Consider the following 54425-nt stretch of genomic DNA (forward strand, 5'->3'; position numbering starts at 1 on the left):
GCCCCACCGAACACTCGATCGCCGACCGCGAATCCATCGACGCCGTCACCGACTTCGTCGATAACTCCCGCGAAGTCATGGCCGAACACGGAAGGCAACGTCATCGCGAGCCCCGGGTGCGATGCGCGGGCCTCTCTCAGGCGCCGACCCGAGTCGTCATCGGCGATGAACATCCAGTCCATCGCGTTCAAGCCGGCGGCCGAAACACGCACGCGCAGTTGCCCTGGACCCGCGTGAGGGTCCGGTAGTTGGCGAACCTCGAGGACCTCGGGACCACCGAATTTCTCGTTGACCGCAGCTCTCATGCTGGGGAGCCTATGTCCTCGATGCCTTGACTCAATGGAAGACCGTCTGCCGCGGATGTCGACCTGGGAGGGTGCGCGGCCTCAGGAGCTCCTCGCGAAGGAAGGTCATGCCGCCCCACCGCGCACGCGGGGCGGCCAGGCCGTTGTCGGTATGGCATAGCCCACCACGGCGGCCAGGGGGTCGCAGCTGTGTAGATCTGCTGGGGATTCGGTAATGAATTTCGGGGTGGCCGACATGCCATCAATAGCCGATTTCATCGGATCGGGGATCGGATGAGCAGGGTGGCGGGGATGGCGAGTACTGCTAGGGAGATGGCTGCGAGGAGGGTGTAGCCGCCGGTGGCGAAGCCTGCTGTGGAGGCCAGGGTGGCTAGGGCTGAGCCGCCCCAGACTCGGGATTCGACGGTGCCTTGGACTCGCATTTGTTCGGTTTCGGGGAGGTTGCCTGCGAGGAGGTTGCTTGCGCCTATGTAGGCGAGGTTCCAGCCGTAGCCGAGTAGGAACAGGACTATTGCGAGTAGGGCGCCGCCGGTGGTGCCTGCCGCGATGGCCGCTATCGACGAGATGGCAAGCAGGGCAATGCCGATGGTGATGACGGGGCGGCCGCCGAAGCGGTCGCACAGGAGCCCGGATAGGGGTACGAGGGCGAACATACCGAAGGTGTGGGCGGAGACCATGGTGCCGACCGTGTGCAGGCCGTGGCCGTGCTGGTGGATGGCGAGCGGGGCTGCGGTCATGATCGTGGTCATGACTATCTGGGCGGCCAGCATTGTGGTCAGGGCCAGGCGCATCGGAGGGAGTTGGGGCGGGGCATCCGTGGGGGTGAGGTACGTGCCTCGGTGGAGGGTGGTTGCGGCGAGGGTTGCGACGGCCATGGCTAGCGCGCCGAGGAGGAATACTCCGGTGGGTGCGGGCCGGTTCACGGCGGTCGACGCGGCCGACAGTGGGGCCAGTAGGAGTGGACCGCCCACGGCCCCAACGGTTCCCGCCCACACCACGACCGACAGCAGTGCGCCCGGTCGCCCGGGGCGCAGGTCGGCGGCCGCGTAGCGGGACAGCTGCGCGGCCGCATTGCCCACTCCGAGCAACACCATGCCCGCGATCAACAGCCACACCGTCGCTGAGGAAAGGACCGCGAGCAGGCCACCGAGCGTGCCGATCGCATACCCGGTCACCAGACCGGCCCGGCGACCCCGGCGTGCCATGACCGCGGTCAAAACCGCTGCCCCGATGGCGGTTCCGAGCACCGCGGCCGCGCTCGGCAGGCCGGACCATGCGGGGCTCAGGGCCTCCGCGGCGACCAGTGTGCCCATCGTGCTGGCAGTCACCATGGCCAGGCTCATCGATGCGGCACCCAGGAACAGCGCCACCAGCCAGCGGCGCTTGAGCACCGGTTCGATCGTCTCGATTGCGGTCATGGGAAAACGCTAGAAGTGGGGGGAGTGGCAAAGAATAAGATAATCAAGGAGATTCGGCCGCTTCGGCTGCCGATCGCAATGCGTTCAGGAGGAATCGGCTTGCAGGCGAACAAACCCCTGGACGACACGGACTGGAACATCCTCGCCGAGCTGCAATCCGACGGCCGATTGTCCTACAACGAGCTGGCCCGCCGCGTCCACCTGTCCGCACCCGCGGTGGCCGACCGCGTGCGCCGCCTGGAGGAGTCGGGCGTGATCACCGGCTACGAAGCTCGCGTCGACCCCCGCCGCACCGGACTGCCCTTCCTGGCTTTCATCCAATTGCGCTGCGCCCTGGGCAGATGCCTGCTGAAAACCAGTACCGCCGAGAACTACCCGGAGGTCGTAGAGGTGCACAAACTGAGCGGCAGCCACTGCACTCTGCTCAAGGTCCGCGCCGCCACCCTGCTCCATTTCGAGGGCCTGGCCGAGCGAATCGGCGAACACGGCACCATCGAAACCCATATCGTCCTGTCCACCCAGTTCGAGGCCCGCTCGATCGTTCCGGTGGATGTCGATCGCCCGGTGAGCAACCCGAGCGGCTGGCCCCAGCGCTGAACGACATGCACTCGATGCAACCGTGCAACGGATGATTGTTCGGGTCGGCCAATGAGCACACCGCCGCCACAATCGGTTGCTGCGTCGAGGTCAGTTCAGTCGTTCGGTGAGGTGCACTTCGACTGTGTCGCCGTCGGTCTTGCCGATGCGGGTGCGGATGACGGCGTTGACCGGCAGCTTGTGCGTGCCGTCGCCGAGTGCCATGAAGGCGCCGCGGAACGGGACGCCGTCGACCGTTCCGGCAACCTTCACGAGACCGCGGGTGCCGAAGATGTCCGCGGAGTTCGGCAGCTGCACGCACGTCCAGGTGTCGCCGGGGCGCGCCTTGCCGAGCACGGCGGTGAAGGTGATGTCGACAGGTCCGGCCTTGCTGGTCATGATGATTGGTCCTTTCATCGTGGGAATCAGGCGAGACCGACGACCGCGCCGATGATTACGAGCTTCGCTATCCAGTCGATGCTGTGCACGGCGGCGAGCGGGATCGGCGTCGACTCGTGGACGACGGCTCCGGACAGGATCGTGACGGGCAGTACGCCGAGCGCGAGGCCCAGAAGTGCCCCGCTACCGGCGCCGTGCCATCCGGCGGCGGCCATGAGACCCGCGACGAGGCACGCCGCGACGAGACTGCGCAGCACCACCGAAGCCATCATCACCGGCAATGGCAGATCCGGGCGGGGTGTGCTCGCGCGCTGCATCAGTCGCGCGACCGGCGGGAGTGCGTAGAGCACGGCGCTGAAGATGAACGTGATGACTGTGGCGATGAGAATGCCGAGGATCATGAGGTCTCCATTTGGTACTGACTCGTACTAATTTAAGCTGGAATCGTATTATAGTCCCGATTAGTACTAAAGTGGCGGTATGAGCGATGCACGTCCCCGGCGCGGTCGGCCCCCCGGTTGCAGTGGCAGCGATTTGCTCGCTGTCGCGCGGAATGTGTTCCTGGAGCACGGCTACGCGGGCACGTCGATGGACGAGGTCGCGGCCCGAGCCCGAATCTCGAAGGCGTCGCTCTACCGCGAGCATCCCTCCAAGGACGCGCTGTTCGCGGCCGTCGTACGCGACTGGACCGCGGCCGGGCGTGACGCGATGCGCCCGCACTTGCAGCGTTTGGTGGACGGCACCGACGTCCGCGGAGACCTGACCGTGCTCGCCGAGGTGATGCGGGCTGGCATCCTCAGCAAGGACGTACTCGGTATGCGGCGCTTGATCACCAGCGAGTCGACGCGCTTCCCGGATGTCGCCGCCGAATACCTCGAACAGAGCTGGCACCGCAATATCGCGGGGCTCGGTGAAGCGCTCACGGCCCTCCAAGCGCAAGGACGACTCGACGCGCCAGACCCGATGCTGGCCGCCGACCAGTTCACCTGGCTCGTCATCGGCTCGCCCCTCAACCGCATGCTTCTCACCACGACAGACGACCCAGCGATACAAGACAGCCCCGTCGCGGCCGCGGTCGACCTGTTCCTAGCCGGATATCAACCGAACAATCCGAGGGCAATCAGCGATACCGCACCACGGACATAGGCTGGCCGTGTCTCCGAACTGACCTTGCCCGGGCCGGACTTCAACTCCGCCAACGGATTCCGGCCGCCCGCCAACGGTGCGGCACCGACCGCGCTTCAGCTGCCCGCCGATCCGATCGACGTCGACGGCGCGCCGATCAGTGCCTCGATGCCCCCGCAGAGCAGTTGCACGCTCCGAGTGAACTTCTCCTCGTTGTCGTAGGCGGTGGCCGCGGCCACGGTCATCGGGAACTGCTCGTGAATGTCGACGGCGTCCTGAGCGGTGACCGGGACGGCGGGCGTATCGCTCTGTTCCTGCAACACGAATCCGGTCACATGGCTCAGCAGTGTGTCCGCGGCGATACCGCGATGCTCCACGGGCACACCGGCATTCGCGAGCGTGGCCAGTAGTCGTTCCATCAGCGCGAGTGCCCCTGTGCTGCCGACCTTCGGGCTGTCCGCGAACAATGCCGCACCGCCGGGATGTCGACGGATGCTCTGTCGCAATGCGGCGGCCTGAGCGTGCAATTCGGCCTTCCAATCCGCCTTTTCGGGCAACGCGGCCAGGGCGGCACTACCTGCGTCGTAGGCCTGCTGGGCCAGTCGGTCCGCCATCAGTTGGAGCAGGGCGCTACGGCTCGGCACGTGGTAGTAGAGGCTCCCGGCGTGCGCGTCGAGTCGTTGCGCCACCTGCCGCATGGATAACCCGTGGTACCCGGATTCGGCGAATACGGCCATGCTCGCGTCGATGATGCGGTCGGTGGTCAGCTTCACCGGTTCAGCCTAACAGTTTTCGAACACTGTTTGAAAATAGTCCCGATCGGCGCTAATGTCGCAGTCAGCAAAAGGTCGGAGCGGATGAAAGGGGGTAGTGCCGATGGATGCGCTGCTGTTCAATGTGACTACGGCGGGTCTGATGGTCTTGATGTTCAAGGCCGGAACGACCCTGAACGGCCCGGACCCGCTCAGGACGCACCGTGTGCCGCTGGTAGCGGCCGGGCTGACCGCGATCGCACTCCTCGCGGTACTCACCCAACTCTGCTGGCCGGGCGCGATGGACACCTTCGACAGTGATCCGAGCAAGTCCGGCTGGTGGCGAGTCGTCACCTCGGTCTTCATGCAGAACGGCGGATTCCTCGGGGCGGCATGGAATATCGCCACCCTCGCCGTCATTGCCGCACTGGCCGAATGGTTCTGGGGCAGCTACCTGACGGCGGCATTCTTCGCCGCGGGCATCCTGCTCCCACAGCACATCGACGCACTATTCGGCCTGTCCGATCGTTCCACCGTCGATCCCCGCAATTTCGCCGGAAGTTCCGGAGCCACATACTTTCTCGGCGCGACACTGGCCGCGGGGCTTCTGCTGTGGCGGACCCCAGGCCTGGCCACCGAACCGAAGGCGCGCATGCTGGCTCTCGCCGTGCCCGCCCTCGGTTTGACCATGTGGCTGACTCAATCCAACGGCCACGGTTTGGTGGCCGTCTACGGCTTCACCCTCGCCTGCGCCGTCGCCCTGTGGCGGCGGACCCGGCCACCGAGCACGCGGCGCGAAGCGTCAGCTGGTGGACAGCGCCCGCTCGAGGAGCGGCAATAGCCGCGCCCAGTGTTGCTGCATCGCAGCGGGATTGAACTCCGCGGTGTCGGACATGGTGAAGCCGTGGATGGTGCCCGGGTAGATCTCGGACGTGTAGTCGACACCCGCGGCATCCAGAGCCTGATTGAGCTCGCCGAGCGCCGTGGCCGTCAGGTCCGATTCGGCGTGACCGAAGTGAACCTGGGCGCTGAGCTTGGCGAAACTATCGGGCCCATCGGCACTCACGGGGGCGTGAAATGCCGCGACGGCGGCCACCTGACCGGGATGGGCCGCAGCGGTCCGCACGGCCAAGAGTCCACCAATGCAGTAGCCGGTCACCGCGACCGGTCCGGCCGCGACTTCGGGCTGAGCGGTGAGGAACTCGAGGTAGGCGTCAGCGTCACGCAGTGCACGTTCGGCGGTGTGCGCCTGGAGCAATGGCATCACCTGGGCGAAGATCTCCGACCGATCCTCCCCTCCAATGAACTCGGGAAGTTCGACCACCGGTGCCGGACCATGCCGGTAGAAAAAGTTGGGCACAAGCACGTAGTACCCGTGCCCGGCCAATTCGAGGGCCATCTCCCGCAGCACAGCCCGAATCCCGAACCCGTCCATGTACATCAGCACCCCGGGGTGCCGCTCGCCATCATCGGGAAAAGCGGCGAACCCGTCAGCCACCCCATCGATGGTAGGAATCTGCAAAGTCTTGATAGGCATGAACTCTCCAGTCGTAGTTGATCTCTGAAATCTCTGATCACTACGACACAGGCGGCCCCCGCGCGGCGCTCAGAAGAGCACCGGGTCACCAATCCGTGTGTGGCCCAAGGCCGTCCCGGTAGACATCGCCGACCAGAATAGCGCACGGACTCCACCCGCGGGTGGCGGCCGGACTACCTTCGGCATCGCTCAGATCGGAAACTCAGGTGTCAGAGCGGGGATGGCCGAGGCACACTGCCGTGTGTGGCTGTCTTCGAGAACGCCGTGCGGGCGTCGAGTCAGGCCCGGGCGACCGGCCTGAGTGTGATCTCGTGGGTGCTGTTCGCGAGTTCCGGTTCGCTGGCCGCGGCGGTGATGGTGGCGGGCTGGTCCCCGGCCGCGGTGACCTCGGTGCGGATCGTGCTGGCCGCGGTACTGCTACTGCCGATCGTTGCGACGCTGCGGCCGCGGGCCCTTCGCTTCGGCCGCGCCGACCTGTGGCTGCTGTTCGGCTATGGCCTGCTCGGCGTCGCCGGGGTGCAACTGCTGTTCTTCGTGGCTGTGGCCAGAGTTCCGGTCGGAGTAGCCATAGTGCTGGTCAACATCGCGCCCGTGCTGGTCGCGTTATGGGTGCGGTTGGTGCGGGGCACCCGGCTGCCCGGCCTGGCGTGGGTTGGCATCGGGATGGCTCTCTGCGGATTGGCTTTGATCACGCAGATCTGGCAGAGCGCCGGACTGGACCGCCTCGGCGTCGCCGCCGGGCTAGGTGCGGCGATCTGCTCGGCAGGATTCTTCCTGCTCGGCGAACACGGTGCGGGCAAGCACGATTCGCTGGGCCTGACCGCAGTCGGGCTGGCGATCGGCGCGGTGTTGGTAGCGGTGGTCGTCCCGCCGTGGACGTTGTCCGCGAGCCTGCTCACGAATGCCGCGGTACTCGGCGGGCTACGAGCCCCGGTGTGGCTGGTCCTACTGGTACTGGCCGTGTTCGGCACTGTACTGCCATACCTGGCGGGCCTGCTGGCGCTGCGCGATCTGCCCGCAGTCCTGGCCAGCGTCCTGGCCCTGGTCGAACCGCTGGTCGCCGCCGTCCTGGCGTGGCTGCTGCTCGGCCAAGCGATCGGACCGATGCAACTGGCCGGTGCGGCAATCCTGCTTATAGGTGCGGTGCTGGTCCAACTCGCTCCGCAATGCCTTTAGAGGCCGAGCTTGGTTACCGCGTTGTCTTCCAAGGGGTTTGCGGTGCGGATGTAGCCGTGGACGGTGCGGGGGTTGGACCAGCGGCCTTGGCGCATGATTTCGCGGTCGCTGGCTCCGCCTAGGGCGGCTTGGGTGGCGAAGCCCGCTCGGAGGGAGTGGCCGGAGAAGAGGTCGGGGTCCAGGCCTGCTCGGGCGGCGTAGCGCTTGACGAGTTCGGCTACGGCTCGGCCGGACATGGCGGAGTCGGCGAGGCCGCCGTGGCGGGAGATGGTGGGGAAGAGGGGGAGATCGTGTTGGGAGAGCGCCGTGCCGGTGAAGCCGTGGCATCGGTGGATGCCCGGATCTGTCGAGGAGTTGGCCGACAGCCAGGTGCGGAGGTCGGTGCCGGGGGTGGAGTGGGCCTCGCGCAGGCGAATCCAGTCGGCGAAGGCGCAGACGGGGCAGGTGTGGGGGCGTTGGCCCCGGGGGAGGACCACGCGTTGTTCGGCGATGCCGGTGGGGTCGGTTTTGGTGGTGGGGAGTTGGATCAGCAGGAGGGGTTCTCCGCTGGCGTGGTCAGTGTCGACGCGGACGTCGGCGATGCGCAGGCCCGCTATTTCGCTGCGGCGCAAGGCTCCCGCGAAGCCAACGAGCAGCAGTAGGGTGTCGCGGCGGCGGGCGGGTTCGGTCGGCCAGCCGGGGGCCGGAAGCTCGCCGAGGAGCTGATCGAGGGTGTGCAACAGCACGGGGCGCTTGCGTTTCGGCAGAGTGCGACGGGTACGGCGAATGCCGCGCAGGGTGAGTCGTACGACGTCGGAGCGGGTAGGTGAGGGCAGCCCGTTCGCCGCGTGCACGGCGGCAATGGCGGCGGCCTTACGTTCGAGGGTCGCGGCACTGAACGCCCACTGCTGCCCATTATCCTTGTCGCGCAACGCATCCGCCGCGGCGGCCAGATACACTGCCACATCGAGCGGATCGGCGGGCAGCGACTGCCTACCCTCGGCCGCGCACCACGCCGACCAGGCGATCCAGTCACTTCGATAGGCCCGCACCGTATTCGGCGACTGCGACGCCTCCAGGTACCGATGCAGCGCCGCGGCCTGATCGCTATCGAACCTTTCCCGGACCAGCCGCAGCGCCGCGGCGTCGACCAGCACGCTCCGCACCCCGCGCCGCAGCTCCGTACGCACTGTTTCGGGCAGCGCCACAGCGGTTGACGCAGGTATCGGCCGCCGCGCATCGCCGTCGATCGGGTCGTCGAGGATGTCCGCGTCGGTGGCGGGCCGGTCTGACATGCCCTGAAGTTCATCACGGCCGGGCCGGGTTGTCACAGTCCCACATCGCCACGCCGTGTCGGTGAAACGCTCGGGGGGACTGGGACGGACGTACCGAGTAGTGCTGCGCGACAAGAACGAGTAGCGGTCCACTCGTGGTTTGGGCACTTGAGGGTGTCACGCTTCGGGGTAGGTGCTGGAGAGAAAGGAGCCTCCCATGTACGGGATTCGTACCCACACATCGCAGTCGTGCGTCATGGCGAGCGCGACCGGCACTGCCACCACGGTGGTGTTCAGTCTAGCGGACGACCATTACCTGTCCCATCGACCGATGTCCTTGCCACCCCGCAATTTCCAGATCCTGCTCGATGCCGAGCTGGACGAGAAGTCGCGCCACGCGCTGGCCGCCGACCGCAGCACGGGCCGCGACGACGGGCACACCCTCGCCGTCGAGGACTGCCCGATCACCGACCTCGATCCGAGCCGGTCCCAACCCCGGACCACACTGCACGGGACTCTGTTCCGAGGCCATCCCGGGCGCGGCGGCGTGCCGATCGCCTGCGAGGTATCGGTGACGGTCCGTGAAGTCGTCTACTACGCCGAGATCATCCCTGAGGGCCAGGATGTCGCCGAGCACTTCACCCACGTGTGCTTCGGCCGCTCGGGCAAGCTGTACCTGGCGCATCGCATGGCGCGCCGCCCCAGCTTCGACCAAATCGTGGCGGTCCGGCTGCTCCCCGGCAGTGTGACCGACATGCTGGGCGTCCCGCTGCCGGACGAGGTCGCCCGATTCGGCTTCGACCAAGCCCAGCAGGTGATCGTCGGCCAGCGCGGATTCGCCGGGCGGCGCCTACGGGTGGGGGAGATCGCGGTGGCAGCCTTCCAGGCGACCGCATCGGTCGACAATGCCCGCTGCTTCCTGGCCGAGCTCGAGGTGGAACGCCAGCTGCACCTGGAGGCGGACTGACCAGGCCATATCGGCCTTTGAATCCATAGGTTGGATCTATGCATCGGCAGAAACGGTCCCACTACTGGTCTGGTGGGACCGGGACGATGCTCGAGGTATGACATCGAATCAACAGCGGCGGCCCACTCCGATCCAATGGCTCGGCTACGCCTTCGGGCGGCGCCTACCCAATTCGATGATCGACTGGGTCCGCAATGACCTCACCGGAAAACACGCCTTCGCACGGCATCTCGTGCGCGGCAGCGTGCCATTCCTGCCGCTCTATGCGGCATTCATGTTCTTTCCGGGTGCCCTTTGGATTCGCGTCGCCATGGTGGCGTTGGCCTCGATCCTCGGCACCTTCTACTGCGCGGCCTATATGGCTCCGAACCGCGAGCACCGGCTGATTCAGCACGGCCTGCCCTGGAATCTGGAGGGCCCCGAGCGCATTCGCCAGCATGAGCTGGACCGGATCCGCTACCTCGCCAACTACCCGCACTGACACGGTCCTAGTCTGTTCAGGTGCGCTCATTCCCCTTGCCGCAGACTCCGATTCACGTGCCCGACAACGTGCTGGCCGATCTGCGGCAGCGGCTGGACTTGACCCGCTGGCCCGATGACGCGGGCAATGAGGACGGGTTCTACGGCGTCGGCCGCACCTATCTTCAGGAGCTCGTCGAGTACTGGCGCGACGAGTACGACTGGCGCAAGGCCGAGGCGGCCATCAATGACTACGAGCACTATCTTGTCGAAATCGATGATGTGCCGGTGCATTTCATGCGCAGGCCCGGGGTGGGGCCCGCGCCGACGCCGCTCATCCTCACCCACGGGTGGCCGTGGACGTTCTGGCATTGGTCCAAGGTCATAGACCCATTGGCGAATCCCGGCGCGTTCGGCGGCGACCCGGCCGACGCATTCGACGTGATCGTTCCGTCGTTCCCAGGATTCGGCTTCTCCACCCCGGTGACTAAGCGACCCGACCTGAACTACTGGAAGGTCGCCGACCTCTGGCACACACTCATGACCGATGTCCTCGGCTACGACAAGTACGCCGCAGCCGGTTGCGATGTAGGCGCTCTCGTGACCGGACAGCTCGGCCACAAATACGCCGACGAGCTCTATGGCATCCATATCGGATCAGGCCAGAAACTCGACATGTTCAACGGTGACCGCGCCTGGGACATCACCGGCGGCCGCCCGATCCCCGACGACTTGCCCACCGACGTCCACAACCGAATCGTGGCCTTGGAGAAGCGCTTCGCCGTGCACCTGGCCGTGCACATGCTCGCCCCCAGCACCCTGTCCTTCGGCCTGACAGACTCACCCGCCGGAATGCTCGCCTGGATCCTCGAACGCTGGACGAGCTGGAGCGACAGCCGCGGCAATATCGAAACCGTCTTCACCAAGGACGAGCTCCTCACCCACGCAACGATCTACTGGGTCACCAATTCGATCAGCACATCAATACGCATCTACGCCAACCACAACCGCTATCCCTGGACGCCCTCCCACGATCGGCACCCTGCCATCGAAGCCCCAACCGGCATCACCTTCGTAGCCCACGAAAACCCACCCGGCATAACCACCGCCCAACGCGTGGCCCACTTCCTCAGCACCGACCGCGCCTCCTGGTACAACCACGTCAACCTCACCGCGCACGACCACGGCGGGCACTTCATCCCGTGGGAGATCCCCGGCGAGTGGGTTGAAGATCTCCGCCGCACCTTCCGTGGTCGTCGCTGATCAGCCCTTGTGGTTCTGGTAGTAGCGGGCGACTCGGACTCGGTTGCCGCAGAGGGCGGGGGAGCACCAGCGCCTGCGGGCGGTGGCGGGGAGGAAGAGTTGGCGGCAGGTGGGGCCCTCGCATTGGCGGATCTTGGTGATGGACGGGTCAGCGAGAAAAACCGCTGTGGCTTCGGCTAATTCGGCCAGGAGTACTTCGGTGGGGGAGCCGTCACGCCGCAAAGTTGCGGTGACTGCGGAACCGTCCCAGACCACGGCGCGGTAGCCGGGTGCGGCCCGCTGTGTCGAGGTGATCGCCTCGAGTGCGCTGTTCGGGGGGCGTTCGCCGAGGCGGGCGCTCTGGACGGCGGCCGCGACATGGTCGCGCAGCGTGCGCACTGCCTCGACCGAGACTGGCCCTTCGGGCATGGTCAGTCGCGATTGCTCGGCCGTGATCCATTCGCGCAGTGCGTCATTCGAGGGCAGTAGGTCCTTCTCGCCATCGGCGTCCGTAACCACCGTATTGATCAGGTCCAGTGGTAGCGGTTCGCCGATCAAGTCCGTCCAGCTCATGAACTAATGCTAACAGAAGCACTTGACGCATTAGGTGGGGATCGGCTAGAACTAATGCATAGTTTCCGATGGAAGGCATGTGAGATGACGGCTTTGATTCTGCCCCGGGTTGCACACCGGTTCGTCGACGTCGATGGCGTGCGCGTCTTCTATCGCGAGGCCGGGCCCGTCGAAGCCCCGACTCTGCTTCTGCTGCACGGTTTCCCGTCTTCGTCGAACCAGTACCGTCGTCTGATCGACGCGCTGGGTAACGACTACCATGTGATAGCCCCGGACTACCCCGGCTTCGGCCTCACCGAGAGCCCCGAGGACTTCACGTACTCCTTCGATGCCCTCGCGGATGTCATCGAGGGGTTCGTCGAGAAGCTGGCCCTCCCGGCCTTCGCCCTCTACGCCTTCGACTTCGGCGGCCCCGTAGGCTTCCGGATCGCTCTGCGCCACCCCGAATGGATCAAGGGCGTGATCATCCAGAACGCGAACTCCTACACCGAAGGCCTTTCCGACATGGCCCGGGAGATGACTGCCAATCGCCCCGGCCTACCCGGTGCCGAGGACAATGTTCGCCAGATCATGGTCCTGCCCGTCACTCGCGGCCAATACGAAGGCGGCACAACCGATCCCGAGCAGGTGGACCCCACTGCCTGGACCGTCGATCAGCACTTCCTGGACCAGCCCACCCGCCTCGAAGCCCAAATCGCGCTGGCCCTCGACTACCACACCAACATCGCCCAATACCCCGCCTGGCAAGCCTGGCTTCGCGAAACTCAGCCCCCGGCACTCATCTTCTGGGGTCGCAATGATGTCTTCTTCCCCGAAGCCGGAGCCCACGCCTACCTGCAAGACCTCCCCAAGGCGGACATCCATATCTTCGACACCGGCCACTTCGCCCTTGAGGAAAACCTCCCCGAGATTGCGCCGCTGATCGCAGACTTCCTCGACCGCCTCTGACGGCAATAGGCCGGGACAGCGCATGCTGTCCCGGCCTTCGGCGTGCCGCTGCGGTGGCCTCAGGCTCCGTCGGCGCGGGTGAGGACCACGACCGGGATCGGCCAGGACACCTTTTCTTGGAACGTGGTGAGGAACGGGGCGGCGGGCAGGCCTTGGTTCCAAAGGCGTTCGCGCTCTTCACCGGTGGCGACGGTGGCCTTCGCGGGCCAGGACTCGGTGCCGACCTCGACCGTGACGGCAGGGTTGGCGACGAGGTTGTGGAACCAGCCGGGGCGGGTGGGGCGGCCACCATTCGCGGCGAAGACGTAAAGGTTGTCGCCGTCGCGTTGGTAGGCGAGCGGCCAGGTGCGGGTTTCGCCGGTGCGCGCACCGGTGGTGGTGAGGAGCAGAATCGGCGTTTGGGCGAACTGGCCGCCGACCTTCCCGGCTCCCGACCGGAACTCGGCGATGATTTCCTGATTCAGCCGCTGACGCTCAACGTTGGTCATGCGCTCATGAAACCAGATTGCGGCAGTGGATGTTTCGCATGAATGCGCACAGGATGGAAGGAGCGCGGAGCGGAGGATCTCATGCTGAATGTGGAGCGTTCGACGCGACTGGCCGACCTGTCGGGTGGGCCGGTCGAGTATCGGCTCGAGCAGCACGGGCCGCAGACGGTGATGATGCTGCATGGCGGTCACATGCGCGCATCGCTGCCCTTCGGTGAAGGAGTGTTCACCGATGCAGGGTTCAGCGTGCTCGCACCGTCGCGGCCGGGCTACGGCCGCACTCCGCTGGGGGCGGGCCCGTCACCGGAGGCTTACGCGGATTCGCTCGCCGAACTGTGTCATCACCTCGGTATCGAGCGGCTTGCGGCGGTGGTCGGGCAGTCGGCGAGCGGGCCCACGGCCGTGACATTCGCTGCCGCGCACCCGGATCTGGTGGCCCGTCTGGTCCTGGAAAGCGCGGTGGGTTTCCAGCCGTGGCCGGAAAAGCCCAGTCTGCGGATCGGCGGCCCGCTGATGTTCCACGCTCGCACCCAGCGGGCGACATGGGGGTTGGTGCACGCGCTTGCCCGCCATGCGCCGAATATCGCACTGCGATTGCTGCTGCGCGATCTGAGCATTCACGGGGTCGATGAACTCCTCGCCACATTCAGCGGTGACGATCGCGAGTCGCTGCTCGCCTACTTCACCCGGATGAACTCGGGGGCCGGTTTCGCCGCAGACCTGCACGCCCTGCGCCATCCGGCGGCAATGCCCAAGGTCACCCAGCCGACCCTGGTCATCGCGAGCCCCGACGATGCCGCGGTCCCGTTCGCGCAGGCCCGTTCGCTCGCGGAGGACATTCCCGCCGCACGCCTGATCACCAGCCGAGCTCCGAGCCACTACATCTGGTTCGGGGCCGACTACCCCGTCATCGCCGACGCCATCATCGACTTCGTCGGAAGCACCGCGCCATGACCGACAGACACCAGCCATGGCCGAAAATGTCGATTCCCTGACCTTCTTTGTGTTCGTGACCAGCGATATCGCCTCTACGGTCGGGATATGCAGTATCCCGAAACGCTGTGTGCCGCCTTCCAGCGGACAGCCGTCGAGAAGCGCGATGACATTGCCATACGCACGCCCGGTGGGGGCCGGACGCTGACTTGGGGCGAATACGCCACGCGAGTCAGAGACATCGCCGCCGGTTTGGCGAATCTCGGAGTCGGACAGGGCGATACGGTCGGGATCATGCTGGCCAATCGGCCGGAGTTCCATCTGGTGGATGCGGCCGCCATGCACCTCGGGGCGGTGCCGTTTTCGATCTACAACACGAATCCCGCGGAGACCATCGCGTATCTGTGCGGGAATGCGGGCAATCGGGTGCTGGTCACCGAGGAGCAGTTTCTCCCTCAGGTGACGGCGGCGCTCAGCGGCGAGCATTCAGTGGAACATCTCGTGGTGGTCGACGGCGCGGGTGAGGGACGGCTGTCACTGGACGAGGTGGAGCGGAATCCGCTGGCGGACTTCGATTTCGATGCCGCGTGGCAACGGGTGACCGGCACGGATGTGCTGACCATCATCTACACCTCGGGAACCACCGGCACGCCCAAGGGCGTCGAGCTCACCCACGACAATATTCTGGCCGATATGCGGGGCGCGGCCTCGGTGGTCGACCCGACGCTGACGCACCGGCTCATCTCCTATCTGCCGGACGCGCACATCGTGAATCGCTGGGTGTGCCAGTACATTCCGATGATCTCCGGCTCGGTCGTCACCGATCTGGCCAATCCGCGCGAGATCGTGACCGGCCTCGGCGAGGTGCGGCCCACGGCTTTCGTTGCGGTGCCGCAGATTTGGTACAAGGTCAAGGGCGCGCTGGAGATGCAGCTGGCCAATGAGCCGAGCCCGCTCAAGCGCACCCTGGGGCAGTGGGCGGTCGGCGTCGGGCAGGCCAAGGTGCGAGCCGAGGCCACGGGATCGGTGCCGCTGCCACTGCGGATTCAGCACCTGCTGGCCGACAAGCTGGTGCTATCGAAGATTCGCGCCAAGCTCGGGCTGGATGCGCTGATCGTCGGCGCGACCGGGGCCGCGCCCATCGCCCGGGAGGCGCACGAGTTCATCCTCGGCCTCGGCCTGCCGATCGTGGAGGTGTACGGCAGCTCCGAACTGTCGGCGGTCACGATCATCAATCGCCTGGATCGCATGCGGCTGGGCACGGTCGGCACCCCGATCGACGGCATCGACATCCACCTCGCCGAGGACGGTGAACTGCTGGTCCGCGGACCGGTCGTCATGCGCGGCTATCGCAATGCGCCCGAGCAGACCGCCGAGGCCATCGACGCGGACGGCTGGTTCCACACCGGCGATATCGCCACCGTCGACGCCGACGGCTATGTGTCCATCGTCGACCGCAAGAAGGAACTCATCATCAACTCGGGCGGCAAGAACATGTCGCCCAGCAAGATCGAGGGTTTCGTGAAGGTCGCCTGCCCGCTGGCCGGTTCCGTGGCCGCGATCGGCGACAACAGGTCGTATGTCACCGCGCTCATCACCCTCGATGCCGATGCGGCCGCGGCCTACGCCGCCGCACACGGACTGGACCCGTCACCGGCCATCTTGGCCGCCGATCCCGGGGTGCTGGCGGCGATCGATTCCGGTGTGCGCGAGGCGAATACCCATCTCGCCCGAGTCGAGCAGGTCAAGAAGTTCACCGTCCTGCCGTCGATATGGGAGCCGGGCGGGGAGGAACTCACCCCGACCATGAAGCTCAAGCGCAAGCCCATCGCCGCGAAGTACGCCCACGACATCGACGCCCTCTACGGCGCGTAACCTCCTGGAGCATCATGAAATTCGACTATGACGTGCTGGTAATCGGTTCCGGCTTCGGTGGCAGTGTCTCCGCGCTGCGGTTGACCGAGAAGGGATATCGGGTCGGCGTGCTGGAATCCGGCCGCCGCTGGGAAGCCTCCGATATCCCGAAGTCCAACTGGAACCTGCGCAAATCCATCTGGATGCCGCGCCTGGGCCTGACCGGGACCCAGCGTGTGAGCCTGCTCGGCAAGGTGACGCTGTTCAGCGCAGCGGGCGTCGGCGGCGGCTCGCTCATCTACGGCAATACCCTCTACGAACCGCTGCCCAACTTCTACAGCGATCCGTCCTGGGCGCACATCACCGACTGGCGCAGCGAACTCGCGCCCTACTACGACCAGGCCCAGCGCATGCTCGGCGTGGCCGAGAATCCCAGGATCACGCCCGCCGACGAGGCCCTGCGTGAGGTCGCGGTCGAACTCGGCGTGGAGGACACCTTCCACCCGACCAATGTCGGCGTGTTCTTCGGTGAGCCCGGAAAGACCGTCCCCGACCCATATTTCGGCGGCGTCGGCCCCGACCGCACCGGCTGCATCCACTGCGCCAACTGCATGACCGGCTGCGCGCATGGCGCGAAGAACACCACCAACACCAACTACCTGTACTTGGCCGAACAGGCCGGGGCGCAAGTGCATTCGATGACCACCGTCACCGATGTGCGCCAACTGACGGGCGGCGGCTACGCGGTCACCACCCAGACCTCGGGTCGCCTGGTTCGCAGGCAGCGCCGGGAATTCAGCGCCGAACAGGTGGTGTTCTCGGCCGCCGCGCGCGGCACCCACCACCTGCTGCATCAGTTGCGCGACACCGGCCGCCTGCCGGAGATCTCGCCGCGTCTGGGCGAGCTGACCCGCACCAATTCCGAAGCCGTGCTCACCGCGACCAGCCGCACCCGTACGGACTTCGCACAGGGCGTGGCCATCACCTCCTCGATCCATCCGGAGCCGAACACCCACATCGAGGTGTGCCACTACGGCAAGGGCCAGAACATGCTGTTCCCCCTCACCGCCCCCATGATCGACGGTGGCCCGCTGCGTTTCCTGCGCTTCCTGCTGCTGATCCTGTTGCACCCCTTGCTGTTCGCGCGCTCGCTCAAGGTCCGCCGAGCTTCGGAGCGGTCGGTGATCCTGCTCGTCATGCAGTCCCTGGACAACTCCTTGACCTCGTTCGGCAAGAAGACCCCGTTCGGCTACTTCCTGTCCACGAAACAGGGTGCCGGAGAACCGAATCCGACGTGGATCCCCACCGGCCACAAGGCCAATCGCCTGTTCGCCGAGAAGATCGACGGCGATGCCCTCGGTATGTACATGGACGTCTTCAATATCCCGTCCACCGCCCACTACATCGGCGGATGCCCGATGGGCGAGTCCGCCGCCGACGGCGTCATCGACCCCTACCACCGCCTGCACGGCTATGAGGGTCTGCACGTCATCGACGGTTCCGCGGTCTCCGCCAACCTGGGCGTCAACCCCTCGCTGACCATCACTGCCATGGCGGAACGCGCCTGCGCCTTCTGGCCCAACAAGGGCGAAACCGACACCCGCCCCGCCCACGGCATCGCTTACCAGCGAATCTCGCCCGTCAACCCGGTAGCCCCCGCCGTCCCGGCCACCGCTCCCGGTGCGCTCAAGCTCCTCCCGCTGACGGTCCACGTGGCCGCGAAAGAAGAACAGCCTCAGGCCAACTGAGCACTTCACCAAGATTCTGTGCACTTCACCCACGTTGTTACGTGGGTGAAGTGCATTTTTCGTGGGTGAGGTCGTGCCCGGATTCAGGTGCAGCAGTTGGGGTCCAGGACCAGGCAGAGGGCGGAGAGGGATTCGCGGCGGGCGCGGTGATAGATGTTCATGCCGCGGCGCTCGGATTCGATGAGCCCGGCTTTCTTCAGCTGTCCGAGGTGGTGGCTGACCGTGGATTCGGCGAGCCCGACCGTGGCCGCCAGTTCGCCGGTGTTTTCCTCACCGAGTGGGCTGGTGAGCAGCAGTGACATCAGCTTCACGCGGACCGGGTCGGCGATCGCCTTGAGGCGCAGCGCCACTTCCAATGCGGCGTCATCGTCGATCGGTCCGGCCGCCACGGGCTGGCAGCAGACCGGGGCGGACATATCGATCACGGGTAGGGCCTTTGGCATGAGATCGACTCTACCGAGCTTCTTGACATATGTCGAAGAGGTGCCTCACACTCGACTACACAAGCTCTTCGATATATGTCTCACAAGTGGAGGACCTCATGTCTCGTGTCCAGCTCGCCCTCAATGTCGACAACCTCGACCAGGCCGTGGCCTTCTATTCGACCCTGTTCAATACCGAGCCCGCCAAGCGGAAGCCCGGATACGCGAACTTCGCGATCAACGAGCCGCCGCTGAAGCTCGTACTACTGGAGAACCCGGGTGAAGGCGGCGGTATCAACCATCTCGGTGTCGAAGTGGAGACCTCCGACCACGTCCATGCCGAGATCGCACGCCTGTCGGACGCCGGGTTGTTCACCGAGGAGCAGATCGCGACCACCTGTTGCTTCGCCACCCAGGACAAGGTGTGGGTGACGGCTCCCGATGCCGAGCGCTGGGAGGTGTACACCGTGCTCGCCGACAGTGAAACCTTCGGCGCGGCACCAGCATTCGCGGAGCCGTTGCCGGTGGTGCCGGAGGGGTCCGATGCGGGGCCGTGCTGCGGTACCGTCGAGGAAGCCGCCGCCGAGGGCGCATGCTGCGGGAGCACGGCCAAATCGCAAGCGGTGGCGACCGGGGCAGGCTGCTGCGGCTGATCCGGGCTGATCGAGACCCGAGGAGGTCGTGATGAATATCGATCGGGACGAGATGCGGGAAGCTGTTCGAGCCAGGTATGCCTCGGCGGCAACACAATTCGTCGAAACCGCACAGATATCGGACAATGGATGCTGCGGTGACGAAGGCTGCGGCACCGGCGTTGTGCAGTTCGATGAGGCCGGATTCGGCCGGAATCTCTATTCGGACGCGGAACGAGAGGCAATTCCCGCGGACGCGGTGGCGGCGAGCCTGGGTTGCGGAAACCCCCTTGCGGTCGCCGACCTGAATCCCGGCGAGATCGTGCTCGACCTGGGTTCCGGCGCGGGGCTGGATGTGCTGCTGTCCGCGCGCCGGGTCGGACCGACCGGCAAGGCGTACGGGCTGGACATGACCGATGAGATGCTCGCTCTGGCCGAGGGCAATGTCCGCGAGGCCGGGGCCGAGAACATCGAATTCCTCAAAGGTGTCATCGAATCCATCCCGCTGCCGGAGGCGTCGGTCGATGTGGTGATCTCCAATTGTGTGATCAACCTGTCGTCCGACAAGTCGGCGGTTTTCGCCGAAACCTTCCGTGTGCTGCGGCCCGGGGGTCGCCTCGGCGTCACCGATGTGGTGGCCGAGGACCAGTTGACCCCGGAGGATCGGGCCGCGCGCGGAACACAGGTCGGCTGCATCGCCGGCGCGCTGACCTTCACCGAATATCGGACCGGGCTGGCCGTCGCGGGGTTCACCGACATCCAGGTCACGCCCACCCATGAGGTTGCGGACGGAATGCATTCGGCGATCATCAAGGCGACCAAACCCCGATAGTGGGTCCGGCCCGCGAGCATTGTTCACTGGGCGTTCGCTTGCCCTCTGATTCGATATCCATCAATATCGACAGGTGTCGAAACAAGAGTTGTCACTGACGGACGTGACCTCACCCCGGTGTGAGGTCACGCCGCTGGTGCGCGAGCCGCTGACCACTGCGGCAGCCGTCGAACTGGCCGGTGCGTTCAAGGCATTGTCGGATCCGGTGCGCCTGCGGCTGCTGTCACTGGTGGCCAGCCATACCGGGCAGGAAGCATGCGTATGCGACCTGTCGGAGGGTTTCGACGTCGGCCAGCCCACCATTTCCCATCACCTCAAGGTGCTGCGCGAAGCCGGACTGCTCAGCAGCGAGCGCCGCGGGTCCTGGGTCTACTACCGGATCGAACCGGCCGTGTTGCGACAACTGTCGCAGCTGCTCGACGGTGCGATCGCCGCACAGGTGACGCGATGACCGCGCAGGCTCGGCGGCTCCTGGCCGAATTCGTCGGTACCGCGCTGCTGGTGTGCGTGGTCGTCGGCTCGGGTATCGCCGCGCAACAGCTCTCGCCCGGCGATATCGGGTTGCAATTGCTGGAGAACTCGACCGCGACCGTGTTCGGGCTGGGAGTGCTGATCCTGGTTCTCGGCCCGGTCTCGGGCGCGCACTTCAATCCTGTGGTGTCCCTTGCCGATTGGATGGCGGGCCGTCGCCGGGGTACCGGGCTGCCGGGAGCCGAGCTGGCGGGATATGTGGTCGCGCAGATCGCCGGTGGCGGGTGCGGCGCGGTGCTGGCCAATGTCATGTTCGACCAAGCGGCGGTACAGATTTCCACTCATGACCGCGTCACGACCGGGCATGTGGTCGGCGAGATCGTCGCCACCGCCGGACTCATCGCGGTCATCTTCGCCTTGGCGCGCACCGGACGCGCCTCGCTGTCCGCCCCGGCGGTCGCCGCCTACATCGGCGCGGCGTATTGGTTCACCAGCTCAACCTCTTTCGCCAACCCGGCCGTCACCCTCGGCCGCGTCTTCTCGGACACCTTCGCGGGGATCGCGCCCGCGTCGGTGCCCGCATTCATCGCAGCCCAACTCGTAGGGGCCGGGATCGGTCTCGCACTGATTCACGCTCTGTATCCCGATATCGCCGCCTCGGCCGACAGTGTCGTGGTCCGCCATCCCGAACCCGATACCCAGACCCACTGAAAGGTCCACGACCCCATGGCTTCCATGCCCAGCGTGCTGTTCGTCTGCGTCCATAACGCCGGACGTTCGCAAATGGCGCAAGGCTTCCTGACTCATCTCGCGGGTGACGCCATCGAGGTCCGCTCGGCCGGAAGCGTTCCGGGGGAGACGCTCAATCCCGTAGCCGTCGAAGCCATGCGCGAGGTCGGCATCGATATCACTGCTCAGCATCCGAAGATCCTTACCGCCGACACGGTACAGACGTCGACCGTCGTCATCACCATGGGTTGCGGCGACGCCTGCCCGTACTTCCCCGGAGTCGACTACCGCGACTGGAATCTCGATGACCCGGCCGGGCAGGGCATCGACGTGGTTCGCCCGATCCGCGACGAAATTCGAACCCGCGTGGAAGCTCTCATCGCTGAGTTACTCGGCTAGCTAGGGCTGCCCGGCATTGAGCGCATCCAATGCGGCTGCCTGAGTGGCGAAATCGGGCTGATCGTCGGCGCGGAGCGGGCCTTGCCAGCGGAACCCGTACTCATCGGCTTTGCCGGTCAGCGAGTTTGCCTGCCGGATAAGGAATTCGTCGGTGAACCTGGCCCCTCGGGTGGCCACAAGCTCACGGTAGTAGCGCACGAAGACGCCCTTGAAGGTGTCCGCGTCCCCGCACTGCGGGCCCGGGCATTTCTCGGCCGGAGCGTATTCGTACAAGATGCCGTCCCGTATGAACGGCGAGCCGTCACGGGTCGCCGCCGCGGCGATGGCCTCGGCCGAGGTGAGCAACTCGCCCGCTCCGGTGGCCCGATGCAGGGCCACCAGTCCGCGAATCATCGCGCCCTGCCCATAGGTCCACCGCATGTTCTCATCGACCAGCACGCAGGTGTCGCCGTACTTGTCCATGTGGTCGTTGACCAGACCGGACCGGTCGAGCAACGCCCGGCCCGCCCGTTCGGTGAACCACACCCAAGTCCCTTGCGCACGAGCGAGATACGCCGCTCGATCCGCCCCGTCGACCCAGGTGCTCAGCGCCGCGGTGGCTGTCATATACAGCGCATTGGTGATCGCGTTCACCTGGAACCGATCCTTGCCCTCCCGCGCCCAGGCCAGCCCGCCATCGCAGAACGGCGCCCGCTGGTCCCCGAGTCCGTCCACGATCGCCCGCGCGGCCGCGAGATACCGCGGCTCGAAGGTGAGCCCATAGGCGTCGATCCATGCCAGCGCCCACCACAGTTCGTCGTCGTTATAGCCGGTCCGCTTGGGCAATCCGAGGCGGGCGACCTCGCCGTGCCGATACGTCTCGTCGACATACGTCAGGTATTGGCGGTCGCCGGTCTGGCGCATGTAATCGATTACGCCGGTCAGCGCATTGGCACTCTGCCAGGTGGCGACATCGTGCTCCCACAGCCCGGTGTCGTGGTCGTAGGTGTCCAGCAATCGTTCGAGCGCCCGTTGCCGCCGGTCCGGCGGAGGATCGCCCGGCGCGGTCCACCGGGTGCACCGAACCTCCGGCCGATCCCCGGCCTTCCCACAGGCACGCAGCTTGGCACCGGCATACCGGTAGAACGGCGTCCGCTGCGCTGTGTCCGAAACTGTTGCGACACCGAGACTTCCATCGCGGACCCCGCTCCCGTCCGCACCGCGATCGATCCACACCGAATCGCCCGGCCGCCCGCTCTCGATGCTCGCCGAGGCCCCGCACTCGGCCATGCGCAAGGTAATCGTGCGCGACCACACCCGAACCTGCGGATTCGTCACCCGGGAACCGCTCGCGGCGCGCGGATCACCATTGTCTTTCGGGCTGCCCGAACACTCCGCTCGAACCGCCCCACCGCGTGCGGACTCGGACTTCACCACCAGGATGGTCGCGAGCGCCAATCCCACGACGCTGACGACAATCCCCCATCGCGTGCTCCGGCTTCTGATCACCCCTTGCACGCTAGCCGGGTGCTATCCGGATCCGCTGAGGTGGGCGAGCACGTTGATCACGGTTCCGTCAGGATCCTGCACGAAGAAGCGCCGTACGCCCCAGGCTTCGTCGGTGAGCGGGTAGACGATTCGCGCTCCACGCCGCACCGCCATGCGATATGCCGCGTCGACCGTCGCGGGCTCGCCAACGTCGATCCCGAATTGGGGAGTGGGCGTTTCGGCGTTCTTTGGCAACACGATGACCTGCGCGGACGGATTATCCGGCGACCGCAATCCGAGCACGGGATCTGTCATGGCCACCTCGAGTCCGAAGACCTCGACGTAGAACTCGCGGGATGCGTCGAGATCGCCGCTCTCGACGTAGGGATGGATTCGTTTGATCACTTGCCGATCATGCGGGACCTCATGCCCGTGGCACTTGTACGAATCGGCACTTCGACGAATCGGCACGGCCGCCCGGTTCAGTACTCGATTTCGTCGCGCAGCGCATGCAGCGCGATCAGCGCATTCATGAATCCCCGGCGATCGCTCGCAGGTAGACGGCCGAGCAGTCGCTCTTCCGCCGCCTGAATATCGGCCTGGGCCTTGGTTCTGACGCGCCCACCCGCTGAGGTGAGGGCGAGCACCCGCGCACGACGGTCATCAGGGTCAGGCTTGCGTTCGATCAACCCGCGGTTCTGCAGATCATCGAGCACCGCGATGATGCGGGTCTTGTCCGCGCCGATTTCCTGCGCGAGTGCGCCCTGACCACGGGCCGGGCCGTCGCCCAGCGAGAGCAATACCACGTAGGCCCACATGCTGAGGCCGTGCGCCTCGAGCACCGGCCGTTCGGCCGCCATCAGGGTGCGGCCGAGCGGCACGATCATTGCCGCGAGATCCGGACGCTTGTCAGACATGCGGTCAAACATACTGGCCGCAATGCCCGACTCCGATCAGGCAGCAGCGCGATGCGGCTCCTCGATGGTGTTGCGGGCCCGCGCCAGCACTTCCTCGGCGTCGAATCGTGGTACCTGCCAGGAGTCGGTGGCGACTGCGACGCGTCCCCGCCAGTTACGCATGATCTTGGAGTGCACCGGTCAGCGCACGAAACGTCGCATATCTCGCTCGGATTCCCACACGGTGATCGAACCGCCCCGCAGCTCGGCCGGACGGCCCCACAGCCACAGCCCCACCGCGCCCTGTATGACCGGCCAGGTGCGGCCGAGATCCATGCCGATCTCATAGGTCTGCTGGACATCCTCCTTCGAGGTGGCCAGAAAGTCGGTCACGCTGACGAACACCGACTCCGAGATGTCATGGCGCGGACCGGCATTCCAAGGCATGAGGAAGGTCCCGTCATACATCGGCTGCTCGGGCTTCATGACGCGGCCCGCTGTGCCATCGGCGCTCCGGCCGTGTGGGTAATCGTACGCATATGTAGATGATATGCACAGGTATACGAATAGGGCCAGCGCCGATTTCGGACCGGATCACGTTCACGCCATACAGGTTTGGGGCGGGCAAGATCGTTCCTGGCGGCGGTGGACGTGCGGTAGCGTGGAACGTTCCTAAGGCGAAGCGGGAGAGTTTCAGAATGCCGTTTGTCACGCGTGGGGGCGTGCGGGTTCATTTCACGGATACAGGTGGTGGGGGCCGGGCGGTAGTGCTGGGACACAGCCTGTTCATGGATCAGGAGATGTTCGCGCCACAGGCGCAGGGACTGGCACCGGACTATCGGGTGATCGGGATCGACTCGCGAGGTCACGGCCACAGCGAGGACGACGGAACCCCGTTCAGCTATTGGGATTTGGCCCGCGACGCATGGGCCGTCGTGGACGCGCTCCGACTGGAGCGGGTCGTGGTGGGCGGCGTCGCGCACGGGGCCTTCACCGCGATGCGCATGGCCCTGCTGGCGCAGTCCCGGGTGGACGGACTGATCATGATCGGTTCCACCGCAACGGAAATGGGCCCACGGCGGCAGATCGGATACCGCGAGGTGATCGACGCCTGGACCGGCGACGCACCGCTGGCCCCGACCATCAAAATGGTGTCCTCATTGATGATCGGAGCCACCCCGGAGGATCAGTTGCCGTGGCGGGAGAAGTGGCTGGCAATGGATCGCGGGCGGATTCGACTGGCAGCGGAATGCCTGATCAATCGGGATTCGGTACTCGAGCTGCTCGGCGATATTCCCTGCCCCGGCTTGGTGATTCGCGGTCTCGCCGATCAGGCGAACGATCCCGAGGAAATGGCCGCCATGGCCGCGGCGCTCGGTGAGCCGACCACCGTGCACACCATCTCCGGGGCGGCGCTCACCCCGAATCTCACGCATCCCGATGAGGTGAACGCGCTGCTGCGCAAGTTCCTGGACGGCCTGCCCTAACCCTCGGCACGCGGCTCCACCAATCCGATGAACAGCTGGTGCGCGGGTCCGGGCGCGGTGCCCCGATAACGCTGCACTCGAACGTCGAACACGGTGGCGGTCTTGGGGTTTCGCAGCGTGAAGGTGGGATCGGCCCGGCCGATGCGCACGTGCCCAGCGCTCCACAGACGCCGGAAGTCGGGTTGCTCACCGAGGTCCCGCAGCACGGCGTCGATATCGGCACGGTCGGAGGCCTCCGCGGCGTAGGCGCGGAACCGCCCCACCGTCAGGCTCGCCTCGCGCTCCCATTCCTCGACCACGATGCGTGCCCGCGGATCGGTGAACAGCCACCGCAGCACATGCCCATTGCGCGCGAGCCCGGGCAGCGCGGTATCGAAGGCCGCATTGCTGGCCACAATGTGCCAGCCGTCGTCGAGCGCGGCCGCGAGATGGGGGAGCAGCGCGTCCAGCGTCGTCCGCACGGCGGCCACTGCGTCGTCATCACGGCGCAGCGGTGGCGGATTCAGGGACGCCGGTCGCTGCTGAGCCAGGTGATAGAGGTGAATTCGCTCGGCCAAGCCCAGCTCGAGCACCGCGGCGAGCGAATCCAGAATGGCCGGACCGGGATTGAGCGCCTCGCCCTGTTCGATCTTGGCGATATAGCCGAGGCTGGCATGGGTGGCCTCGGCCAGCTGCTTGCGGGTGAGCCCGGCCGGATTGCCGGTGGTCGCCCTGCCGCGGCATTCCCGCACGAATTCGGCCAGGCTCGGCGCGCACAGCTCATTGGTGGCCGGACCGCCGATCTCGTTGTCAGCCAATGACATTTCCGTCGTCTCACCTCGCCTCTACAGGATCGCTCGGCCCCAGGATAGGCCGCCGCGACGATGGTTTCGCGTCGAGTCGGTCGCGCGCACAACCCCTGTGATTAGCACCGGCAACGACCCCGCCTACGGCCAGTGGTACCGGCTCCCGGCCATGGTCATGACTGGGGTATCCCACCGGTTGCCAAAGCGAGTCTTCACATTCGATATTTGCAATGTCGGGGGCGGCGCTCGAATCCAGCGATGTATTCGAGCCAGTTGGCGGACAAGCAGGAGCGAGCACGAAATGGCCAGCAATTCACTGTCTCCCGGCCGAGCGGGACTGCGTTCGCGCACGATCAGCATCGGCGAACAATCGTTTCCGTATTACTTCGGCGCGGACTGCATTACCGAAATCTCCGGGGCAATAGCCGATTTGAGCCCCGACAAGCTGGTGATCGTGACAGATGATCACCTGCTCGAACTGTATGCCGCGGAAATCGAGCGGCTGGCGGGCGAATTGCCGTTCCTCACCCTCACCCATCCGGCCGGTGAGTCCATGAAAACGCTGTCCTGCCTGTCCGATCATCTGGAGACGGCACTGCGGGCGGGCATTACGCGACGCTCGGTGGTGGTCTCCTTCGGCGGCGGAGTACCCGGAAATCTCGCGGGGCTCCTGGCGAGCCTGCTGTTTCGCGGTATCCGGCTGGTGCATGTGCCGACCACGACGATCGCCGCCATGGATTCGGTGCTGTCGCTGAAGCAGGCGATCAATAGCGGTGTGGGCAAGAACCACATCGGCACCTTCTACGCGCCCACGGCGATCTATACCGATGTCCGACTGTTCGCGACGCTGTCCGAACGGGAATTACGTTCCGGCCTCTGCGAAATGGCGAAGAACTGCCTGGCCATTGCCCCTGCGATGCTGGATCAATTGCGCGCGGTCGTCGCCGCGGGTGAACTCGCCAACCCGCAAGCACTGCTATGGCTGCTCGATGCCAGTATTGCCGCGAAATCCTCGGTGACTCGCCACGATACGTTCGAGCGTCGCGCAGGACTCGTCCTGGAATATGGCCACACCGTCGGGCACGCCATCGAGATCAGTGACCATCGCGTGCGGGGTACTGCGGGAATCGCACACGGCGCCGCGATTGCTCTGGGAATGCTGGTGGCCGCGCACATCTCGCGTGCGCGGGGCTGGCTGTCCGACGACGAGGTGAGTGTCCACTACGAGGTGGTCACCGGTCTCGGCGTGGAACCGTGCCTGCCCGCATCGGTCGGCGTGGCCGATGTGCTGGCGGTGGTCGCCGATGACAATAAGAACGGCTACCTCGAGCCGAGCCCGGATGCCGTGCCGTTCGTGCTGCTGCGGGCTCTCGGCCGTCCGGAACACACCGGAGACCTTCCGCTGGTGCATGTTTCGACGAGCGAGATCCGCGAGGCGCTCGAGGTCATCGCGCAATCGCGCACCGCCGCTCCGGCTGTCGGCGTGTAGGGGCATCGCATGCTGGCAATTCACGGCGGCACCCCGATTCGCGACGGACAGCCCTGGCCGCAATGGCCGCAATACGACGAGCGCACCGAGCGGGAGCTGCTCAGCGCGCTGGGCTCGGCTCGCTGGTCGGTCAGCTGGTACAGCCCGCGCGGCGGCAAATCGCGCGAGAGGCTATTCGGCGAGGCCTTCGCGCGATACAACGGCGCGGCCTACGGCGTCAGCGTCGACCACGGTTCGAGTGCCCTGGTCATCGCCCTGGAAGCATTGGGCATCGGCCCCGGCAACGAGGTCATCGTCCCGGCCATGACCTGGGTCGCACCCGCCTCGGCGGTGTTGCGGGTGGGCGCGCTGCCGGTGCTCGCCGATGTGGACCCCGAAACGGGCTGTCTCACCGCCGAACACATTCGCAATGCCGTCTCCGATCGCACCAAGGCCGTCATCGCGGTGCATCTGGCCTGCACCGCCGCGCGGCTCGACGAGATCGTCCAGACGGTCCGAGCCGCCGGACTGGCCTTGATCGAGGACTGCTCCCAAGCCCACGGAACCCGTTGGTCCGGACGCCATGTCGGCACCTTCGGCGATATCGGCGTGTTCAGCCTGGGCGCGGCCAAGACCCTCGCGGGCGGCGAAGGCGGCGCGGCCATCACCGAGAGCCGCGAACTCTACGACCGCATGCTCATGCTCCGCGCCGATTCCCGCGGCTACAGCGCCGGTGAACCCGCGCCCGGCGAATACGAACTCGTCGAAATCGGCGCGATCATGGGCGCGAACTACTGCATGTCGGAGCTGACCGCCGGGGTACTGCTCGATCAGCTGCCCCGGCTGGACGACCAGCACGCCCAACGCGAGACCCGCGCCAAGGAACTCGAGGCGGGACTCGCCGACATTTCCGGGTTGGCCCCGGTGCCGGTGCCCGAACCGGTCGACCGTCGCGCCATCTACGAATACGGAATCCGGTTCCTCCCAGACGCTTTCGGTGGCATTCCGATCGAGCACATCGCCGGTGCGCTCACCGCCGAACTCGGCACCAGAATCTATCCGCCGCGAGTTCCCCTGCACCGCAGCGTCCTCCTGCGGCCACACACCAAACCCCGCTTCGCGCACTGGCACGACCAGGCCGCCGAACGAGCAGCCGGACGCCCGTTCCCCGGTGCCGAGCACTACCGCGACCACACCCTGCTCATGCACCACAGCGTGCTGCTGGGTGACCGCACCGATATCGAGGACCTGCTCGCGGCCCTGACCAAGGTCCGCGCGCACGCCGAATCCCTGACAGCGAAAGGCGCGGTGGCATGACGTCGGAACTGATGTCCGAATGGGAAAGCCGCACAATCGACGGCATCCACACCCGCAGGGCGGTCGAATCGGATTGGGAGGCCCTGCGCGACCGCTACGACCGCGCCTTCGGCGGAGTCCACACCAAGAACTTCGACGCCTGGAAACAGCAGTTCCGGCTCGAGGACATAGCGGTGATCGAGGACGTGACCGTACCGCGGGCCCCGCGCGTTGTCGGGACGGCCGCCATCATCCGCACGAGCGTCACCGTGCCCGGCGGCGCACAACTCAGCGTGGCGGCCTGCGCGCAGGGCATGGTGGCGGTGACGCACCAGAAGCGCGGCATCTACGCCAAGGTCCAGGCCGAGCTCATGACCATCGCGACCGAGACCGGCGCGGACGTCCTGGCAGCCATGCCGGGCCCCGGCGGCAGCTACGCGTATGTGGGTGTCACCACCTACACGCGGCATCTCACCATCGACCGGCGGCGCTCGAAACTGCGCGTGGCCGAGCCGGATTCGGCCTCCGTGCGTGAGATCAGGCTGAGTGAAGCCGCCACCGAACTGCGGCAGATCTACGCCCGCTGGCAACAGTCGACACCGGGCGCGCTGAACCGCAGCGAGTTCTGGTGGCCGAGCGCCTACGGCGACGACTGCTTCCTCATCGTCCACCCGGACGGATACGTCATCTTCGACCTCGTCGCGGATCAGGTGCTCGTGCGTGATTTCTGCGCGCTCACCGTGAACGCGCACCGCGAACTGCTGCGTTGCCTGCTCGGACACGGGGAATACGCCGAGATCCGGATGGATACCGCGCTCGACGATCCGACGCCGCTGCTGCTGGAAGACTTGCGTACGGCGGCGGTGACCGGCGTGGACGCGGGCGTGTGGATGTGGATTCTGAACCTGCCCAAGGCAATCGGCCTGCGCGCGTTCCTGGCGGATTTCCACGGCGTGGTCGCCGTGGCGGACCCGTGGGGGATGAGCTCGGGCAACTTCGCCCTGGAGATCACCGGCGGTTCGGGCAGTTGGGAACCGGTCCCCGCGGATACTCGCGCGGATATTCGCATCGGACCGCTCGAATTGACCACCGTGTATTTCGGCGCGCACACAGTCGCCGAGTTGGCGCAGGCGGGCCGCGTCGAGGAGCTCACCCCGGGTGCGCTCACCGCATTGGATCGTGCGTTCGCCAGTACGCGTCGCCCATTCAATACCACGCCGTTCTGACTTGCGGCCCTTCGTAATTCGAGGATTCACCGATATGACGACAACCCGAGTCGGGCATCTGCCCGCCGCCGCCAAACGCTTCCTGATGTGGGACGCCAATCCCGCCGCATTCGGAATCACCATGCCCTTCCCGGCACCGAATGCGATGAGCCCGGACCACGTGCGCGGCATGATCAACGCGCTCCTCGACAATCACGAGACCCTGCGCAGCCGCTACACCTGCGGCATGGACGCGTCATGGGAGATCCTGCCGGAGTCCGGTGGCGTAATCGACAGTGCACGTATCGATTTGCGCACGATCGATATCTCCGAGGTGCCCGATGCCGAGCTCGGCGCGCTGATCGAGCGGGAGACCGTGGCCAATAACGGCCGCCTCGATCTCGAAGGCGGGCGGATCGTGACGGCCGCCCTGCTCAGCCGCGCCGCGAACGGAAATATCCTGCTGCTCACCGTGCATCACGCGGCCTGCGATGCGGTGGCGCTGTGGATTCTGTGGGGCGATATGGCCACCTATGTGAGCCAATGGGAGTCGGGTGCGGATATCTCGCTCGAACCGGAGAGCACGACCAGCTCCGAGTGGACGCAGTTCTTGGAGAAGTATTCCGAAACCCGCACTGGCCAGGCTGATTACTGGCTCAGCACCAGCGATTCCGAACCGTATACGCCTGATCGCCCAGACACTCCGGAAGCCGTCTATATCGACGGGGTCATCGACGGTGCTCCCGCCGAGCGCCTGTCGACCGAGCTCCCCGCCGCTTTCGATGCCACCTATACGCGCATCATGCTGGTCGCCCTGGGCCTGGCCGTCGAAGATGTGCTGGGCGTGGCCCGCCCGATCCAGGTGCAAAAGCACGGCCGCTACGCCCGGCTGCGTCCAGGCACCGATCTCGGTCGCACCATCGGATGGCTGTCCGACGATTACCCCTGGCTGATCGACTCGATTCCGGGTAGTCATGCCGCGCGAATGCGGCACGCCCTCACCGAATACCCGCAAACGCCCGAGGATTTCACGCTGCTGCGCTGGTACAACGCCGAGCTGGCCGAGCGATTCCGCACCTTCGACAATCCGAAGTACTACTTCAATTTCGTCGGTGAGATCGGCGGCTACATCCCGTCCTCGCGTTCCCGCGATCTCGCCCGGCTGACCACGTTCGATCTCAGCATGCTGCTCGGCGCGAACCGCGAGAACGACGTGCTGCGAGTGCATTACTCGGCGCATTCGCCTACCGGCGGGCTCGGCACCGAGCGAGCGAACGCGATTGTGGCGCAATGGCTCTCGATTCTCGACACCGTGGATATCGGTCTCGAATCGGTCCAGGGCGCGGAAACCGTTTAACCACAGGAGGAATCGACATGCAGAATTCGGTTCGAGGGATCTGCCCCGTCACCGGCGAAGGCTCCGGAATCAGTCAGGTGACCACACCGACCGGCGACTCGGCCTGGCTGGCGACCGGGTACAACCTGGTGCGCGAATTGTTCAATGATCCACGGCTCGGCCGGTCACATAGGACGCCGGACACCGCGCCGCGGCTGGGGGAGGCGGCCTTCTCCGGCGGCCCGATCGGCAATTACGACACCGAGCTCGCGGATCACGCGCGCATGCGGGCGCTGCTGCAACCGCATTTCTCGCCGAAGCGGATGCGGGAGTTGCGGCCTCGGGTGGAGGAGATCACCGCGCGGCTGCTCGACGATATGGCCGAGCAGGGGTCACCGGCCGACCTGCAAGAGGCGCTGTCGCTGCCCTTGCCGCTGCTGGTGATCTGCGAATTGCTCGGCGTGCCCTATGAGGAGCGGAATCAATTCCGGGAATGGGTCGAGCTGGTCGGCAATGTCACCGATCGGGCGAAGGTGGAGCAGGGGTACACCGAGCTGTACGGCTACTGCAATGACCTAGTAGCGCGCAAACGGCGTCATCCCAGCGACGACGTGGTGTCTCGGCTCTGTGCGGTCGAGGATGTCACCGATGACGAGATCGCCATGCACGCAATGGTTCTGCTCTTCGCCGGACATGAAACCTCCGCGGTCCAGATAGGCGCGGGCGTCCTGATGCTCCTGGAGAACCCGCAGCAATGGCGGTTGCTGCACAAGAATCCGGATCTGGTCGCCGGCGCGGCCGAGGAACTGCTGCGCGCCTGCGATGCCAGCAGCATTCCCCGGTACGCCCGCAATGATCTGGAGGTCGGTGACGTGCAGATCCCCGAGGGCGACCTGGTATTGCTCGGCATCGCCTCGGCCAATCACGACAAGAGCGTGTTCACCGATCCGGAGCGCATAGACATCACCCGTCAGGAAGCGGCCCACTTCCTGTTCGGCTACGGCTCCCGCTATTGCATCGGCGCACCCCTGGCCCGCATCGAGCTGCAAGTGGCCTTCGGGCAACTCGTTTCGCGATTCCCCACCATGAGCTTGGCCGTCGATCCGGCGCAACTGTCGCAGCGCGAAGAGATCTTCACCGGCGGCCTGCGGAAGTTGCCGGTGCAGTGGTGATTCCAGAGACGGCTGTCACCACCCCGGCGGGCAGCACCCCGATCGTCATGACGCAGCGTCGGATTTGGCTGATCTTCGCCGCGCTCAGTGCGGCACTCTTCCTGGCCAGCCTGGATCAGATGATCACCGGCGCGGCCATGCCGACCATTGTCGGCGAGCTCGGCGGTATCCCGCACATGGCGTGGACGACCACCGCCTATCTGCTGGCGACGACCATCGTCATGCCGATGTACGGCAAGTTCGGCGATCTGTTCGGCCGCCGACGGCTATTCCTTTTCGCCATCACGATTTTCACCGTCGCCTCGCTGGGGGCGGCCGTCTCCACGCATTTCTGGGAGTTCATCGCCTTCCGCGCCATCCAGGGTGCGGGAGGCGGTGGCCTCATGATCCTGGCCCAGGCCACCATGGCGGATGTGGTGCCTGCCAAGGATCTCGGCAAATACGGTGCCCCCATGGGCGCGATCCTCGGTCTCACCTCGGTGGCCGGACCGATTCTCGGTGGCGAGTTCGCCGACCATATCGGCTGGCGCTGGTGCTTCTGGATCAATGTCCCAATTGGCTTGGCCACCTTGATAATCGCGGCCCGCTACCTCACGATCCCGAGCAAACGTCCCACCGTCCGCCCGGACTATCTCGGTGCCCTACTGATGACCGCGGGCACGACCCTGCTGATCCTGATCAGCGACTGGGGTGGCAAACGCTACGGCTGGACCTCCCCGGCAATCGTGTCCATGATCATCGCCGCCCTCGCGGTGATCGCGTTCTTCGGCCTCGTCGAATCCCGCGCCGCCGAACCCATGCTCCCGCTACGCCTGTTCCGCAACCGCACTTTCGCCACCACATCCGCCCTGGCCTTCATAGTCGGCCTGATCATGTTCGCCTCGGTGGCCTTCGTCCCCACGTTTCTCCAAATGGCCACCGGTGTAACCGCTTCCACCTCAGCCCTGCTCTCCATCCCCATGACGATCGGCATGTTCTTCACCGTCGCCATCGCCATGGCCGCCGTCACCCGAACCGGCCGCTACCGCGTCTACCCACCCTTGGGCGTGGCCTTCATGGCCGCGGGCATGCTCTGGATGACCCAACTCGACGCTGACACGCCCGCCTGGACGGTCTCCGCCATGCTCTTCGTAGTCGGTCTGGGCCTAGGTCTGGTCATGCAACTCCTGGTGCTCTTGGTCCAAAACGCGGTGCCCTCTACCGATATCGGCACAGCCACCAGCGCCAATAACTATTTCCGCGAAATGGGAGGGGCCCTGGGCGTAGCCATCTTCGGCTCGATCTTCACCCACCGCCTGACCGCAGACCTGACCACCGCATTCCAAGGCGAAACGCCGTCCGGCGTAACCCCTTCCGCGCTCCCGCCCGCGGTCCTCAACCGTCTCCCGCAACCCCTCCACGACGCCGTCGTCAACTCCTACGTAGACGCCCTGGTCCCAGTCTTCGCCTACCTGCTCCCCGCCGTAGCCGCCGCGTTCGTCATAGCACTCCTCATTCCCCACATCCCCCTCTCGCAGATCTCCGGCCTGGTTGCCCGCAAGGAAGCCGTCCCCGACCCCACCCAGGTCCCCACCGTGGGATGATCGGCCAGCATGGGCACCAAGCGTTTCCCGCGATGGCCGATAGCGGCGCTAGCACTCCTGCTCACCCCAGCCTGCGCCGCCAAATCCGACCCATCCCCACCGACTTCGGTAACGGCTGCCCTCGGCACCCAATTCAACCTCGCCCCCGGCAGCACCGCCCACCTGGACGACGACCACCTGACGATCCTGTTCCGCGAGGTTTCCGGTGACAGCCGCTGCCCCAAGGGCGCCACCTGCGTGTGGGCAGGTGACGCAACCATCCTGACAACGGTGACCACCCCCACCACCCAATCAACCCCCGAACTCCACGCCACTCCCCAATTCCCCATGTCCGCCACGGTCGATGGCTACGAAATCAAAGTGATAGCCCTGGACCCCTACCCCCGAACAAGCGAGAACATCTCCCCGGCCGACTACCGCGTGGATCTCCTGGTGACAAGGGGATGAACCGCGATCAGGATGGACTGGAACGGATCGCACACTATCCAAGGGGAGAGCATGCCCGAAACCGGCAATAGCGCAAAGGATTTGGTCGAGCAGTTGTTCCGCGGCCTGGCCGCCCGCGACGCAGATGCGTTCGCGGAGTACATGGCTGAGGACGGCGTCGTCGAATTCCCGTACACGATCCCGGATCTGCCCCCTCGCGTGCAGGGCCGGGAAGCCATCCGGGAGTTCCTCACCGCAGCCTGGAAAGACCCCGTCGGCGAGGTGCACGAAACCTTCCCGCACGTCTACGAAACCGCCGACCCCGAGCTCTTCTTCGTCGAAAACGAGGTCGACGTAACCCTCCCGAACGCAGCCCGTGAGCGCGTCCCCGCCTCGATCAATGTCGTGCGAGTCCGCGACCACAAAGTCCTGCTGTTCCGCGACTATCTCAATACCGCCCGCCTCGCAGGACTCCTCGATGAATAGGGTTGGGCGCGGAAACCCATGACGTGTTCTAGTTGATTGGAGTCACGGATGCGGCTGGTCTTACTGGGACCGAACGGCTCGGGCAAGGGCACGCAGGCGAAGATGCTGCGGAGCGAACTCGGAATCCCGCACATCTCCACCGGCGAGCTGTTTCGCGCGGCCGTCAGCGCCGGAACCGAGATCGGCCTGGCAGCTCAGGCGATGGTCGCCAAGGGTGAACTGGTCTCCGATGACCTCGTCGCGGCGCTCTTGGCCCAGCGTCTGGCCGAGCCCGACGCGGCCAAGGGCTACATCCTCGACGGCTACCCGCGCACCCTGAGCCAAGCCCTCGCCCTCGACACCCTGCTCGAAGCCGCCGATCAGACCCTCGACCGCGTGATAGAGCTGATCGTGCCGGATGACGTGGTTCTCGCGCGCTGCGAGATTCGCTTCACCGCACAGCATCGCCCCGATGACGATCCGGCAGTCGTCCGCGAGCGCCTCAGGATTTATCGCACTCAAATCCCGCCGATAGTCGAGCTCTACAGCGGTCGCGGCATCCTGACCGAGATCGACGGCATCGGCGAAGCCGCCGAGATACTTCACCGGATCCTCGCGGCGCTCTCGCGCTGACGCGGAAATAATGGATGTCTCCGAACTCGGCCGTGTTCTACCGTCGAGCCGTGGAGTACTCCGGAGGATGGGATAGCTCGGCCACTCTGGTCGATGGCTGGGTCGAGCGTCGGCCACGGCGACCGGAGGTCTCGGCGCAACTGTTGCGCGAGACCGTGCTGATGCCCTGGCTCGCGCCTCGACTACCGCTGCGCGTGCCAATTCCCGTGGTGCTCAGCGAAACTCCGCTGGTGGTTCGGCATGCGCTTGTCTCGGGTGATCAGATCGTCGCGCCGTCGAGTGAGCACGGTCGGGCCGTGGGTGAGTTTCTGGAGGCGCTGCACCGCAGTCCTGTGGCGGACGCTGTTGCGCATGGATTGCTTCCGGCTGCGCACACCAAGCGCGACCGGCTCAGGAACACGGATCGTCTCCGGGTGGATGTGCTGCCGCTGATTCCGGTCGAGCTTCGAGAGAAGGCGGTTGCGGTCCTCGATGCCATAGCGGATTTCCCTGCGGACACGGTCGTGCATGGCGACCTCGGACCGGAGCACGTCCTTGTCGATGGAGATCGAGTCACCGGGGTGATCGACTTCGGCGACACCCACATCGGTGACGCCGCGGTCGACCTTGCCTGGTGCCTTTTCGATACACCCGTGGAGTTCGCAGAGGCTGTCGGCGTGGCATACGGGGTCACCGACGCCCTTCGCGAACGCGCGCTGGTGTGGCACCGACTCGGACCTTGGTATGAGGTCACCTACGGGTTGGATATCGGCGATATGGCCATTGCGCGAAGCGGTTTGGAAGGCTTGGTCGATCGGCTCGGCCCTTAGCGGATCGCGCGCAGCATGCGGATCGCGCGCAGCGCGCTGGGCGGTTCTCCTTCGAATGTTGCGGATCCGTCGAGGTAGCGGGTGACGAGGTCGGGGGCGGAGTGGTCTTCGAGGTCGGTGAAGCCGAGGGCGCGCAGCTGTGCGGCGATGTCGTCGGGGGCGAAGTAGCTGAACACGGGTTCGCCGACGTCAGCCAGCCGATCGGCACGTGCCTGTTGATGCGCACGCTCTTCGTCGCTGTTCGCAGGCTGCAGATAGTCGAAGATCACCTCGACCGGCTGGGCCTGACCAGCGATGTATTCGAGAGTGGCGTGGGCGGCATCCGGAGTCAGATAGAAGACGACGCCGAGCCACACGAATACGGCCGGGTCCGTCCGTTTGAACCCATTGGCTTCCAATCCTGCTGCCAGCGTCTGGGTTTCGAAATCGACTGGCACGAAGGTCAATGTCTCGGGGCGGTCGATTCCGGCGGCAGTAAGGCGCTCACGTTTCCACGCCTGGGTGGCGGGGTGATCGACCTCGAAGACACGCACCTCCGGGCGCGGATTGCGATAGGCGAAGGTGTCCAGGCCCGCGCCGAGGATCACGACCTGCCGCACACCAGCGGCGATGGCCGCAGCCACGGCGTCCTCGGCGAAGCGGGACCGTGCGGCGAAGAACAGTCGCCGCGGCCGATCGCTGGCCCCGATAGCGAGGTGATCGGTTGTGGCCGTGACCAATTCGGCCAATCCCTCTGCGGTGACACCGAGCAGACGTACCGCCAGGGGGTCGGTGAAGATCGGCGGTCGGTCAGCGATCTGGTGATAAGCGCGGGCATACGCCGTGATGAGCGCTGTCCGGCTGGGTCCGTCGTTGTCCATATCCAAGAACGTAGTCACGAAAGTGGCGCCTGCTCTATGAACTCACTCACGCTCTGAACGCGGCCGATCGTGCCAGCCGCTACCGCTGCGTGGACAGCCATTCCTGGAAGCTCAATAGGCCGGGGTGGCGGGCGCGGAGGGTGGGGATATCGGCTCGGTAGCCGTGTTCATCGAGCCAGGTGAACATATTGGCTGCCTCTGGGGCCTGGGCTCGCAGGTCGGCGATCGGCTGGTGGTGGATGGTGGTCGGGATGCCGTCGGAGTCGGTGAGGGCTGCTGCGATTTGGCGCGAGGTCAGTTCGTCGCCTGCGATTTCGAGTTTCTTTCCGATGAATTCGGCCGGGTGGGTGAAGGCTTCCTCGGCGATTCGACCGATATCGTTCAGGGCGATCATTTGGAGTGGGGTGTCCGGGTGCAGCGCGATCGAGCCGGTTCGTTCACCGTTCTCGTTCTGCGACAACAGGTATGGCCAGTTCTCCATGAAGAACGAGGGGCGCAGCACCGTCGTGGGTAGGCCGAGGGCGTCGATGTGTGCTTCGATTCGCGTCTTGGTTTCGAAGTGCGCGACACCGGAGTTGTAGTCGGCGGCGGCGACAGAGCTGTAAACCAGGTGGGAGACACCGGCTGCCGCTGCCGCATCGGCCACGTTCTTGCCCTGTCGCACTTCGGCTTCGGGGTGTGGGTAGGGGAAGTTGTCGGGCTGCACGCTGAAGACGCCGTACGCGCCATGCGCCGCCGCACGCAGCGACCGTGGGTCGTCGAGGTCGCCGGTGATCAGTTCCGCACCGAGGGCTTCGAGATTCTTGGCCTGCTCCGTGTTCGGGTCGCGGACGAGGGCGTAAACCGCCCAGCCGTTTTCGAGCAGGTTGCGGGCGACAGCGCCGCCCTGGCCACCGGTCGCGCCCGTGACCAGGATGGTTTTCTTGTTCGGCATGGCGAGATCCTTCCGGGATTCAGTTGTGTGAGCGGGTGGGCGCTGGAAGCTGACCCGCGACGATCGCGGCGAGACAGATCGCGAATCCGACCAGTTGGATCGGGCCCAGGGTTTGGCCGAGGACGATGACGCCGAGAACCGCGGCCATCAGCGGTGAGAGCAGAACGAGGACCGCGACCGAAGTGACAGGCAATGCGCCGATGCCGCGGAACCACAACACGTAAGCGACCAAGCCACCCGCCAGGCCCAACCAGAGGTAGCCGGATGCTGCGGTGAGATCGATTGCGGGCGGCGGCCCTTCGATCAACAGCGTGACGGGCAGTAGGAACAGGCCGCCCGCGGTGAGTTGCCAACCGGCGAACGTGGTGGGGCTGGCCTCGGCGGGACGTCCCCAGCGTTTGGTGAGGGTCAAGCCGAACGCCATGGAGGCCGCGCTACCCAGGCCCGCCGCAATGCCGGTGAGGTCGAGTGCGGCGTTCGGGCCGATCACCACGAACCCGACGCCGACCACCCCGGTCACCCCCCAGGCGATGCGCCAGGCGGAGGGTTGCTCGTGCAGGACGATGACGGCGAGCGCGGCCACGACCAGCGGCTGGACCGCGGCCAAGGTGGCGGCCACACCTCCCGGAAGACGCTCGGCGGCAATGAACAGCAGCGCATTGAGCAGGCCGATATTCAGGACGCCGAGTACCGCGGCCTTCACCCACCAGATTCCGCGCGGCAGCGTGCGGGTGAACGCGAGCGCGATCAGGCCCGCGGGCAGGGCCCGCATGATTCCCGCGAACAGCGGATGTCCCGGTGGGAGCATCTCGGTGATGACGACATAGGTGGTGCCCCACACCAGCGGAGCGAATGCTGTCAGGGCAGTACGACGCAGATCCCCTTGGGTCGCGCCCTTCGCGACGGAAACCCCTTGTACTACTGAACTTTTCACACCCCAATTTCACCCGTCTCCCATCAATGAGTCCAACACATGTTTGTCACTCCATCAATCGTGATACACGATTGATCCATGGAGCTTCAGCAAATGCGCTATGTCATCGCCGTCGCCGAGACGAGCAGCTTCACCCGCGCCGCCGAACGCTGCCTGGTGGTCCAATCCGCCCTCAGTCACCAAATCGCCCGCCTGGAACGCGAACTCGGTACCCGCCTGTTCGAACGCACCAGCCGCCGGGTCCGCCTCACTCCGGCGGGCGAAGCCTTCCTCCCTGCCGCCCGCCAATGCCTCGATGCCGCCGACCGCGCATCAGCCGAGGTCGCCGCGGCCATCGGCGAGATCCGCGGCCGCCTGGCCGTAGGGCTGATCGCCACAGTTGCCGCCGTCGATATCCCGAGCGCGCTGCGCGACTTTCGCGAGCGCTACCCGCACGTGCGCATCAGCCTTCGGGTAGGCGCAAGCGAGGACCTCGCCGACCAAGTCGCAGAGGGATCCCTGGATGTGGCGTTCCTCGGCCTGCCGACCACTACGCAGCCCCGTGGGGTCGCCGCCCACGACCTCGCCCACGACCAGCTCGTCGCCGTCGTCGCGCCCAACCATCCACTCGCGGCCGAACAATCGGTGGACCTCCGCACTCTCGCCGCCGAAGTCTTCGTCGACCTCCCCGCGGGCACAGCGGGCCGCATCCAATCCGACCAAGCCTTCGAAGCCGCAGGCCTCACCCGCGATGTCGCCTTCGAAGTAACCACCGCCGACTACATAGCCCGCCTGGTCTCCCCGGGCCTCGCGATAGCCATGCTCCCTTCCGCCTTCGTCCCCCAACTGACCGGCGTCACCACCATCGAAGTAACCGATGCCCCAGCCCGCATCGAATACGTCGTCTGGAACCACACCACCCGCACCCCTGCGGCCACCGCCTTCCTCGCCATCCTCGACATCCCCGTCCCGGGGTGAATGCGATCAGTCTTCGGGGGATTCGGGGTCGGGATGGAGGAGGCGTTGGGGGCCGGAGCCTTGTTCGGCGAGAGCGTCGCTGGGGTTGAGGACGTAGCAGCGGCGGAGGGACAGGCAGCCGCAGCCTATGCAGTCGGTCAGTTCGGATTGGAGTTGTTCGAGTTCTCGGCGGCGGGCCTCGAGGTGGTCGGACCAGCGTTTCGAGATGCGGGTCCAGTCGCGTTTGCTGGGCATGTGGTCTTCGGGGAGGGTCGCGAAGACTTCGGCCACCTCGGCGAGGGGGATGCCGAGGCGTTTCGCGAACAGGACGAGAGACAGGCGGCGCAGGACGTGACGGGGGTAGCGGCGCTGGTTGCCCGAGGTGCGGATCGAGGTGATCAGGCCCTGGTCCTCGTAGAAGCGGACGGCGGAGGTTGCTACGCCCGCGCGCTTGGCCAGGTCGCCGATGGTCAGGAGATCGGTGGGGGTTTGTTTCATGCGGCGCTCTCGCTTGACTTCAAGGAAACTTGAAGTTTTAGCGTAGCTTCTTGTGAGTCGAACACTTTCAAATGCCGCTGTGACAAACGGGAATACACCGGAAGACGCGATCCCGGAGGTCGGCGGCGAAGACATCGGACGGTGGTCCGAGCTGTTCTCGGGACGGCACGCGGCGACCGTGTCGATCCTCGCGGGCGGGGTCGCGCTGTATGCGATGAACCTGTACTTCACCGCCGCGCTGATGCCGTCGATCGTCGAGGACATCGGGGGTGAGCGGTACTACGCCTGGGTCGCAACGGGTTTCCTGATGGCGGCGGTGATCGCATCCATGCTGGTCAGTCGGGTGCTCGGGTCGTGGGGCGCGGCGGCCGCCTACCTGACGGGATTCTCGGTGTTCGCGCTGGGCGCGGCGATCAATGCGTCCAGCCCGACCATGGAGATCCTGGTCGCGGGGCGAGTCGTGCAGGGCTTCGGTGGCGGATTGCTGGCCGGGCTCGGGTACGCGGTCATCAGAACCGCTCTACCGCAACGTCTTTGGGCTCGTGCGGCGGGTCTGGTCTCGGCCATGTGGGGTGTGGGGACCTTGGTCGGCCCGGCATCGGGCGGGGTGTTCGCGGAGCTCGGTGCGTGGCGGTGGGCGTATGTGGTGTTGCTGGCTGTCGCGCTGGTGCTGGCCGGGCTCACCCGCTGGGCATTGCCGCGCGGCGGCGGCTCGGCCTCCGATCGCACCCCGATCCCGGTCGTTCCGCTCGTGCTGCTGACGTTGGCGGCCACCGCATTCAGTCTGAGCTCCACGGTGTCGCCGGGTGCGCCCACCGCGATCACGCTGGCCGTGGGTGTCGCGCTGATCGGTGCGTTCCTCGTGGTCGAGCGGAAGTGTTCGGTGAGCGTCCTCCCGAAACTCACCTACGCACAGGGCAATTCGCTGAAATGGGTCTACCTGACCGTCGCGGCCCTGTGTGCGGGAGTGATGACCGAGAACTTCATCCCCCTGTTCGGCCAGAAGCTCGGCGGCCTCTCGCCCCTGGTCGCGGGCCTGCTGGGCGCGGCCCTCTCGGTCGGGTGGGTGGTCGCCCAGGTCTTCAGCGTCAGCCTCACCGCGAGCGCCGCGCGCCGCGCCATCCGAGTGGCCCCGCTGATGCTCACGGGCGGCCTGATCGCCTACGGCCTACTCCAGTCCGACAATGCCTCAGGCATCCTCATGATCGGCTGGGCCCTGGTGCTTTTCCTCGCGGGCACGGGCATCGGCCTGGCCTTCCCGCACCTGAGCGTCGCCGCCATGAGCAGCACCGACGACCCGGCCGAGGGCGCGAAAGCCGCCGCCGCCCTCAACACCACCCAGCTGATCGCCTACGCCGTGACCTCCGCCATCGCCGGAACCCTCATCCGCCTCGGCGACGACTCCCTGGTCGATTCCGCACGACTGATGACCATCGGCATCACCGTCCTCACCGCCCTGGGCGTGGCGACCGCGGTCATGGCAACGCGGGCTCGAACGCGGTAGTCCACGCGTAGCGGGCACGGTTCGGCGCGCGATGCCGGTGTGCATCGACTGCACATGGGCACCCCGCCGAGCAACCGAACAGGAAACAATCACGCCTCACCTCGGTTGCATTTCACCTGCTGTGTTCCGGGACGCCCTCCGGCACCGGGCGGTGGTGTCACGCTGAGGCGATGAAGCTCGATGGCGAGCAGAATGGCTCGTCGTTCTACGACGGAGGCGGAGCACCGGAAGAGGCGGCCGCGGCGGATGTCGGGCCCGGGGCGGTGATGGTCAACGAGACCGTCGACGTCAAGTCGGTACGAACCCAGGCGGCTCCCGCGGCCGAGGCGGCGGAACCTGAAGCGCCACCCCCACTCCCGCCTCCACCCGCGCCACCGCCTCCGGCCGCACCGCCTCCCATGTTTCCCGCGCCCGACGTGAATGAGCTGCGGCCAGACCTCACCATCGCCCTCGAGCGAACCTTCAACGAGGTCAAGGGCCGCGAAGAGTTCCGGCTCCTGCGCCGAATCGGCTACGACGACGATGCCCCGAAAGGCGTAGGCACCATTCTGGTCCCCTCGGATCTGGAGAATTGGACCACCGACCTCACCTCCGTCCCGTCCTACCTGACCTGGCTGGTCCCCAAAACCGGTGCCCACCTGCCCGCCGCGATCCTGCACGACGGACTCGTACTGGATGCGGACGAAACCGCAAGCTACATCGCCAACTGCGTCATCGAACGCGACCAAGCCGACCGCATCTTCCGCGACGCGATGGCCAAAACCGGAACCGGCGTAATCCGCCGCTGGCTGATCTGGGCCGCCGTAACCACCGCCACCATGCATCACGGCCGTCAGGTCAAATGGACGCCGATCCAAAAGTGGCACTACAGATTCGCACTCTGGGGCACACTCCTGGCGATCCTCCTCCTGGGCATCTGGTCCACCCTCGACCTCCTCGACATCGGCGGACCGGGCGTCCCCTGGATCGGCGAAAACCCCTGGCAGGCACTGATCGGCGGCATCTCGGGTGCCATAGTGATCCCCCTGCTACTAGGCCTCACCTGGGGAAAGTTCCGCATCGCGGGCTGGATCATCGGCCCCCTGGTGGCATTGATAGTCCCGGCAATACTGCCAATAGTGCTGATAGGCACCGCATTCGTCGCAGCAGACCGCCTCCAGAGATGGCGGCCAGGCCTGGCCAAGGCCCTTGCCGCCGCAGTAATCGCCGCAGCATTCGTGGCATTCATACTGTCCTGGTACACAACCTGATCCCTCGGCGAGCCCAGCAGCGTCCGAAATGCGAAACCGCATGCCCTACAAATCAGAGCTGAATGCGCTCCTTGCCGAGGAGACCGCCGAAGCAGCCGCTGGGGGCTGGCTCCACCATCCCGATGCCGAGCGCGTAGTCGCCGCCGGTCAGTTTGCACAGAATCATCGCGGTGGGGATGTCGAGGCCCGCGGAACCGGTGCCGGACCCGGACTGCACGAGCTGGCTCGAGCCGGAATTCGCGACCGGCGCGGCTTCCACAGCCGCACTCTGGGCACCGGCGGTTGTGGCCGCGGCCAGGCCCGAGAGCAGGATTCCGAAAGCGGGTGTGGGCTAGGTCACTATTGAGGTTGACCTTGGGTCGGGGTGCAGGCTCGTCGCAGCGGCAAGACGCCGACGGGACACACCAGATTCGAAGGAGCAAACATCATGTCCATCAAGGCTTTCGGGCAGGATCGGCCGCAGTTGCAGACCCTGATCGAGGAGATCGTTGATTCCGGGTTCGTCGGGGCGTCGCTGCGCGTGCACGATGAGCAGGGGGAGTGGGTCGGCAGCGCGGGGGAGGCCGAGCTGGGCGGGGGCGTGCGGCCGCCGACCGACGGGCACTTCCGGATTGCCAGCAATACCAAGACGTTCACCGCGGCCCTGGTCCTGCAACTGGTAGGCGAGGGCTGGATCGCGTTGGACAGCCCGATGGTCGACTACCTGCCGGAGTTCGATCTGGATGAGCGGATCACCGTGCGAATGGTGTTGCAGCACACCAGCGGAGTATTCAACTTCACCGGAGAGCTCAATGAGGATGGGACCATCGTGGCCGGGATCCCCGCGCCGGGTACCCCGTGGGGTCAGGAGTGGGTGGAGAACCGGTTCAAGACCTTCCGGCCGCAGGAGCTGGTGGAGCTCGCACTGTCCAAGCGGTTGCGGTTCGAGCCGGGGACGGGCTGGAGCTATTCCAATACCAACTACGTGCTCGCCAGGCTGCTGATCGAGCGGGTCACCGGGCGGTCGTTCCCCGAGGAGATGCAGCGACTGATCCTGGGACCGCTCGGGCTGTCGGGCACCGTCACGCCGGAAACCTCGCCGGAGATTCCCGAGCCGCATGCCCACGCTTACTACCGGTATGAGGAAGCGGGCCAAGAGAAGACGGTCGACATCACCCGCCACAACCCGTCCTGGAACCCCTGCGGCGGCGACATGATCTCGACCACCCAGGATCTGGCCACATTCATGTCCGCGCTGATGAGCGGCAAGCTCCTGCCGCCCTCGCTGCTGGCCGAGATGTGCACGCCGTATCCGACGGGCATCCCGAATATGGATTACGGCTTGGGAGTGTTCGTGGCGACCACGGCCGACGGCGACACCGTCATCACCCACAACGGTGGCCATGCGGGCTACGCGACGCTCATGTACTCCACGCCCGATGGTGCCAAGACCATGATCGCCTCGCTGACCTGTGTCGACGATTCCGCAATGTCGGTGGCGCTGCCGTTTCAGCAGGCCCAGCAGCGGCTCGTCAACGAGGTGTTCTGCCGTCCCGTCCATTCATGAACTGTTCGAGGAGTTCTCGTCATGTCCGTCATCGAAGACACACGGCCTAATGGGATTGTCGAGCGGCTGTTGGGCGACCGCCATTCCCTGCCGCTGTCCATCGTGTTGCATCTTGTCCCCGGCGTTCTGATCGTCGCCGCCTACCTGCTCGTCGGCGAACCATTCGCCGACGCGATCGGTTATCCGGTCTTCCTGGGCTGGGCGATTGCCTTGTGCCTGATCCTGATTCCACTCCTGCTCGGCCTGTTATGGCTGGGCCGAAAGGGCAACGGTCGCTTCTCGCTACGCGGCGTGCTGCACTACACCGACAGGCCGCTCGCACGCGGAAAGCTTGTGGCAATGGTCATTCCGCTCATCGCGTGGATGATTGTGCTCGGGGTGGCGCTGGCACCGTTGAACAATTTCTTCAAAGGGTTCTTCACTTGGCTCCCCTTCGCGGCCACCGGCGGCAGCGGCAACAACACCTATCTCGACCTCGCGGATACTCGCATTCGACACTGCTCATCACGGTGTTGATCTGCCTGCCGCTGACCGGAGTCTCGCTGCCGCTCATCGAGGAGCTGTATTTCCGCGGATTCCTGCTGCCCCGCATCGCTCATCTGCGCGGATGGGCTCCGGTGGTCAGCACGGTCGTGTTCGCGCTGTACCACCTGTGGTCGCCATGGGTGTTCGTATCGCGGGTGATCTTCACCTTCCCGGGGTACTGGTTTGCCTGGCGTGAGAAGGACATTCGGTTGTCGATCGGGATGCATGTCGGCGTGACGTCGATCGTGGCGACGTCCGGCACCATAGCCCTCGCACTGAACCTCCTGTGACCGCAAGGCAGGCTGGGCTCATGCGGAATGGGGTCACGATCGGGCAGGCGGCGGCATTCGTCGGTGTCACGGTGAAGACGGTGCGGCACTATCACAAGCTCGGCCTGGTAGCGGAGCCTGACCGGGACAGTTCCGGCTACCGGCGGTATGGATCGCGGGAGTTATTGCGGCTGGTGCGGGTTCGGACGCTGGCGGCCGCCGGGGTGCCGTTGGCCGAGATCGGATCCCTGCTCGATACCGATGCCGCGCTGTTCGCGGACGCGGTCGCCGACGTCGAGCGGCAGCTCAACGCACGGATCGAGGAGCTGATCGCGCGGCGCGACACCCTCCACCGGCTCGCCGATGGCGATCCGGCACTGCTGGGCGACCGCGCGGTGGCGCTGCTGGAGCGGATGGCCGGGCTCGGCTTCCCCGCGGGCGAGGTGGCAACCACCCGAGAGGGCTGGGTGCTGGCCAAAGCCCTTGTCCCGGAAGGCTTCGACGACTACCTCGTCCATCTCGAACTCGCCCTCGAGGATCCCCGGTACGTCGCCTTGATCAAGCGCGCCGCCGAGGCCACGGACTGGGACCCGGACGACCCGCGCGTCGCGGAGCTCGCCTCCGAGATGGCCGACCACTTCCTGGCGAACCCCGAGCACTTGAAGGTCATGACCGCCCTGCAAGCCCGCACCGATACGGCGACTCGGTACACGCTGATCGCCCACCACGGCGAAGAGCAGACATCGGCGACGACGCGGGGGGCCGCGCTTCTCGAGACCAAGCTCCACGCCGCCGGTGTCCGTATTCCCAGGCCTAACTCTCATTGATCGTGGTGTGCCCCAGCGACACGGCTGGACCGCGATCTGCCTGCGGCCCTGACCTTTACGTCCGATGTGACTGGGCCACACGAAGGCACTCGAAACACCAGGCCTCACTCCACTGCGAGCCCGCTTCCGGCGTCTCCCGTGAGTGTGAATGGTCCTCCTGATGCGGTGGGCGAGCGGAGGTAGTCCTCGACGGTCATGGAGTTGTGCAGGCGTGCGGTGTTGGAGGCGAGGCGGAGGAGGGCGCGACTGGGTCCCGCGGGTAGGGCGGAGATCAGGCGAGCGCCCTGAGCCAATCCCGATACGCCGAGGCGGGATGTGGGGACCAGGGTTTTCGCAGCGCTCAGCGCGGCCGCGCGGCTGCCGCGGACGTGCTCGGCCATCGCGCGTTCGTAAGCGGGGAAGGCGCGTTCATGGTCGCCGCCCGCCCGCGCGAGCTCCCCGGCGAGAACGTATGCGCCGACGACGGCCAGGCTGGTGCTGCCGCCGACCGCGGGGCCGGGGCAGTAGCCTGCGTCCCCGACCAGCGTCACCGTGCCTCGCGACCAGGTGTCCATGCGGAGTTGGGTGATCGAGTCGAAGTAGAACGCCGGGGTGCGCTCGAGCTCGTCCAGCCAGCGGTCCACATCGGCATCGAGGCCACGAAACGCGGTGCGTAGCAGCTCTTTCTGCCCCGGCACGTCGTCACGCCCGTACTCGAGTTCGCACGGGCTGCGGAACAGGAAGAGGGCACGCGCCTCGTCGAGGTGCCGCGCGGTGTAGATCCCGGCGGTCCGGCCGACGCCGACATGGATGTGGAGTTCGCCGTCGCGACCGTAATCGCTCGGCAGGCTCATCACCGCGAGATAAGCACCGATGAACTCACTGAACCGGGACTCGTCGCCGAAGACGAGTCGGCGAACATTGGAGTGCAGTCCGTCCGCACCGACGATGAGGTCGAAGCGGCGCGGGGCCGCCTTCTCGAACCGCACCTGACCGTCCGGTCCGATTGCCGTGATCGAATCGTCGAAGACGTACTTGACATCGTCACGCGTTGCGTCGTAATAGATCTCGCTCAGATCGTCCCGCATGATCTCGACATGCCGCTCGGAGGTGCCGCCGAAGACTTTCGACAGATCCACCCGGACCGGACGCCGCGTGCCCTCCCGGTGCAGAGTCATCCGGCTCGTGCCGGTGGCCCGCTCCTCGACGCGCGCAAGCACACCCATCTGCTCGGAGATGTCCACGGCGGGCCGGAACAGATCGACCGCGTGCCCGCCGGTTTTGCGCAGAGTCGGCGCACGCTCGACAACGGTGACCGAGAATCCGTGCCTGGCCAGCCAGTACGCCAGCACCGGCCCGGCGACGCTGGCGCCGGAGATGAGAATTCGCATGGGTTACGCCTTCCTACTGAACGAGATCGGCGAAGTCGCGGTTGCCGAGCGGGCCGTTGTCGGTGAACGCATCCAGCCGTGAACCGGTGCCGATCAGCGAGATAATCGCTCGGCATTGCGACGGTCTCATCCAAGAGCCCTCCTTCAATCGATCCGTGATGCCACCAACCCTGCTGGGCGACAACCGGACCTGTCTTGAAGAAATGTTCCAGTACTCGAGGTCCCCGCCCAGGACAGACCGAAGGGGGCAGCGAGCGGTGGGTACGATTCGTGGCGATAGTCGGGCCACCTTCGAAAGCAGGTCGATGTTCATGCTCGTACGGTTCGCTCGACTGGCCGCCGTAATACTTTGCGCGGCACTAGGAATGGCGGTCGGCCCCATCGTCGCGCATGCGGATGACAGTGTGCGTCCGGTGCTGGTTATCGGCGGGTTCAATGGCGACGCAGGCAGATTGGAAGTACTGCGGGCCTGGCTCGGTGCGCGGGGATACCCGGCTTATGTGATGGAACTGTCGGGCAGTCCGACCGGAACCGCATCGATCGTCGAGTCCGCCCAGGCGGTCGCCGCGAAAGTGGGGGAGATCCGGCAGGCGACCGGCGCGCAGCGCGTCGATCTGATCGGACACTCGATGGGCGGTCTGGCCCAGCGCTGGTTTGTGAAGTTCCTCGGCGGCATCGATCAGGTTGGCACCTACGTCGACTACGGCACACCCGAGCAGGGTGAACCCCTCGGGAAGCTGTGCGCCGAAGTCTCCGCGGGCTGCCGCGATCTCGCGCCGGGCTCGGATTTCGTCAACCAGCTCAATGCCGACCCAGCGATCTCGGCAGGTGTACCCGCCTACCACCTGTTCTCCGAAAACGGCACAGGAGAAAAGAACCCGCTCCCCGGAGCCACCAACGCCAGCGTCCAATCCTTCTGTCCAGGCCGCTCGGTCGATCACGCCGTCGAGCCCATCGACCCGGCGTTCCAGCAGCTGATCGACTCGGCCCTGCGCGGCGGCCCCCTCACCACCACCTGCCCTTGAGACGTCCATGACTCAACCACTTCTTCTACATGATCAACGGGCTTCGGCAGATGTACCCAGCCATGCGGTGAAGATGTCGAAGTCACTGAGCTGCAACCCTTCCCGAGGGTCCACACGATGGAGCAAAGCGCGGCCGCCGTGGTGTGCCGAGACCCATTCCTCATCGCCGTCACCGATCTCATCATCGATCCAAATAAACGACCGCCCCTCAGCCCATTCAACCAACGTGCGAGTCTTCCAGTGCAACCCGAACCACGCGTCGATCCGATCGTCCTGCGAATCCGGCCACTCGATCACGGTAAGGTCCGGCAAGCCCAGAATCGGGCTTATGTACCGATTGGCATCATGAGTCCAGGTCGTGGCCCACACGAGTTCGCACTGGAGAGTCGATAGCAGCGGCCCCATCGTGGGATTGAGTCGTGCAGCAAGCGGGTTCGAGCCATCCCGGCCATCGCGAAGCGGTGAGCCCGCGCGCTGCCCAACGGCCCCGCCGAACGGGATCAGCGGTCCATCAACATCGAGAAACACCAGCGGACGCCGCAACCTCTCCCTCACAGTCACAGGCTAACGGCTGTTGAATGCGTCCACCTAGGGTGAATTCATGGGAGCGCCGAGAGTGTGGTCAGTGACGTCTACGACCCCGACCGAGGATGACGCGAAAGCCATTGCGCGCACCGTCGTTGCCGAACGCCTCGCTGCCGGGGCTGAGATCACCGGACCGGCAGCCTCGGTGTTTTGGCACCTGGGCGAACTCGGCGAAGGCAAGGAATGGCGTGTCACGCTGCGCACGTCGGAAACGGCGCGCGATCAGCTCGCCCAGCGGATAGCCGAGTTACATACTTGGGACAACCCGGAAGTGACGGCCACGTCGATCGAATGGTCAACCGACACTTACGCCGAATGGATCGAGCGCACTACCACCGCGCCGCAGTAGGACAGAGCCTCAGCACTCGGGTTGGAACACGTTCAGGGGGACATGAGGCTGGTCAATCTGGACAAAACCCCGGCTCATGTCCCCCTCGATGCGCGGCCACGGGGGAGTCGTTTACGCCTCGGTCAGTGCTGCGTTCGGTGCGGTTGAATCTATGGAATCCTTTGGGGTGCGTCGAATGTGCTCGGTTCGATAGCTGACCAGCAGAAGTGCTAGCGCGAGAACGGCGAGGCCTGCGCCGATCCAGCTCAGTGATCCGGAGCCCCACTGGCGCAGGCCGATTCCGCCGATCGCACCGCCCAAGCCGATGCCGAGATACTGGGCCGAGGCATTCAGTCCCAGCAGTAGAGGTGAACCCTGCGGTGCGAGTTCCATCAGTCGATGCTGCTGCGCCACAGCCCAAATCCAGCCCGGGAATCCGAAGGCCGTCGCCCATACCAGCGCGGTCCCGAACGATTGCCCGGCGACCTGCGCCAGGGCCAGGATCGCGATCACCGCGATCAGTGTCGCGGGAATGATGCGCCGCGAGCCCAGCCGATCCACCAACTGCCCACCCGTCGTGCTCGCCACCAGGGCCATGAAGCCATACACCCACAGCAGCACCGCGAATCGCCCCGAACTGCCGCCGGTCGCCGGTTCGAGCACCGACGCCAGGTAGGTGTAGATGGCGAAGGTTCCACCGAACAACGCCACGGCGTGCAGCAAGCCGGTCGCCACGACTGGATTGCGCAGTGGCAGCAGGCGTTCCCGTAATCCCGACGGCGCGGGCAGCCGTACTTCGGGGATCATCGCGGCAACACCCGCGAATGCGATCAGCCCGAGCCCGGCCACCAGCCACAGCGTCGCCCGCCAGCTCAGCGCCCCACCGATCCACGACCCGATCGGCACACCCAAAGCCGTTGCGGCCGTGAGCCCGCCGATCACCACCGAGATCGCCCGCCCGCGCCGCTCGGGCGCCGACAATGCGGCCGCGACGGCGGTGGCATTCGGTGTGTACATGGACGCGCCCGCCGCCGCGATCACCCGCGAGGCCAATACCAGCGCGAACGTCCCGGCCAGCGCGGTCACCGCATTGCCGACGACGAACAGCGTCAATGCCGCGAGCAGCACCGTCCGGCGCGAGAACCGCGCGGTCGCGGTCGCCAGCAGCGGCGAGAGCAGCGCGTAGGAGAACGCGAAGACGGTCACCAGCTGCCCGGCGGCCGCCGTCGAAACATGCAGGTCGGCAGCTACGGGCGCGACCAGCCCCGCGGTGACGAACGCATCGATGCCGATGGCGAACGTCCCCAAAGCCAAAGTTGGGAGGCGTGTATTCACACGATGCTCCTAGGAGAGGGGGAGTGCGGGAACCCGCAATAGTTTGACGATCGTCATACTATGAAGACGGTTCGATAGATGTCAAACCATCAAACTATTGATAGTCTCGCCCCCATGCGTCACCTGCCCCAGCCTGCCGCGGACGACATCGAATTCGTCTCCGTCATGCACGCCCTGTCCGATCAGGTGCGCCTGCGCCTGCTCGCAGCGCTGGCCGATGACGCCGAGCATTCGTGCACAGTGGCGGCCGAGGGCATCGACGTGCACAAATCGACCGTGTCGCACCACTTTCGGGTGCTGCGCGAGGCGGGATTGATCAGCACTCGACAGGACGGCCGCAATCGTCTCGTCAGCCTGCGGCGCGCAGAGGTGAACCAGCGTTTCCCGGGTGTCCTGGACGCGGCCCTGACCGCCGGGGCGCACTCGCACTGAAGCCGCCGTTCGGCATTGGCATCACAACTCTTAAGTCTTCTGACGCACCCACCGACTGGCGTCAACATTCACGAACGCCACTCCCAGGCTGATCCGCATATGCCTGAGCAATCCGCCGGATCGGCTGAGAAATTACGGTCCAGATGAGAACTGGCACAGCCGTACAGGGGTGCCTAGTTTTTGATGGGGTTTCGTGACGTTTCGTTTCGTGTGCGCCAACCAAACGTAAACGGAATAGATTTGGCGGTTGACCGGGGGAGCGTGGATTCTGACCGCCGATAACGTTCACTTATCGGGGGTCAGGATGGGGTGGATTGGATTCGGGCGGTTTGGGTTTCGTTTCGTGTTGTTGCGTTGGGAATGACGAAACCAACGTTACGATTTGGCGGTGTCGAGCATCTGTAACTACCCGGGGTGTACTAAACCGATTACTCGCGGCGGGGGGCCGGGGCGGCCTTCGGAATACTGTGAGCATCCTGATCACACGCGGTGGCGGGCCTGGAGAGAGCGGCAGCGACGGTTGCAGGGGGAGGGTGAGGCACCCACCGCTAATGTCACTGTGACGCAACAGGGTCCGGTGACTGTGGCGCGGTTGCGGGCCGATGAGCTGCTTGTGCAGTTTCGTGGGTTGGCTGATCAGCTGGGGACGACGCTGGGTGCGGCGGTGGCTGAGTTGTCGACGTTGGCTGATCCTTCCGTGGCGGAGGCGCAGATTCAGGCCGTGCAGGCGGATGCCGCCCGGCGGATCGCCGAGGCCGAGATGTCCGCGGTCGCTGCGGAACAGCAGCGTCGGGAAGCCGAAGAGGCGCGCGTGGGAGCGGAAGCCGCGGCCGAGGATGCGGCGGAGGTCGCGGATACGGCGGAGGCGCGGATTGCCGAGGCGCTGAGCTCGCGTGATGACGCGCTGCGGGAGATGGAGCGGCTCACCAAGCAGGCAGCCGATGATGTCTTCGCCGCACGCACCGAGGCCGAAGCTGAGATACGCACCATTCGGCGGGAAGCCGCCGAAGAGATCGCGAACGCCCGCGATCAGGCCACCGAGGAAATCGAACTGGCGCGGTCGAAGTCGGCGACCGAGGTGGAGCAGGTCCGGCGGGACGCCACCCAGCGGATTACCGCTGCGGGCGCGGAGCGGGATCTGGCGGTGCAGCGGGCAGCGGATGCCGAGCGGGCGATCGATCGCGCCGAACAGGCGGTGGCCGAACGCAATCAGGTGCTCACCGAGACTCGCGAGGAACTGAAGCGGGTGCGCGCGGAACTGGAAGCCACGCGCGGCGAGCTGACCACGGTTCGGCGAACTGCGGCGGAGGACATCGCGACCGTCCGGGCCGAAGCCGCTGCCACGCTGGAAAAGTCACGGCAGGCCGCAGCCGAACAGTTGGCCACCTTGGATGATGCGCGAGCCCAGACCCTGGCCCGAGCGGAACGCGCCGAACGTCAACTCGACGAACTGGTCGCCGCGACCAGGGAAGCGACGACGAAACGATAGGAGCGCGGTGCGCGGCTGGTCGTGATGGACGAGCGATGACTCACGCCGGAGGGCGGATCTCCTCCAAGCTGGAATCGGGTTCGCTGGGTAGGCCCGTGACGCGGGTGGGTTCGACGGCGGACACCGGGTCGGTAGGCGCATCACCGTCGTTGTCGCGCCGAATGTTTCGGCGCACCTGCTCGGCATATTCGCTCTCCCACCACGGGATGGTCCGCGCCAAGACCGGCTTGTTGTCTGTCGGCACGATCACTATCCGCCCTCGCGGCAGCCGCAGTAGATCAGTAGCGCAGAACCGGCGGGTGGATCCGGTGGCTGCGAAGTACTTCTGGGCGAAGTCGATATCGTCCAATCCGCTGCCAACTATGCGGAGATCGGCGGCCTGCCACAAATCTGTCATACCGTCGGCTCCCCAGCAGCGAACTCCTTGGCTCCACGATTGCAGCATCGTCATGGCGTAGATTCCGGCTTCCCCGAATCGGCTGTACTGCGTGGGGAGTTCGCGCCAGCGCGTGGTGTGGGCCGCGTCGTCGAAGACCGCCAGTAGCGGGACGCGCAGGCGACCTCCCGAAGTCTGTCCGGCCAGCCGCATGGCGGTATCGATGACGGCCTCGGCGAGCGCACTCACCAATGGGGCCGCGCTGCCGTGGCTTTCGTCGGTGAGCGCGTAGATCGTGCCATGGGATTGGAGGAACTCGCGCTCGTCGAGCACGGCCCGGTCGGAGGCGGCCGGGGTCACCCAGCTGTGCACGTTCTCGTTCCGTAGGCACCGCACCATGCGCCGCGCGAATCCGAAGACTCGCTCCCGGATGTAGTAATCCTGGTTGTACTGCGAGGCAAGGGAGTTCGCGGCGAAATGCCGACCGTGCTCGCGCAGGGACTGCACTGGCACCATATCGCTCGGGTTGGTCACCCATTCCCAGACGCTGCGGACGGTGGCGTTGTGGTCTACCGCCGCGGCGAGGAACAGCCCGGCCAACAGATCCTCGGCGTCCGAGAGATACGCGGCGTCCCAATGGCGCTCCGAGGGCTGCACGCTGAACGCGAAATGCGAGGCCAGTTTCGCCGCGCGGACCTCGCCGCCCTCACAGTCGGGATTCACCCAGGCGAGTGGATCCCAGCAATATTGGTCCGATTCGTCGTCGCCGGGAGTCTCGGCGATCCCGTGCGGGTCGAAAACGATTATCGGGCCGCCCTTGTCGCGCCGCAGGCCGCGAGTGAGGTCCAGGACGTCCCGTTTGGTCGAGGTCACCAGCACCGGCCCCCACGTATCGAGGATCGCCGGTACCACCCTGGCTGTGGTCTTGCCGCGTCGAGGGCCCCAGATATCGACCTGGGTGTCGAGCCCCGAAGCCCATAGCGGCAGGTTGCCGACAATGGATTCACCGATCCGCACCCCCGGCGCATCCTTGCCGCCGAGCCGGAACCCGGCGTCGGCGGACCTGGCCCGGACCGCGTTCTCGGTCAGCCATTCCAGCTCGCGCCGCCCTGCCAGTGAGCGGGCCGTGGCATCGA

63 protein-coding genes (2 of these 63 only partly in view) are annotated in these 54425 nt (G+C 65.8%); 38 read left to right on the top strand and 25 right to left on the bottom strand.

Features of this window, described 5'->3' with window-relative positions:
- Positions 1-305 carry the beginning of an NADP-dependent oxidoreductase gene (locus AB0N05_RS13340; protein ID WP_364692036.1) on the bottom strand. Its footprint begins 628 nt before the window's first position, so only the first 305 of its 933 coding nucleotides appear in the window; its start codon is at positions 303-305; its stop codon lies off the left edge, out of view.
- Between the two features lie 254 nt (positions 306-559).
- Positions 560-1723, bottom strand: a complete 1164-nt coding sequence (locus AB0N05_RS13345; RefSeq protein WP_364692040.1) for an MFS transporter — start codon at positions 1721-1723, stop codon at positions 560-562.
- Positions 1724-1822: 99 nt separating this feature from the next.
- On the opposite strand from AB0N05_RS13345, the gene AB0N05_RS13350 reads away from it, so the two are divergent.
- Positions 1823-2320: an Lrp/AsnC family transcriptional regulator gene (locus AB0N05_RS13350; protein WP_364692043.1), complete on the top strand. Its 498-nt coding sequence runs from the start codon at positions 1823-1825 to the stop codon at positions 2318-2320.
- Between the two features lie 90 nt (positions 2321-2410).
- On the opposite strand, the gene AB0N05_RS13355 is transcribed toward AB0N05_RS13350, so the two are convergent.
- Both AB0N05_RS13355 and AB0N05_RS13360 read right to left on the bottom strand, forming a co-directional pair.
- Entirely contained in the window at positions 2411-2698 is a 288-nt protein-coding gene (locus tag AB0N05_RS13355; protein WP_364692046.1) for a DUF1905 domain-containing protein, read from the bottom strand.
- A gap of 26 nt (positions 2699-2724) precedes the next feature.
- Entirely contained in the window at positions 2725-3099 is a 375-nt protein-coding gene (locus AB0N05_RS13360; RefSeq protein WP_364692049.1) for a DUF1761 domain-containing protein, read from the bottom strand.
- Between the two features lie 79 nt (positions 3100-3178).
- Between AB0N05_RS13360 and AB0N05_RS13365 the strand changes: the two genes are divergently transcribed.
- The gene (locus AB0N05_RS13365) at positions 3179-3844 is read left to right on the top strand and encodes a TetR/AcrR family transcriptional regulator (protein ID WP_364692052.1); all 666 of its coding nucleotides are present in this window, start codon (positions 3179-3181) and stop codon (positions 3842-3844) included.
- 95 nt (positions 3845-3939) lie between these two features.
- Here AB0N05_RS13365 and AB0N05_RS13370 read toward each other — a convergent pair whose 3' ends face one another.
- Positions 3940-4596: a TetR/AcrR family transcriptional regulator gene (locus AB0N05_RS13370; protein WP_364692055.1), complete on the bottom strand. Its 657-nt coding sequence runs from the start codon at positions 4594-4596 to the stop codon at positions 3940-3942.
- A gap of 103 nt (positions 4597-4699) precedes the next feature.
- On the opposite strand from AB0N05_RS13370, the gene AB0N05_RS13375 reads away from it, so the two are divergent.
- Entirely contained in the window at positions 4700-5416 is a 717-nt protein-coding gene (locus tag AB0N05_RS13375; protein ID WP_364692058.1) for a hypothetical protein, read from the top strand.
- Here the strand turns inward: AB0N05_RS13375 and AB0N05_RS13380 are convergent.
- Positions 5378-6073 carry a dienelactone hydrolase family protein gene (locus tag AB0N05_RS13380; protein ID WP_364692061.1) on the bottom strand — a complete coding sequence of 232 codons (696 nt, stop codon included), beginning with the start codon at positions 6071-6073 and terminating at the stop codon, positions 5378-5380. The genes AB0N05_RS13375 and AB0N05_RS13380 overlap by 39 nt on opposite strands.
- 282 nt (positions 6074-6355) lie before the next feature.
- Between AB0N05_RS13380 and AB0N05_RS13385 the strand changes: the two genes are divergently transcribed.
- A complete protein-coding gene (locus tag AB0N05_RS13385; protein WP_364692064.1) occupies positions 6356-7288 on the top strand; it encodes an EamA family transporter in 933 nt (310 codons plus the stop codon).
- On the opposite strand, the gene AB0N05_RS13390 is transcribed toward AB0N05_RS13385, so the two are convergent.
- The gene (locus tag AB0N05_RS13390) at positions 7285-8562 is read right to left on the bottom strand and encodes a site-specific integrase (protein WP_364692067.1); all 1278 of its coding nucleotides are present in this window, start codon (positions 8560-8562) and stop codon (positions 7285-7287) included. The genes AB0N05_RS13385 and AB0N05_RS13390 overlap by 4 nt on opposite strands.
- 310 nt (positions 8563-8872) lie before the next feature.
- On the opposite strand from AB0N05_RS13390, the gene AB0N05_RS13395 reads away from it, so the two are divergent.
- The 3 genes from AB0N05_RS13395 (at position 8873) to AB0N05_RS13405 (ending at position 11230) form a co-directional block, all read left to right on the top strand.
- Positions 8873-9508: a hypothetical protein gene (locus AB0N05_RS13395; protein ID WP_364692070.1), complete on the top strand. Its 636-nt coding sequence runs from the start codon at positions 8873-8875 to the stop codon at positions 9506-9508.
- A gap of 97 nt (positions 9509-9605) precedes the next feature.
- The gene (locus AB0N05_RS13400; protein ID WP_364692073.1) at positions 9606-9989 is read left to right on the top strand and encodes a DUF5313 family protein; all 384 of its coding nucleotides are present in this window, start codon (positions 9606-9608) and stop codon (positions 9987-9989) included.
- Positions 9990-10009: 20 nt separating this feature from the next.
- Positions 10010-11230, top strand: a complete 1221-nt coding sequence (locus AB0N05_RS13405) for an epoxide hydrolase family protein (protein ID WP_364692075.1) — start codon at positions 10010-10012, stop codon at positions 11228-11230.
- Here AB0N05_RS13405 and AB0N05_RS13410 read toward each other — a convergent pair whose 3' ends face one another.
- A complete protein-coding gene (locus AB0N05_RS13410; RefSeq protein WP_364692078.1) occupies positions 11231-11782 on the bottom strand; it encodes an ABATE domain-containing protein in 552 nt (183 codons plus the stop codon).
- Positions 11783-11866: 84 nt separating this feature from the next.
- Here AB0N05_RS13410 and AB0N05_RS13415 point away from each other — a divergent pair, with 84 nt between their 5' ends.
- Positions 11867-12730 carry an alpha/beta hydrolase gene (locus AB0N05_RS13415; protein ID WP_364692081.1) on the top strand — a complete coding sequence of 288 codons (864 nt, stop codon included), beginning with the start codon at positions 11867-11869 and terminating at the stop codon, positions 12728-12730.
- A gap of 59 nt (positions 12731-12789) precedes the next feature.
- Here the strand turns inward: AB0N05_RS13415 and AB0N05_RS13420 are convergent, their stop codons facing one another.
- Complete coding sequence (locus AB0N05_RS13420; RefSeq protein WP_364692084.1) at positions 12790-13218, bottom strand: nitroreductase family deazaflavin-dependent oxidoreductase; 429 nt, start codon at positions 13216-13218, stop codon at positions 12790-12792.
- A 42-nt stretch (positions 13219-13260) separates the two neighbouring features.
- On the opposite strand from AB0N05_RS13420, the gene AB0N05_RS13425 reads away from it, so the two are divergent.
- The 3 genes from AB0N05_RS13425 (at position 13261) to AB0N05_RS13435 (ending at position 17753) form a co-directional block, all read left to right on the top strand.
- Positions 13261-14172 carry an alpha/beta hydrolase gene (locus AB0N05_RS13425; protein ID WP_364692087.1) on the top strand — a complete coding sequence of 304 codons (912 nt, stop codon included), beginning with the start codon at positions 13261-13263 and terminating at the stop codon, positions 14170-14172.
- An 87-nt stretch (positions 14173-14259) separates the two neighbouring features.
- Complete coding sequence (locus AB0N05_RS13430; RefSeq protein ID WP_364692090.1) at positions 14260-16026, top strand: long-chain fatty acid--CoA ligase; 1767 nt, start codon at positions 14260-14262, stop codon at positions 16024-16026.
- Positions 16027-16040: 14 nt separating this feature from the next.
- Positions 16041-17753 (top strand): GMC family oxidoreductase, encoded by a 1713-nt coding sequence (locus AB0N05_RS13435; RefSeq protein WP_364692093.1) that lies wholly within the window; start codon positions 16041-16043, stop codon positions 17751-17753.
- A gap of 83 nt (positions 17754-17836) precedes the next feature.
- Here the strand turns inward: AB0N05_RS13435 and AB0N05_RS13440 are convergent, their stop codons facing one another.
- Positions 17837-18196: an Rv2640c family ArsR-like transcriptional regulator gene (locus AB0N05_RS13440; protein ID WP_364692096.1), complete on the bottom strand. Its 360-nt coding sequence runs from the start codon at positions 18194-18196 to the stop codon at positions 17837-17839.
- A gap of 98 nt (positions 18197-18294) precedes the next feature.
- Between AB0N05_RS13440 and AB0N05_RS13445 the strand changes: the two genes are divergently transcribed.
- The 5 genes from AB0N05_RS13445 to AB0N05_RS13465 all read left to right on the top strand — a co-directional run bounded on the left by AB0N05_RS13445 (position 18295) and on the right by AB0N05_RS13465 (position 21238).
- Positions 18295-18828: an ArsI/CadI family heavy metal resistance metalloenzyme gene (locus tag AB0N05_RS13445; RefSeq protein ID WP_364692099.1), complete on the top strand. Its 534-nt coding sequence runs from the start codon at positions 18295-18297 to the stop codon at positions 18826-18828.
- 31 nt (positions 18829-18859) lie between these two features.
- Entirely contained in the window at positions 18860-19639 is a 780-nt protein-coding gene (gene arsM / locus AB0N05_RS13450; protein ID WP_364692103.1) for an arsenite methyltransferase, read from the top strand.
- A 73-nt stretch (positions 19640-19712) separates the two neighbouring features.
- Positions 19713-20090, top strand: a complete 378-nt coding sequence (locus AB0N05_RS13455) for a metalloregulator ArsR/SmtB family transcription factor (protein WP_364692106.1) — start codon at positions 19713-19715, stop codon at positions 20088-20090.
- A complete protein-coding gene (locus AB0N05_RS13460) occupies positions 20087-20821 on the top strand; it encodes an MIP/aquaporin family protein (RefSeq protein ID WP_364692109.1) in 735 nt (244 codons plus the stop codon). Before AB0N05_RS13455 ends, AB0N05_RS13460 begins: the two co-directional genes overlap by 4 nt.
- Positions 20822-20836: 15 nt before the next feature.
- Entirely contained in the window at positions 20837-21238 is a 402-nt protein-coding gene (locus tag AB0N05_RS13465) for an arsenate reductase ArsC (RefSeq protein WP_364692111.1), read from the top strand.
- Here AB0N05_RS13465 and AB0N05_RS13470 read toward each other — a convergent pair whose 3' ends face one another.
- From AB0N05_RS13470 to AB0N05_RS13490, 5 genes are all read right to left on the bottom strand, one after another.
- Complete coding sequence (locus AB0N05_RS13470; protein ID WP_364692114.1) at positions 21239-22726, bottom strand: glycoside hydrolase family 76 protein; 1488 nt, start codon at positions 22724-22726, stop codon at positions 21239-21241.
- Positions 22727-22747: 21 nt separating this feature from the next.
- Positions 22748-23110: a VOC family protein gene (locus tag AB0N05_RS13475; protein ID WP_364692117.1), complete on the bottom strand. Its 363-nt coding sequence runs from the start codon at positions 23108-23110 to the stop codon at positions 22748-22750.
- A gap of 77 nt (positions 23111-23187) precedes the next feature.
- A complete protein-coding gene (locus tag AB0N05_RS13480; RefSeq protein ID WP_364692120.1) occupies positions 23188-23622 on the bottom strand; it encodes a MarR family winged helix-turn-helix transcriptional regulator in 435 nt (144 codons plus the stop codon).
- A gap of 36 nt (positions 23623-23658) precedes the next feature.
- Positions 23659-23784, bottom strand: a complete 126-nt coding sequence (locus AB0N05_RS13485; protein WP_364692123.1) for a hypothetical protein — start codon at positions 23782-23784, stop codon at positions 23659-23661.
- Positions 23785-23802: 18 nt separating this feature from the next.
- Positions 23803-24087 (bottom strand): hypothetical protein, encoded by a 285-nt coding sequence (locus AB0N05_RS13490; protein WP_364692125.1) that lies wholly within the window; start codon positions 24085-24087, stop codon positions 23803-23805.
- A gap of 212 nt (positions 24088-24299) precedes the next feature.
- On the opposite strand from AB0N05_RS13490, the gene AB0N05_RS13495 reads away from it, so the two are divergent.
- Complete coding sequence (locus AB0N05_RS13495) at positions 24300-25088, top strand: alpha/beta hydrolase (protein ID WP_364692128.1); 789 nt, start codon at positions 24300-24302, stop codon at positions 25086-25088.
- Here the strand turns inward: AB0N05_RS13495 and AB0N05_RS13500 are convergent.
- Positions 25085-25891 (bottom strand): helix-turn-helix transcriptional regulator, encoded by an 807-nt coding sequence (locus AB0N05_RS13500; RefSeq protein ID WP_364692131.1) that lies wholly within the window; start codon positions 25889-25891, stop codon positions 25085-25087. The two genes, AB0N05_RS13495 and AB0N05_RS13500, sit on opposite strands and share 4 nt — an antisense overlap.
- Positions 25892-26174: 283 nt before the next feature.
- On the opposite strand from AB0N05_RS13500, the gene AB0N05_RS13505 reads away from it, so the two are divergent.
- Genes AB0N05_RS13505 through AB0N05_RS13550 form a run of 10 tightly spaced genes read left to right on the top strand, consistent with a single transcriptional unit; the run spans position 26175 to position 36266 of the window.
- Positions 26175-27362 (top strand): 2-deoxy-scyllo-inosose synthase, encoded by a 1188-nt coding sequence (locus AB0N05_RS13505; RefSeq protein ID WP_364692134.1) that lies wholly within the window; start codon positions 26175-26177, stop codon positions 27360-27362.
- A gap of 9 nt (positions 27363-27371) precedes the next feature.
- Positions 27372-28658: a DegT/DnrJ/EryC1/StrS family aminotransferase gene (locus tag AB0N05_RS13510; RefSeq protein WP_364692137.1), complete on the top strand. Its 1287-nt coding sequence runs from the start codon at positions 27372-27374 to the stop codon at positions 28656-28658.
- Complete coding sequence (locus AB0N05_RS13515; RefSeq protein ID WP_364692140.1) at positions 28655-29863, top strand: GNAT family N-acetyltransferase; 1209 nt, start codon at positions 28655-28657, stop codon at positions 29861-29863. The genes AB0N05_RS13510 and AB0N05_RS13515 overlap by 4 nt, the downstream gene beginning before the upstream one ends.
- 34 nt (positions 29864-29897) lie before the next feature.
- The gene (locus AB0N05_RS13520; RefSeq protein ID WP_364692143.1) at positions 29898-31199 is read left to right on the top strand and encodes a condensation domain-containing protein; all 1302 of its coding nucleotides are present in this window, start codon (positions 29898-29900) and stop codon (positions 31197-31199) included.
- Positions 31200-31216: 17 nt separating this feature from the next.
- Positions 31217-32350 (top strand): cytochrome P450, encoded by a 1134-nt coding sequence (locus AB0N05_RS13525; RefSeq protein WP_364692146.1) that lies wholly within the window; start codon positions 31217-31219, stop codon positions 32348-32350.
- Entirely contained in the window at positions 32347-33933 is a 1587-nt protein-coding gene (locus AB0N05_RS13530; RefSeq protein WP_364692149.1) for a DHA2 family efflux MFS transporter permease subunit, read from the top strand. The genes AB0N05_RS13525 and AB0N05_RS13530 overlap by 4 nt, the downstream gene beginning before the upstream one ends.
- Before the next feature lie 9 nt (positions 33934-33942).
- Positions 33943-34380 carry a hypothetical protein gene (locus AB0N05_RS13535; RefSeq protein ID WP_364692152.1) on the top strand — a complete coding sequence of 146 codons (438 nt, stop codon included), beginning with the start codon at positions 33943-33945 and terminating at the stop codon, positions 34378-34380.
- A gap of 51 nt (positions 34381-34431) precedes the next feature.
- Positions 34432-34845: an SgcJ/EcaC family oxidoreductase gene (locus tag AB0N05_RS13540; RefSeq protein ID WP_364692155.1), complete on the top strand. Its 414-nt coding sequence runs from the start codon at positions 34432-34434 to the stop codon at positions 34843-34845.
- Positions 34846-34893: 48 nt separating this feature from the next.
- Entirely contained in the window at positions 34894-35457 is a 564-nt protein-coding gene (locus AB0N05_RS13545; RefSeq protein WP_364692158.1) for an adenylate kinase, read from the top strand.
- 50 nt (positions 35458-35507) lie between these two features.
- On the top strand, positions 35508-36266 hold the full coding sequence (locus AB0N05_RS13550) for a phosphotransferase (protein ID WP_364692161.1): 759 nt from the start codon (positions 35508-35510) through the stop codon (positions 36264-36266).
- Here the strand turns inward: AB0N05_RS13550 and AB0N05_RS13555 are convergent.
- The 3 genes from AB0N05_RS13555 to AB0N05_RS13565 form a co-directional block, all read right to left on the bottom strand.
- Positions 36263-37126, bottom strand: a complete 864-nt coding sequence (locus tag AB0N05_RS13555) for an SAM-dependent methyltransferase (RefSeq protein ID WP_364692357.1) — start codon at positions 37124-37126, stop codon at positions 36263-36265. The genes AB0N05_RS13550 and AB0N05_RS13555 overlap by 4 nt on opposite strands.
- A 79-nt stretch (positions 37127-37205) precedes the next feature.
- Positions 37206-38060 carry an NmrA/HSCARG family protein gene (locus tag AB0N05_RS13560; RefSeq protein ID WP_364692164.1) on the bottom strand — a complete coding sequence of 285 codons (855 nt, stop codon included), beginning with the start codon at positions 38058-38060 and terminating at the stop codon, positions 37206-37208.
- A 19-nt stretch (positions 38061-38079) separates the two neighbouring features.
- Complete coding sequence (locus tag AB0N05_RS13565; protein WP_364692167.1) at positions 38080-38994, bottom strand: EamA family transporter; 915 nt, start codon at positions 38992-38994, stop codon at positions 38080-38082.
- A gap of 78 nt (positions 38995-39072) precedes the next feature.
- Between AB0N05_RS13565 and AB0N05_RS13570 the strand changes: the two genes are divergently transcribed.
- On the top strand, positions 39073-39951 hold the full coding sequence (locus AB0N05_RS13570; RefSeq protein WP_364692170.1) for a LysR family transcriptional regulator: 879 nt from the start codon (positions 39073-39075) through the stop codon (positions 39949-39951).
- A gap of 6 nt (positions 39952-39957) precedes the next feature.
- Here the strand turns inward: AB0N05_RS13570 and soxR are convergent, their stop codons facing one another.
- Positions 39958-40428, bottom strand: a complete 471-nt coding sequence (gene soxR, locus AB0N05_RS13575) for a redox-sensitive transcriptional activator SoxR (RefSeq protein WP_364692173.1) — start codon at positions 40426-40428, stop codon at positions 39958-39960.
- Between the two features lie 79 nt (positions 40429-40507).
- Here soxR and AB0N05_RS13580 point away from each other — a divergent pair, with 79 nt between their 5' ends.
- A complete protein-coding gene (locus tag AB0N05_RS13580) occupies positions 40508-41932 on the top strand; it encodes an MFS transporter (protein ID WP_364692176.1) in 1425 nt (474 codons plus the stop codon).
- A gap of 170 nt (positions 41933-42102) precedes the next feature.
- Complete coding sequence (locus tag AB0N05_RS13585; RefSeq protein WP_364692179.1) at positions 42103-43182, top strand: DUF1353 domain-containing protein; 1080 nt, start codon at positions 42103-42105, stop codon at positions 43180-43182.
- Between the two features lie 52 nt (positions 43183-43234).
- Here the strand turns inward: AB0N05_RS13585 and AB0N05_RS13590 are convergent, their stop codons facing one another.
- Positions 43235-43441 (bottom strand): hypothetical protein, encoded by a 207-nt coding sequence (locus AB0N05_RS13590; RefSeq protein ID WP_364692181.1) that lies wholly within the window; start codon positions 43439-43441, stop codon positions 43235-43237.
- 168 nt (positions 43442-43609) lie between these two features.
- On the opposite strand from AB0N05_RS13590, the gene AB0N05_RS13595 reads away from it, so the two are divergent.
- Genes AB0N05_RS13595 through AB0N05_RS13610 form a run of 4 tightly spaced genes read left to right on the top strand, consistent with a single transcriptional unit; the run spans position 43610 to position 46349 of the window.
- Entirely contained in the window at positions 43610-44728 is a 1119-nt protein-coding gene (locus tag AB0N05_RS13595; protein WP_364692184.1) for a serine hydrolase domain-containing protein, read from the top strand.
- A 21-nt stretch (positions 44729-44749) separates the two neighbouring features.
- Positions 44750-45244 (top strand): hypothetical protein, encoded by a 495-nt coding sequence (locus AB0N05_RS13600; protein ID WP_364692187.1) that lies wholly within the window; start codon positions 44750-44752, stop codon positions 45242-45244.
- The gene (locus tag AB0N05_RS13605) at positions 45238-45543 is read left to right on the top strand and encodes a CPBP family intramembrane glutamic endopeptidase (protein WP_364692190.1); all 306 of its coding nucleotides are present in this window, start codon (positions 45238-45240) and stop codon (positions 45541-45543) included. The genes AB0N05_RS13600 and AB0N05_RS13605 overlap by 7 nt, the downstream gene beginning before the upstream one ends.
- A 20-nt stretch (positions 45544-45563) precedes the next feature.
- Complete coding sequence (locus AB0N05_RS13610) at positions 45564-46349, top strand: MerR family transcriptional regulator (RefSeq protein ID WP_364692192.1); 786 nt, start codon at positions 45564-45566, stop codon at positions 46347-46349.
- Between the two features lie 104 nt (positions 46350-46453).
- Here the strand turns inward: AB0N05_RS13610 and AB0N05_RS13615 are convergent, their stop codons facing one another.
- Positions 46454-47719 carry an FAD-dependent monooxygenase gene (locus tag AB0N05_RS13615; protein WP_364692195.1) on the bottom strand — a complete coding sequence of 422 codons (1266 nt, stop codon included), beginning with the start codon at positions 47717-47719 and terminating at the stop codon, positions 46454-46456.
- Positions 47720-48030: 311 nt separating this feature from the next.
- On the opposite strand from AB0N05_RS13615, the gene AB0N05_RS13620 reads away from it, so the two are divergent.
- On the top strand, positions 48031-48744 hold the full coding sequence (locus tag AB0N05_RS13620) for an alpha/beta hydrolase (protein WP_364692197.1): 714 nt from the start codon (positions 48031-48033) through the stop codon (positions 48742-48744).
- 33 nt (positions 48745-48777) lie between these two features.
- On the opposite strand, the gene AB0N05_RS13625 is transcribed toward AB0N05_RS13620, so the two are convergent.
- The gene (locus AB0N05_RS13625) at positions 48778-49299 is read right to left on the bottom strand and encodes an HAD domain-containing protein (protein WP_364692200.1); all 522 of its coding nucleotides are present in this window, start codon (positions 49297-49299) and stop codon (positions 48778-48780) included.
- A gap of 70 nt (positions 49300-49369) precedes the next feature.
- Here AB0N05_RS13625 and cutA point away from each other — a divergent pair, with 70 nt between their 5' ends.
- Complete coding sequence (gene cutA, locus AB0N05_RS13630) at positions 49370-49678, top strand: divalent-cation tolerance protein CutA (RefSeq protein ID WP_364692203.1); 309 nt, start codon at positions 49370-49372, stop codon at positions 49676-49678.
- A 111-nt stretch (positions 49679-49789) separates the two neighbouring features.
- Here cutA and AB0N05_RS13635 read toward each other — a convergent pair whose 3' ends face one another.
- A complete protein-coding gene (locus AB0N05_RS13635; protein WP_364692206.1) occupies positions 49790-50992 on the bottom strand; it encodes an MFS transporter in 1203 nt (400 codons plus the stop codon).
- Between the two features lie 114 nt (positions 50993-51106).
- On the opposite strand from AB0N05_RS13635, the gene AB0N05_RS13640 reads away from it, so the two are divergent.
- Positions 51107-51424 (top strand): metalloregulator ArsR/SmtB family transcription factor, encoded by a 318-nt coding sequence (locus AB0N05_RS13640; RefSeq protein ID WP_364692209.1) that lies wholly within the window; start codon positions 51107-51109, stop codon positions 51422-51424.
- A gap of 559 nt (positions 51425-51983) precedes the next feature.
- Entirely contained in the window at positions 51984-52913 is a 930-nt protein-coding gene (locus AB0N05_RS13645; protein WP_364692212.1) for a hypothetical protein, read from the top strand.
- A 40-nt stretch (positions 52914-52953) separates the two neighbouring features.
- On the opposite strand, the gene AB0N05_RS13650 is transcribed toward AB0N05_RS13645, so the two are convergent.
- Positions 52954-54425: the 3' portion of a TraM recognition domain-containing protein gene (locus AB0N05_RS13650; protein WP_364692215.1), read on the bottom strand. Its footprint extends 40 nt past the window's final position; 1472 of the gene's 1512 nt are visible here — the last part of the coding sequence; its start codon lies beyond the right edge, outside the window; its stop codon occupies positions 52954-52956.

It is taken from the genome of Nocardia sp. NPDC051030 (assembly GCF_040683015.1).
In the GTDB taxonomy this organism is placed as follows: domain Bacteria; phylum Actinomycetota; class Actinomycetes; order Mycobacteriales; family Mycobacteriaceae; genus Nocardia.

Bases quoted from the DNA above. Each gene is read 5' to 3' on its own strand.
- AB0N05_RS13345 (WP_364692040.1), bottom strand. From the start codon at position 1,723: ATGACCGCAATCGAGACGATCGAACCGGTGCTCAAGCGCCGCTGGCTG.
- AB0N05_RS13355 (WP_364692046.1), bottom strand. From the start codon at position 2,698: ATGACCAGCAAGGCCGGACCTGTCGACATCACCTTCACCGCCGTGCTC.
- AB0N05_RS13360 (WP_364692049.1), bottom strand. From the start codon at position 3,099: ATGATCCTCGGCATTCTCATCGCCACAGTCATCACGTTCATCTTCAGC.
- AB0N05_RS13365 (WP_364692052.1), top strand. From the start codon at position 3,179: ATGAGCGATGCACGTCCCCGGCGCGGTCGGCCCCCCGGTTGCAGTGGC.
- AB0N05_RS13375 (WP_364692058.1), top strand. From the start codon at position 4,700: ATGGATGCGCTGCTGTTCAATGTGACTACGGCGGGTCTGATGGTCTTG.
- AB0N05_RS13390 (WP_364692067.1), bottom strand. From the start codon at position 8,562: ATGTCAGACCGGCCCGCCACCGACGCGGACATCCTCGACGACCCGATC.
- AB0N05_RS13395 (WP_364692070.1), top strand. From the start codon at position 8,873: ATGTCCTTGCCACCCCGCAATTTCCAGATCCTGCTCGATGCCGAGCTG.
- AB0N05_RS13400 (WP_364692073.1), top strand. From the start codon at position 9,606: ATGACATCGAATCAACAGCGGCGGCCCACTCCGATCCAATGGCTCGGC.
- AB0N05_RS13410 (WP_364692078.1), bottom strand. From the start codon at position 11,782: ATGAGCTGGACGGACTTGATCGGCGAACCGCTACCACTGGACCTGATC.
- AB0N05_RS13415 (WP_364692081.1), top strand. From the start codon at position 11,867: ATGACGGCTTTGATTCTGCCCCGGGTTGCACACCGGTTCGTCGACGTC.
- AB0N05_RS13420 (WP_364692084.1), bottom strand. From the start codon at position 13,218: ATGACCAACGTTGAGCGTCAGCGGCTGAATCAGGAAATCATCGCCGAG.
- AB0N05_RS13425 (WP_364692087.1), top strand. From the start codon at position 13,261: ATGCGCACAGGATGGAAGGAGCGCGGAGCGGAGGATCTCATGCTGAAT.
- AB0N05_RS13430 (WP_364692090.1), top strand. From the start codon at position 14,260: ATGCAGTATCCCGAAACGCTGTGTGCCGCCTTCCAGCGGACAGCCGTC.
- AB0N05_RS13435 (WP_364692093.1), top strand. From the start codon at position 16,041: ATGAAATTCGACTATGACGTGCTGGTAATCGGTTCCGGCTTCGGTGGC.
- AB0N05_RS13440 (WP_364692096.1), bottom strand. From the start codon at position 18,196: ATGCCAAAGGCCCTACCCGTGATCGATATGTCCGCCCCGGTCTGCTGC.
- AB0N05_RS13445 (WP_364692099.1), top strand. From the start codon at position 18,295: ATGTCTCGTGTCCAGCTCGCCCTCAATGTCGACAACCTCGACCAGGCC.
- arsM (WP_364692103.1), top strand. From the start codon at position 18,860: ATGAATATCGATCGGGACGAGATGCGGGAAGCTGTTCGAGCCAGGTAT.
- AB0N05_RS13460 (WP_364692109.1), top strand. From the start codon at position 20,087: ATGACCGCGCAGGCTCGGCGGCTCCTGGCCGAATTCGTCGGTACCGCG.
- AB0N05_RS13465 (WP_364692111.1), top strand. From the start codon at position 20,837: ATGGCTTCCATGCCCAGCGTGCTGTTCGTCTGCGTCCATAACGCCGGA.
- AB0N05_RS13480 (WP_364692120.1), bottom strand. From the start codon at position 23,622: ATGTCTGACAAGCGTCCGGATCTCGCGGCAATGATCGTGCCGCTCGGC.
- AB0N05_RS13485 (WP_364692123.1), bottom strand. From the start codon at position 23,784: ATGCGTAACTGGCGGGGACGCGTCGCAGTCGCCACCGACTCCTGGCAG.
- AB0N05_RS13490 (WP_364692125.1), bottom strand. From the start codon at position 24,087: ATGAAGCCCGAGCAGCCGATGTATGACGGGACCTTCCTCATGCCTTGG.
- AB0N05_RS13495 (WP_364692128.1), top strand. From the start codon at position 24,300: ATGCCGTTTGTCACGCGTGGGGGCGTGCGGGTTCATTTCACGGATACA.
- AB0N05_RS13500 (WP_364692131.1), bottom strand. From the start codon at position 25,891: ATGTCATTGGCTGACAACGAGATCGGCGGTCCGGCCACCAATGAGCTG.
- AB0N05_RS13505 (WP_364692134.1), top strand. From the start codon at position 26,175: ATGGCCAGCAATTCACTGTCTCCCGGCCGAGCGGGACTGCGTTCGCGC.
- AB0N05_RS13510 (WP_364692137.1), top strand. From the start codon at position 27,372: ATGCTGGCAATTCACGGCGGCACCCCGATTCGCGACGGACAGCCCTGG.
- AB0N05_RS13515 (WP_364692140.1), top strand. From the start codon at position 28,655: ATGACGTCGGAACTGATGTCCGAATGGGAAAGCCGCACAATCGACGGC.
- AB0N05_RS13520 (WP_364692143.1), top strand. From the start codon at position 29,898: ATGACGACAACCCGAGTCGGGCATCTGCCCGCCGCCGCCAAACGCTTC.
- AB0N05_RS13525 (WP_364692146.1), top strand. From the start codon at position 31,217: ATGCAGAATTCGGTTCGAGGGATCTGCCCCGTCACCGGCGAAGGCTCC.
- AB0N05_RS13535 (WP_364692152.1), top strand. From the start codon at position 33,943: ATGGGCACCAAGCGTTTCCCGCGATGGCCGATAGCGGCGCTAGCACTC.
- AB0N05_RS13540 (WP_364692155.1), top strand. From the start codon at position 34,432: ATGCCCGAAACCGGCAATAGCGCAAAGGATTTGGTCGAGCAGTTGTTC.
- AB0N05_RS13545 (WP_364692158.1), top strand. From the start codon at position 34,894: ATGCGGCTGGTCTTACTGGGACCGAACGGCTCGGGCAAGGGCACGCAG.
- AB0N05_RS13555 (WP_364692357.1), bottom strand. From the start codon at position 37,126: ATGGACAACGACGGACCCAGCCGGACAGCGCTCATCACGGCGTATGCC.
- AB0N05_RS13560 (WP_364692164.1), bottom strand. From the start codon at position 38,060: ATGCCGAACAAGAAAACCATCCTGGTCACGGGCGCGACCGGTGGCCAG.
- AB0N05_RS13570 (WP_364692170.1), top strand. From the start codon at position 39,073: ATGGAGCTTCAGCAAATGCGCTATGTCATCGCCGTCGCCGAGACGAGC.
- soxR (WP_364692173.1), bottom strand. From the start codon at position 40,428: ATGAAACAAACCCCCACCGATCTCCTGACCATCGGCGACCTGGCCAAG.
- AB0N05_RS13585 (WP_364692179.1), top strand. From the start codon at position 42,103: ATGAAGCTCGATGGCGAGCAGAATGGCTCGTCGTTCTACGACGGAGGC.
- AB0N05_RS13595 (WP_364692184.1), top strand. From the start codon at position 43,610: ATGTCCATCAAGGCTTTCGGGCAGGATCGGCCGCAGTTGCAGACCCTG.
- AB0N05_RS13600 (WP_364692187.1), top strand. From the start codon at position 44,750: ATGTCCGTCATCGAAGACACACGGCCTAATGGGATTGTCGAGCGGCTG.
- AB0N05_RS13610 (WP_364692192.1), top strand. From the start codon at position 45,564: ATGCGGAATGGGGTCACGATCGGGCAGGCGGCGGCATTCGTCGGTGTC.
- AB0N05_RS13615 (WP_364692195.1), bottom strand. From the start codon at position 47,719: ATGCGAATTCTCATCTCCGGCGCCAGCGTCGCCGGGCCGGTGCTGGCG.
- AB0N05_RS13620 (WP_364692197.1), top strand. From the start codon at position 48,031: ATGCTCGTACGGTTCGCTCGACTGGCCGCCGTAATACTTTGCGCGGCA.
- AB0N05_RS13640 (WP_364692209.1), top strand. From the start codon at position 51,107: ATGCGTCACCTGCCCCAGCCTGCCGCGGACGACATCGAATTCGTCTCC.